Origin of the sequence: Halobacteriovorax sp. HFRX-2_2 (assembly GCF_043196705.1) — a bacterium.
GTDB lineage: Bacteria > Bdellovibrionota > Bacteriovoracia > Bacteriovoracales > Bacteriovoracaceae > Halobacteriovorax_A.
This window is the reverse complement of the sequence record NZ_JBEBMT010000001.1, coordinates 460,397-505,483: the sequence shown is the minus strand read 5'-3', so window position 1 is coordinate 505,483 and position 45,087 is coordinate 460,397. Positions and strand designations below refer to the sequence as shown.

Sequence of the window (45,087 nt, the reverse complement as noted above, 5' to 3'; positions counted from 1 at the left end):
GCATTGCTTAGAATCAGGTCACAGCTAAAATCATTCAATTTCATATTCTTGTATTCATCTGTAAGTTTTGTACAAAGGAATTTCTTCTCTTCTTCTGTTACAATTGTCTTAGGTGGCACTCCACCGAAGAAAGCCTTTGTGCCATTCTTCTTAGCTTCCGCTTCCATTTTTTCTTTTGTTTCTAAATTCTTCTTTTCTTGCGTCGCCCTCTTTTCAAGAATGCTCACAACTTTTGGGTCTTCTTTATACTTTTCTAAGATATTATTTAACATCGCTCTATTGTATGCACAGCTGACGTCATAAGCAGAACTTCCTTCTGAAACTAATTTCTCAAGATCAGCAATTGGCGTACTTAGTGATATCTTCTCTTCTAGTTCATAACATTGATTCTTCTCTGGTAGGATACTACTCTTACACTGCTCAAAGTTTCTATTGGACTTTATAAGCTTATGTTTTCGGCCTAAACAGTTATCGACGATTCTCGCATCACCATCTTCAATGGCCTGTGAAACTCTTTTAGCGACCTCATTATCATCAAAGGTACAATATAGCTCTTGTCCAAGCTCTCTTCCTAGCTCGTTATTATGCTCATCCATACTTGTATCTTGCTTAACATTGAAGTCCGCATATTTATTCGAATTTTTCATCTCAATCTGCATGAGATGTTCTTGTATATTGAAATCTGTCACCTTACTCGGAGACAGAGACTTATCGCCTTCAAAAACAATTTTTTGCTGACTAGGTTTAATCTTATGTTTCTCATCCTTTTCTTCGTGAGCATCGATAAACTTGGCTGCAATATCTTCAAAGCCAAATCTTGCACTTAGAGCATTCCATGCAATATGCCTAAAAGCATCGCCCTTACCTAAGTAACCAGCATTCTCGCGCTTTATCTCGCTACTATCTCTGATCAGTGATGCATTATAAAGCCCCTCTAGGTTTTGGGCCTTTTTCCCATTGAACATTACCCACAATGCACCTGCAGGATTTTCTTTTACGACTTCCTTTTCATAGTCATTAAGACTTGCTAGCGAGCCTATATTATTAACGAGATACATTTTCATCTGCTCATATTCACCAGGAGCATACTTCTTTATTTTCCTAATAGTCATTGCTTCCATATTCCATGAATCATCATTTTCAATCTCTAAGAAAGTCTTTCGAACTATTTCATGATAATCAGAGCGTAAGAAAATATCCGGCTCCATTAAATCAGCTAACGACAGTCTCCCATTCTCGCCACATCTCCCATCCCCAGAAGAGAATCGATAACCACTCGTCAGAATACTTGAAATTCCACTCAATAAGAATTTTGATACTTTCCCGCAGTCTGCATAAGTATTTAGAGAAAAAGAAAAAATAGACAATATTAAGAATATCTTCATATAAATTTTATCGACATTCTCGTAGCAAAACATGAGTACGTAATAGTGTCGATAAATGTTGAAAATACAGAAGATAACCGAGAATTCCTGTCAACTACAGGTGTTCTAATTGCCTTGTCTAAAGAAAAAGTTACATATTCTTAGAGAAGTTCCTTATATTAGCTTTTACAAGGCGCATATTTGCATGGATCTTATCATGTTTAATATCATCAAACTCCAATGCCTTTTTATAATTCTTCAAGGCCAATTTAGAGAGTTTAATGTCTTTTTCAATCCAAGACTTTTCATGATATGCGCTTCCTAGATAAAAATAAAATGTACTAGTATAGTCATTGTTTTCTTTCATTTTTTTTGAAGATTGAAGTAACCACTTAATAGCTACATCGTATTCCTTATTTTCGAGTCGCCACATACTTATCAGTGCAATTTGCACTCCGACATATGAGATAAATTTAGGAGATTGACTATTTATTCGATCAGGCGACAGAGCTTCTATAAAATACTCACGCGCTTTCTTGTAACTCTTGTTTTTAAAATAGTATTCAGCAATTAATGTTTTAACTCTTCCGCTATTTGCGTTAGATTGCTCAACCTCTATTAAGATATCGAGTATAAGCTTATTATTTCCGAGGTACTTTTCAATAACCTTTGTAACAAGTTCGACATTATAATCAGTATAGAAATTCATTTTTCTATACTTTAAAATAAACTCATGTGCCTTATCTTTCTTACCATCATCAAAAAGGTTTCTTGCTTTAACTATATACAAGAAAGCAAGCTGATCTTGAGCAATTCCATATTTACGAATAGAAATAGCCTTCTCATAAAGCTCTATAGCTTTATCGTAATTCTTTATATTTAAGTAAGCGAGACCAAGATTTCCAAAATCCCAGGCACTATTAGTATCTAATTTTATGATAAATTTTCTTATCTTAAGAACTTGTTGGAAGTTGTTCGGGTAGCTCAATGCTAATAAATGAAGACAATTTCGTTTTTGATACTTATTCATAGCGAATTTAGAGCACTGCTTATAAGTAATTTGAGTTTCCTTATAATTTTTCAAACCATTATTATAATCCATCGTAAGAAGAGCATCTTGATAGTGAAATTCTTGATTGTTTGAATCAATATTGAATCCTCGAAATTTTCGTAATGCTAACTCAGCACGTTTAAAGTCTTTTGCTTTTATGTATAAGTTAGTGAGATCGGCCCATCCTTTCCATCTAACTTTTTGTAATTCAATAGCCTGGCCCATTATTTGATAACTAGAAATTATATTTTCTCTCTTATATCCAACCCCTTCATTGATATAACCTTTTCTTAAGGTAACCCATGCCTTTACGACTAAAGCTTCATACACATACTCTTTTCGCTTTAATAAAATATTTGCAAATGTATTCGCATCATTGAGATCTGAATTATCACCGCTATATTCCTCTCTTAATTTTGATAGCTCATTTACAATTTCTTTGGAATCTAGATTTTCATTTATTGAACTCTGATTTGAGCTACAACTAATAAGTGAAGTAATTAGAAATAAGCATATAGTACACAGTCTTAACACTCGCATTCATTCTCCTAATAATATCTAAGTACTGGAAATATCGGAATTATCGAACAAGTTCTTGAAAACATTTTTTATGTACTGCTTACCTTAAGAATAAGTGGCTTAGTAATTGAAACTATAGAAGGATTAACTTCCCCCTTAACCGCGTAAAATTAACTCCAAGATAAAAAGTACCCAGCAATCATTAGAAGCCATCCAACGAAGTAAAAAATAGAGTTCTTTTGGTCCATAAGATCACAGCCAAATGAGATAAGCTTTTTGTGCTTTATTATTGAAAGTTTGGCCTTTAGAAAAAGTCCTAAGCCTATGAATGAAATTATGAGTCCCCAAAGATTAGGTTCTCTGTCTTTAATGTATTCTAGATAATATAAAACGATAAGCAGCGGAATTGTCGGAGCAACTAGAGCGGCATGTATTTTTCCAATAAAAGTTTGTGTATACTTATATTCCATAGACTCCTCTAGATGAGAAAGCGGATAAAGACAATAATTAGAACTATAACAAGTAGCCACAGCTCCCAAATATTGAAAATTAATTCAAACATATCTTTTTTAAATTCTTCTTTTGATTCTGGTCCGAATCTGAATTCACCGTCTTTCATAATGGTATTTTATCATAGATTCAAACAGTCTAAGTTTCTGAAATCAAAGCATAATCCAAATTCGATCCTAAGCACTCTTGCCCAATCTCTCATTGAGCACTAACATATTACCTAGGTGATTTTTCACGCCTCCCCCCTTCAAAGGGAAAGCACTAGAGTGCAGAATGAATCGATTTTCTACATCTAACCTTTAATAAGGCTAGGACATAAGAAGGGATTGTTTTTACGGCCAAGTTGGAGGTTTCAGATGAAATTATCATCACCTATTTTCGTTTTAAAAAGTCATGCCAAAAAGTTGAAGAAAGAGCAAGGCATTACCATGTCCGAAGCGCTAGACCAAATTGCACGCAAAGAAGGCTTCTCTTCTTGGTCACTACTGATGTCCAAGTCCCAAGAACTCTTGCCACAAAAGTATAGCGACGTCTTAGACTACTTAAACAATGGCGACCTTATTCTCATTGGAGCAAGACCGGGCATGGGAAAAACAAGTTTTGCCCTTGGCCTCTTCGTTCAGGCCATCAATGCCAATCACACTAAAAGCTTCTGCTTTACACTGGCCCACACTCACAAAGAATATGCTGCTCGTATTGGAACTTATGACCAAAGCATTGGCGAAAATAATGATCGCTTTGAACTCAACTACTCCGATGACATCAGCGCCGACTACATCATCAAAAAAACAAAAGAAAAGATCGCTCCTGGCTCACTTATCATAGTGGACTATCTACAACTCCTCGATGAAAAGCGAACCAATCCACCTCTACAAACTCAGGCCGAGAAACTTAAAACTTATACAAAAGAAACTGGTGCAATCATAATCTTCATATCGCAAATCGTTCGTGATGTTGAAAACCGAATCGACAAACGTCCAACAGTGGACGATATACGTCTTCCTAACCCACTCGATCTAAGCTTAATAAATAAGATTATTCTTCTTTATCGGCTCAAGCGTGATTCAAAAATTGTTGACGTAACTTTCTCTGGAAAGAAAGATCATAGTTTTCAAGTTGGATGGGATGGATCTGAAGTTCGTTTTTTTGATTTGTAGTTGAGAAGAAGCTGTGTGCTTTAAATTTGCGTTATGCAAAGATAAAGCACATGGAATATAATTACTGGAATTCACAAATATCATACTTGAGTTGTGTGCATGTCTTACCTCTTGCACGCCTAACCCTTTTAATCTTTGTTCTAATTAAGTCTTTATATATTTCGTTTGTCTCTTCTTTATACAAAATATTCAAATAATCTAGCATCGTCATTTTTCTGCCACGCGTGTCTTCAATGATCCAATTAACGTCATAACCTGCATCGAGTAGTGCTTTAATATCGTCATCATGTCCCTTATATAGAACAAAATAAATAAAGGACCTACCATAACAATTGATACTAGTTCCGTATTCACGAAGAAAATAGTAAGAGCTTTTACTTGGAATTTTATTTGAGTACTTCTTTATGAAACCTAAAGTTGTAGCACCACTATTCATATTCATAACAACTTCACATAAAACTTTAGTTTCATCATAGTCTAAAATAGACTCATTATTTGAACTTACATATTCAAAATCAGAGGCAATCACTCTCGTTGAGCAAAGCGTGAGTAGCGATACTAAAATAAAGAAGTAATTTTTCATAAGATACTCCCTATAGATAGTTTGTTTTTCAGTTCATAAATTCATTTTTCTAAATAAAAAGTATCATGATATTTAAATGCATATAGGACTAAGCTGAAAAACATGAACTATTTATCTGTAAAATATTTAGACAAAAGCTATTAATTTCAGACACTTAGATTTAACAAGTGGATTAAAAGTGTTATGCAAAGATAAAACACATGGAAGCTTATTTAAGGGAGCTCTTTATAGTGGCGTTGATCCAATCCAGATGCCTTGCAAGCGGAACGGCATAGAATGTCTTTAAAACATCATCACACTGAGGTGCGAGAACAAAGTATCCTCTTAGATTACGATAGTTTCTCTCAATGAAGTACTTTAAGTTTTCTGTTCCACCACTAACGAGAGCATGCAATTGATATTCGCCAGAAGCAGTAACTGAAAATATCGGAGCACCACTGTCCCCAGGACAAACCTTGTTATTCTCAGCTGGAAGATAAGAATTCGCCGGGCGATTTTTGAAATTCTTCTTTAATTTTACTTCAGACAAATACCATGGGGCCACGCCGCCTTGGCCATTTGAAAGTTGAGAAAGAAGCATCAAGGGTGCATTTGATTCATTCGAAATTAAAAATTTCTTATTCAGCTCTAAGGGAGCTTTTTTGAAATAATCAATAGATTCAGAAGGTACACGTTTTAAGAAAACAAGGGCAAGATCATATGTCTTCTTCGTTTTACTATTGTACTTTGGATGAATGACAATATTCTTAACTGGAATCCAGTCAGCAGATAGATTTCTCCCATCATAGAGCTTCATATGAAATAAGAATTCATTTGCTCCACCGACTACACAATGGGCCGCCGTAATTGCAACATCGTCTTCTAATAAAACGGCCTTACAGCCATTTACTGTACCAACTCGCATGAATTGATAATCATAAACCTCTTCTCCACCAAGAGAGGCATATGTGTTTAGGGATAAAAGAACTAGTCCTAACAATAGCTTTTTCATAATATTTTCCAATTATTTGCGATGAGATAGATTTAACACACTAATAATATTCACACGTCAAACAAATATAATCGTGAAAGATTTATATGTTACACGGCCCCTTGTTTCTCCTATGCCAAAGGAACCATTTTGGTGTATTAAATGAGCTATGAGTTTTACTGATCACCTGGTCCTCGCCCCCATTCGCGGCGTGACCAACTATGTTTATCGCAATGCCTTGGAGCAGACCTTTTCTGGCGCTGACAGTGCCATCGCTCCCTATATTGTGACGAAAGAATCAAACGAACTCAATCAACGTCAGCTTCATGATGTTCTGCCCGAAAAAAACCTTCTACCTACCACTGCTCAAATCCTCACAAAGGAAATTGATCAATTCCTCTATGTGGCCAATATCTATAAAGACTTTGGTGTTAAAAAAGTGAATTTAAATATGGGATGCCCTTACCCAATGGTGGCCAATAGAAAGAAAGGCTCAGGTCTACTCCTTCATCCAGACAAAGTAGAAAAGCTTTTAACGGGAATAAAAGAAAAATGTCCCATCGAATTTACGGTTAAGATTCGCCTTGGGCGTGAGGATGTCTCAGAAATTAAAGAGATCATTCCCATGATTAATAAATTAGAAATTAATGATTTCACAATCCATGCTCGCTACGGAAAACAAATTTATGTTGGCGGCGTAGATCTTGATGCCTTTGAAGAGTGTTTGCCTCTTTTAAATACACCTCCTTGTTATAACGGAGACATAAATACAGTCGAAGACTTCAAGGCCTATAAGGCAAGATTTCCACAAATTAATCGCTGGATGGTGGGACGCGCGGGACTTTCAAATCCAGCACTCATGGCCCAAATCAAAGGTTCTAAATTTAACGAACAAACCTATCTGGCAAAATTCATTGAAATGCATAAGCTAATGACTGAAGAATACCTTTCGATGGATAATGCTAAATCAGACTACCTACAAAAGATGCGTGGCCATTGGCTTTACTTCAAAGATATCTTTGAAAACGAGCACAAGGTTTACAAGAAAGTGAAGAAGGCTAAATCCATCGAGCACTACAATGATGTCGTTGAATGGATCTTTGAGCAGGATCTTAATTCTAATTTCATGGATTAATTTTTTTGTCATTACCTAAGTTACTGTAATCGTAAAAAAAGAATAGCGCGAACTAGGTTGAATAGAACCTCTCCAATCAATGATTTAAAACTAAAATTATCCTCTTACAGAGTATTATTTATTTTGTTTAACACACCAATTGAAAATATCGTTTGTCATTTTACTTAAAGGATTTCGATGATGGTCAACTTCATCTCTATAAGTATTAAAAATATACTTATATAATAGATCTTCAGTAATCACATGACCTTCATCATTCAACAAGTTTTTAGTATATGATAAATCAAAGAGTTTGTACTTATCAAAAACTTCAACAGCATAATCCGTAAATGGTTCATATCTCTCTTGAAGTTTTAAATCCTGGATTTGTTGATTAACTTTAATACAATCTAAACAATCCTCATGATTCTTAGAGCCGACCAATAACTTCTTTGGATAAAGAGGATCTTCCTTTGTAAAATAAAGTGAGAAGTTAAAGCATTTACTAATGTTATCTAAATGTGGATGTAGATGAGTATTGACAGAGAAAGCTGTGTTAGACTTACTCGAGGAATTACAATACTTACACGAGGGAACTAAATTATAGTAGCTTATCGCAAACATTGGAAAATCTGAAATAGGTAAAAAATGGTCCAACTCCGCTCGTTGAATTTTATTGTCACTTGAACCAACAACATAGATAAAATTAATATTACAATAAGGACAAACAAAAAGTCCCTTCTTTACCACTATTTCATACGCGTTCCAAGAGTATCCATTAGCTGTATAGCTCTGTTCGGTTAGATATTTATAAGGAAAAATCTTATTTATTATTTTTTTAAATCTATTGTCATTTTTTTTATATAAATCCTTAAATATATATTTAGGATTATTACCAAATTCATTATTCAAGTTTTCTAATTCTCTAGGCTTAGATACTAAAATATTTTCAAGCTGATTATCAATTTCCTTAAGAAGTGCTACATATTTTGATGCGTTTTTTCTATAATACTTATAATCAGGATAATCTCGTTTTTTTCCTCTTGTATAAAAGGTCATCATTTTGGAAGTATCTATTTTATTAAAGTTCGTACTTGTAAAATCTTTATAAATTGACTTCAGTACACCATGGTGAATTTCAAAATTTAAATCACGCTTTTGTGGAGATAATATTTGTTCAAATACATGTAGATATATTTGAATAAAATAACGACAACGCTTCTCAACGGCAAAGTAGTGATTATTAGCTGATAAGTCTCGATCTCTTATTTCAATCATTTTTTAAATCTTTAATCTCTTTCATAATTTTCATTAACTCTAATTCTTTTGAACGTATCAAACTCTGAACAGACAATTTGTTTTTAATTTTCCCCCAAAAATAATTACGTAAAATATTATCTGAAATTTTTGACACAAAAACTTCTAATTCATTAATATGTTTCTCTATACCTTCTTCAGACTCAACTAGCTTTAAATAGTGTTCAATTTTCAACTTAGCAAAGTCACCTACAAATCCATTTTTCAAGAAATATTCGTTTTTTAACAAATCGCCAATGTTTGCTGCAAAGCTATTTTTCAAACAAGGGCCACTACCGTTCCCAGGCTCAAAGCCGAGAATATTCACTGTGTCACCAAAAATATCACTTAGTACAAATGGGGAATGAGTTGCTAAAATTATTTGAATATTATCAATATTAGTTAAAAGCTTAGAAGTTTCTTTAAGAAAAGTAGTAATAAATGATTGCTGATAAAGAGGGTGATAAAAGGCTTCAATTTCATCTAAAAGTATTATTACATTTTTTTCATGCTCACTATCTTGCTCTATTAACGTATTTACATAATTAAGTCTGTAGAAGAGTTCGAACATCTTTTTCTCCCCAGTACTCATACCATCAACATAGAGACGAAGTGCATTTATTCCTCTAAACAGCTGTTTATATATTCTTAAAAACTCTACTTCATATTCGTCGAAATTCTCAAAGATTAATTTATCTTTATGAACATTCAAAGATTTAAAATCTTTACGAACAAATCGAAAATAATAATAGTCTTTAATCATTCTAGGGGCTCTGTATTCAGAGTTCTCAAATGCAGATAATAGCTCATCTAAATCATCTTCATATCTTGTTTTTCTATATTCTTTTGAAGTATAAAAACGAGATAGTAGTACATTTAGATAATCTACAAACAAATTAAATCTCTCTTCTTCAGTCGCACAGGACATCACATCCTCAAAAACTGCACACAGTATTACAATCTCATCTAAAATATCCCAAAAATCATAACTGCTAAAAACTTTAACATATAGATTATCAAAATAACTAAGTACTTCTTCAAAGTTTGATATAGTTGTTTTATCTTCGTAACCACTATCATCAGACAATATACGTTTCTCAAAACTACTTAAAAATTTAATTAAATTTCTAACTGTATCTGATGAAACCAGAAGGTTCATTCTTAATCTTTTTATATGTCCGGCATTTCCGTGCCAAATAACATACTGTAAAGCTAAATCTTCTTCAGCGTTAAAAAAACTTTCAACATCACCCTTTCGAGGATGAAGAAAAGATTCTGTAATTACAGCTCCTCCAGAACGAACGAGGAAATTAGTTGATATATTATAGTATGTATTTTTATATGTTGATCTTGTTTCTGCAAAGTAAGAGATGTGATCGGAAAAAGCAGGAGAATGATGTATAACTGAAAAGTTTAAATTTTGGAGATCTCCATTTTCCTTTGTAATCATTGTATCAAATGAAAATAAACTATCCAATTGACTATCAATACAATAAAGCCTTTTATCCTTTTCATAAACTACGACATACTTAGTATCCAACAAGGACTTTTTGTCATAGATAACTTTATATAAAAAATCTAATGCGGTTGTCTTCCCTGAAGCGTTGCCACCGACAATAGCAGAGACATCTTGAACAAAAGGTCTCGAATTATAGCGAGTATTATAAAACCCATTGATTGTATCATTTTTTTTGACAGAGAAAAACATCTTCTCTTTTTTCACTGTATAATTGCTTGAAAAATTGAATTCTTGATCTTTTAACACCTGATAAGAATTGATCCACATATATATTAACTTCAACTAAACTCCTCGTTTCATTACAAGTTAATTTGATTTAAAGCCTCTAGATCAAATCAGACTTGAGTAGTTTTATTAATGGATAGATATTATTAATATTATAGTATTTTAAGTTCTCAATCAAAAAAACACAAAGTTAATAGCTGACTTTTTACTAGTTATATAAAATCAGAAGGAAAGCCCCCGGAATCTCATCTAACTTGACTACAAACACGAATTAATAATATTTCACAGAAAGCTCTGACAAACGAAGGGGCTATATAATAGGATCTCTCCAATCAATAATTTCGAGACCTGAAGTATCGATCGAACCCTTAACAAAGACATGCGGTATCTTACCCCATGCAGGTGCACTTCTTTCGCCTCTGCTTTTCCAATCTTCATAGAAGCTCAAAGCTTCAGGAGGTACAATTTTAATTTCGTCATAAGTATCATGATTAATAATTTCAAAACATGAATCGGGGTCTGTCTCTAGTCCGAATTCATACTCAGGTCTATTCATATCAAAGATTACCAAGTCTAACTCTTTTAAGCTTGAAACTGGAATCTTAAAGAATTTTACCGACTTATTAATATCAGAAAATACTGACTTTAATGCTTGAAATACTAAAGAAGGGTGTATGGATGAACAATGCAGAACCTCTCCTCTGCGACAGTTCAACTTAGGAATATTCTTGAGGGGAAGCTTTTTACGTTTAGGATGATCATCATATTTTTTTATTTCCGATTCAAAAATATGTGGCATTTTCTCTTTTAAATCAAAGAGAGGGTGCAGCCACTGACCTTCAAAATCCACTGGTACCCCGTGATATATAAATGATGCCATATAACCCCTCTCTTCTAAATCAAACTCTTAACAAGTAGTAAACACGGATTATGCTCATCCCATAGAGTTGGAAAAACTTCGAGTTTCTTAAAGTCTAGGGCCTCATAGAAGAGCCTCGTCTTCTTATAGTACTCATCTTCACTTGAGCTATCGACAGTCTTCACTTGTAGAAACTCAAATTTCTTTTGTGCCATAACTTTTTCAGTTTCTGCGACAAGCATTTGTCCTATCCCCTTGCGATGATTGCTTGAAAGAATTCCCATGACATAAATTTCACAACTAAATTCACCATGCTCTTTGATACTTTAAAAGCCTATTGCCTCATCACTTTCGTAAGCGACAAGCATGGCCATTTCTTTAGACTTATTTACATAATCAACAATCGCCTCTTCAATTCCAAACCACTTTGGAAGTGAGCGCAGGATTGTGTTGCAGATGTCAGGGTTTCCACTTTCTAAGAATTTAATTTCCATAAATAGATTATAACTCAAATCCTATAATTGTCACAATTCAGTCTAGACCCTAGTTACTAGAAACCTGTTTTAAAGTTTATCAGCTATTAACTTAGCTGTTTCATTTAACTTGTCTCTTGATGACTCATCAGGATCAGTGCCTGAAAAGCCCATTCGATGACCGTCGCCTGTGTACCTTGGTGCGATGTGAAGATGAGAGTGTGGAACTTCTTGGCCGGCGATTTCTCCGTCAGAAAGAAAAAGGTTCGCTCCCTCGCAAGGTATGTCAGACTTCTCTATGGCCTTGAGTATATTTTGAGCTACTTTAAACATCTCAGCAACCATATCACTATTTACGTAAGAGAATCTCTCATGGTGCTCGTTAGGGATAACAAGTACATGCCCTTTATTAATCGGATTGAGGTCCATGAATGTCGTGACCTTGTCACTCTTGTAAACAAAGCTGGCATCAGCTTCACCTTTTAAGATTTTACAAAATATACAGTTATTCATTACAACTCCAAAAGATTAATTAACAGCAAATGCTTTTTTTATATATTCAGATAGAATCATTCTTTCCACCATCAAAACTAGCATCCAGACCGCAAGTATTAAGCCAATAACAAATGCTAAGCGACTACGTCTTCTAAAAAACCTCGAAATTAAATATGCTAATCTGAAAAACAAAAAGCCGAAAGAGAATGAATACTGATAGTGAAAACGTTGACTGAGAAGCTTTATTACACTTGCTGTTTCTTTATTATAATCCTTTTCATTCTCAGCTTTTAAGTATTCGATTATTGCATTTTTCTGCGTTTCAATTAAGTCCCCCGACATTTCACGATGCGCCTGACTTAGAAGATCAAAAGCTATCTTTTCCTCAGGTGTGAACTTCTTATCCATGTGTAGAAGTGATCGCGCTAACTCTAATGTAGCGCCTCGATGATAAAAATTATCAATTGTTTTAAATACAGAAAGATAGCTTCGCTTAGGATTTGTTATCTCACCTATTAATTCACGTGCTACTTCTTCACTAAAATGAGACTTGATAAACTTTGTTAGAAAGCGAATTTCGTACGGATGAATGTCGTCATCAACGCTTGCTAGACTCAAAAGGACTTTAATTTGTTTTGCTCTTTCTATCTCGTTCATAAGAGTATTATCATACAAATAAAAAACATTTCAACAATATTAAATGATGTTAAAATAAGTCATGAATCAAAAAATCGCCTTTCTTCTAATTCTATTCGCTTTAGGGTTATATAGTTTTTACTATTGCCCAAATGACCTAGAGATTGGCCATTACAATCGTAAATATAATGATGGCAAAAGAACTCTTAAGATAGCACACGTTTCAGACCTCCATACTAAGGGCCTAGGAACAATCGAAAAGAAAGTAATTTCAGCTCTACAAAAAGAAAAACCTGACATAATAGTTATCACAGGAGACTTAGCGACGCCTGATGGAACATATGAAGGTTACCTTGAAGTCCTAAGAAAAATGAAAGCCCCTCAAGGAGTCTATTTTGTCCAAGGCAATTGGGATATATGGGAAGAACTCCCAAACAAAGAAAAATTATTCCAAAAAGCAGGTATTATCGACCTCACGAATTCAATGAAACAAATAGACAAAGATTTAAACTTGATTGGATTTGATGACCTAATTGGAAAACCTGCAACTAAATTATTAAAGAGTGTAGATAGTTCTCTACTAAATATAGCTCTCTTTCATACTCCTGATTTCTTCGACACAATTCCCAACTCAATCCCCCTCTCTCTCGCAGGACATTCACATGGAGGACAAGTAAGAGCTCCATTCTACGGCCCTTTATGGACTCCATATGGAACAGATAACTACGTTTCGGGATGGTATAAAAAGGAAAACAAAGAACTCTTTGTCAGTCGGGGTATTGGCAATTCAATTTTACCGATAAGGTTTAATTGTCGTCCAGAGTTGGCGTTAATTGAGATTCATTATTGATTAAATTCAGAGACTCAACCGACAATTCATATGATTTCATTAATATTTTAAAAAAAGATTTGAATCCACTATTAATATGATTTTGAGAGAGTAAGCAAAACTGTTATAATTTACTTAATGTCCGGTCGTTTAATTTTGTAAACAGCTAGCCCCCCTCTGAATTAATAACTCATATAGAAAAAAGAAAAGACATGAATAAAATCATTTTAGACACTAATGTAATTATCAATCATCTTAATTCAATTATAAGTTTATCAAGTGACTACAAAGTATATATACCTGACTTTATTATTACTGAATTGAACTTCATATCTAGGCGTAAGAAAGAGTATAAAAGCATACTTGAACTTGTAGAGAAATTAATTGATGATGAAGTTTTTGTATTATTGAAAAACAAAGAAATAGACGATGAGCTTTTACTCGAACTTGATTTAATCGATAATAATAAAGTAAACACGATTTCTCACTTAGATAAAAAGTTACTATCCTTAGCCAAAAAAAAAGAGAACAAATCGAATAAGATGACTCTTGTTACTGACGATAAAATTCTATTAAACATATCTAAAGTACTAAATATTGATTCAATTAACTTCAATAAATTAAAAAAAGAAAACTCAGATTCAGATTCAGTTAAAAACCCTAGCGATGTCTCTAAAAATGCAGAACTATTGGAGCTTGCAGAAGTAGCAAATCGCGACGTTAATAAATCAATTGCAATAAAGATCATTCCTCTTATCTTGGGTTTGTTTGGTATAATTTTAACTTCATTACCATTTCTAAATGATTTTATCTTTCCTGTGTTAACAGAGATAATAAATCAATTGTCTACTATTTACTTAAAGTCATTAAAGATGGGAATTGTCGGTTGGCTATTAAACCTTATATTTGCATTACTATTCCCATTCTTTTTATTTTACGTTAGAAGTAAATACCGTTTATACTATGGTGTTTTTGAACTCCTATTAGGAATAATTATCACAACTGGTTTTTTACATCAAACTGACGGAAATCAAGCAAAGAACAATATCTTAATCTTGGTAAAAATTATTTCCGGTATCTATTTTGCGATCAGAGGCATGGATAATATAGACAAAGCCATCCTTGAGGAAAATGTGCCAAAGCTAACTACAGTCTGGAAAAATTTGTTCCATAGTTAACACAGGCAACAACATGATTTTTGGTTACTGTCTAGATTCAAGTTACTAGCGTAACTTTTTTATTATGATAAACCTCGAAGTAATGAATAAGATAGTAAATAGGCCCATCAATATCATTTCCAAACATGACGTAATCAGCATAGGTCCTTAAGCTAAAAAGCAAGGTTCCTAAAGGAAGAACGAATCTTAACAAAATATATTTTAAACGTGATACCTTCTCACTAGGAAATAAGAATCGTAAAGCTTTTCTAAAATTAAACATAATATCTCCTATTAGATATCTAAAGTTATCAACTCAGGCGCATTACCTTTACGCGTAGTCAACGATTAAGCACCTAGAATATTTTCTCAATCATTCACCTTGGAGACTTATAAGGAGTTATTTGTAAACTAATCTTACCCTCAAAATTTGGATTTTCTTTAAGAAATTCATCAAAAACAGCTTTATTAATCACCCATCTTTCAATTAATGGTTGTCTAAAATAAGGATCAAATACTTCTGACTTCAATGGACCATGGAAGCGCTCATATCTTACAATGCATTCTCCCCCCTCATCTATATACCTCAATGGGTCTTCATCACTTACCTTGAGCTCCAATGATTTTAAAAACCAACCACAAAGATCAACTCTTATCATGGAATACTCTGATAACCCCCCTCCTTTCCAAGCAACCCATTCTTCTGAAAAATCACCAAATGGTTGCTCTATTTCAAAATATCTAGAAAAAGATCGCCCATTGAATGAAGACGGCTGCCTCTTGGTCTGTGGATTTTCAATATCAAACTTCGTTCCCCATGAAAAATATAGCTCTATATCAAATTCCCTTGTATATGACGAAATAAAGCCAGCAACAATTATCTCATCGTCACTTACTCCGTTATTAAGTGCCTCTATTAATTCGTTCTTCAATGCTTGATTACATTCTGCCTTCCCCAAAAGATCCTTAACATCAGGACTTGGAGGATATTCAGCGGCATCACAGTCTATAATCTGCGGACTCTCAAGTATCAAAAATGGGTCATCTGACTTAAGTAACGCTAAGGATAAATATTCAGCCATAGTTTCATCAAGTGACATATCAACTAAATCATCCCCCAATGTTTCATATAAGGATATTAGATCTGATTCAGTAGAAACCTGCATTCCTCTATTATATGTCGATACTTTAAAGTTAAGTGGTATTTCATAATCTTTCTTCAAACTTCCCTTCAAAGACAAAGCACGAGATGCAAGTGCATCAACATTCACATTCGGAAACAGAAATTTAAGGTGAGTAAGTAAAAGCTCAACAGAAGAATATCCTGAAGCTAATGACCTCGATCCAAACTTCTCAGCTTTTGTAATAATAGCTTTATTAACATTTAGAGCTTCATGTTTTTTTGAACTTCTATTGTAGGTCCATTTAACTTTTTCACCACCTTCAACTCGTGACAATGAGTTTAGATTTATCCAAGCTTGCAAGCTTTCACATAAGAGATCTGATTGATGTGATTCTTCAAGAAACTTTAAGATAACACTTTTACTTCCTGCCAATTCAATGCAAAATCTTTCCAAGAGAGATAAAACTCTCATTCTCACATCAATACGAATCATCTCCCCCTTACTTTCAACATGCTTAAACATATCAGGCTTAACTTTTAACACGGCCCATAGGCCACGTAGGGATGAATAAACTTGTTCAGTAAACCTTGAGTGTAAGAGCAATATGAAATAATTAGTTGTGAAGTCAAACCAGCTATTTACTTCAAAACTCGTATCATTACTATAAGTTGGCACATCTAGGTCAAACGATTCATCTGGGTTTACCCAAGTAGTTAAAACCTCTACCCAATTCAACAAACCTTTTTTTATGTAGTCAGGCTCAATAGACAATGCCCTAAGCCTACAAACATCATCAATATTATTCGATACGGCTTCTATCCAAAGTGGAAGATTTCCTTTGCACTTAGTGTTAATCTTACTCATTGTTTGATCAAGTATTTTCTCAAAAACAACAGATGAATTGATGTGCCAAGAAATAGACTCAACTAAATAATCAAAGCCTTCAGAGTGCCAGCTGTATCCATATGAGTTTTCAAGACATTTTGTAAAAATCTCCAATACCAATTCATCATCAATTTTCCTGTCTTCTTTTTTCTCATCATCTAAAATCTTTCTTAAAGCTCTAAAATAATCAGACCTATTACTCTCATCTAAATCAGTAAGTAAATAATTAATTTTATCCTCAGCGACTCCCTCTAATTCACTTAATATTTCCTTTACCTCTTTTCTATCTTTTCTGCTAAACCATCTTGATTCCTTATGGTAAGAACAGCCTTCAATACTAAACTCGGCTTTACCAAGAGATTTCATCTCTTCAAGTAAATCACTATTTTCTGGTCCTAACTTAAATTTAATTCCATCTCTTAAATCAGCAATAGTGGCCTGATCATCATCACTTGAATATGAAAGAGCTCCTATTGTAAAACACCATAAAGCCTTCAAATCTTCATTCGTATAGCTACAGTCTTCTAAACCTTCAATAATTGATCTGAACAAAACAGCTGCGTCCAAGTTAAACCACTTATCTTCACTATCGCTTGACCTTAAGTTCAAGTAGCTCCAAAAATGATTTGGAGACTTTAAAAACTTCATTTTTAAAACTTCAGAGTCAACATAGGTGGACATTCTATTATCACCAAGTTCATTCGCCATTCGGTTAATAGCTAATACCTTAAGTAAGAAGTCATCCTCTAAGGCTATATCGCTTTGAGAAGCATCTTGTAACCATGACAATAGACTATCAAATACATAATCTTTATGTTCAGAGAACCCAATAGTTCTGCGAGACAAAAGTATGTCCGTTTCTTCAACGACAGGCCTTAACCCCAAGGCTAGGGCCAAAGGTTTAAACCTTTGAACTAAACCCACCCTTTCATTAATACTTGTTTTCCACGCCTCTCCTTTAGTTGAAAAATAGTAAAGATAATATTTTTCAAGGACACCTACTTCATTCTTGTCAGCCCAATATTCCCAAAGTGGCTCCAAAAATCCATTAACTGGCTTTTTTGCCGTAAGCTCTTTCATGATTTCAAAAACAAAGCCCTCTATTTCCACTCCAAAGTCTTTATAAAAATAACATAAACCTTTAAATACAAACCTCACCGACTCATTTAACCCATTTAGAAATACGGAAGATTGTATTTCATAGATACCTACGATGGCTTTAAAACTACTAAAGAAATCATTTTTGAAATGATTAAATACACCTGAGGACTTACGTTTTAAATAAAACAAACGACCTATAAGTACCGCAGCATAATTAAGTCTACAGAATGCATCAGCAGTACGATCATCACGATAGCCAGAAGAATAGATATTCTTTACCTGCTCCGAAATTCCTTCTACAGGCCTCGTGTGCTCAATGTATCCTTTTGAGAATGACATCCATAAGAAATAAACTGCATCATCTGTTCCTCCTTTGATGTCACTTAACATTTCTTCTGTTTTATCTTTAATAAAATCAAATATGCTTGAATCACATTCATTACCTGCAATAATAACAAATGACATAAGTTTAATTTGTGCACGAGTTCTTAAGTTCTCAAATGGAAAATGATTATAAAAAAGAAGTAAGTGAGACCACTTCTTTTCGCTAAAAAGATAGTCTATAGCTTCTTCTAAGTAGTCAGAAAACCATGATCGACTATTTAAAACTTGTCGTAGCCACTTCTTTGCTTCTAACCTAGATGCTCCTTTCAATAGTCCCGAATTAAAAGCTGCAACAACCCATGATTCTTCCTCTAACTTCTCTTCACTTTTTTCTGTAGTTATTACTTCAAGGTCTAGTAATGACGTATAATATCCCAAAGATGCAATAGCATCTTTAAATTCATTTTCTAACCTTCCTTGAAAATCATAAATATCATCTTTATCAAATACAGTAAGGAGATCAACAATGCTCAACTCTGAAAACCATCGTATAAATAGAGATCTAGCTCTATCTTTCTCCTCTAAACAAAAAAGCTCTTCTAAATCTGAAATAACTCGCTCTATCGTATCTAATGTCCACTGACTTTTTGAAAGGACATACTTCTCAGTAGACAGAACTTTCAAGCTAATGTCTGAGTCCCTAGTGTGTTCAAAACTGTAATCAGAATAATCAGTTCCATCTGTAACACGGAGAATCTGTTTAAAGGTATTCATGGCCAAAGTAATATCATGTATATCACTCCAGTCTTTCATTTTAACAGATGACTCAAGTGCCTGTTTTAAATAATTTGAGGTTTCTTCAGTTCTACGTTGTAAAGACCATGCCTCCAATACAAAATCGTTAGTTACAAACTCAACCACACGATTTTGCTCACCACTAGCAATTAACAGATTCGATAAGTCAGCATGCCTAGAGATTCCCATATCACTTTGCTTTTTTAGTAAATCTAGAAGTTTTGATGAAGCATCTTTAAATATCTGGGGTTTACTGCTCAATATAGAATTCAAAAAAATACGAACATCATTATGTAAAACATGATACCCATCTCTATCACTCACAACCAAGGGGTAAAGACTTAATAAATGTTCCTTCCAGAAAGCTTCTGGTATTTCCAAATTAGAGTAAGCTAACTCTAAATGCTTAGGTTGAATTCTTTGACTTAACAAGCAAAGGGAGCTTGCAATGTAGACCTGCTTAGAGTCTTTATTATCTCCTAATTCACTTACTAGCTTACTCCAAATATTATCATAATAAGCATTTAAATCACTTGAGAGGCTTAGTTGTTCTAGCCTTTCTTCGAATTCTACTAAAGAAGAAACCTTTGTTGCCTCCTGAGAGGCGAAAACTGTTGGAAGAGTATTCCCTTTTGTACGGTTTATAACGACTCTTGCCAAGGAACTGGTTTCAACTCCTTCGTAATTTACATTCAAAGAGTCTAACAGCAAAGTAACGTCTTCTAAGTCAAGAATAGGAACATTTAAAGTTTCGACTAAATCATGTGACCTTTTTAACCAAACAGGATAAACCTCATAGCTTTCAGGTGGTTGTCCTGCAATTAAAATATGTATACTTTCAGGTATATGCTCTGGTGGGATTAAGGATGAAAGAAACTTAGAACCTTCAATCCCTGCTCTTGCGGCGTGATCTATTCCGTCAATTGCTACAACAACTTTTGAACCAATTTCATTTGAATACAGTTCACAAAGTCGTAAGACATGACCTCTCATTTCATCAACAGTTAAAAAATCATTAACGACAGGAACATTGAATTTGGCCAAGCGACCTCTTAACTGTTCTCGCAATTGACTTAACAAATCACTCCAAAGAGACTCTGCAGTACACACAATCGAAGAGTCTGTTGAAATCATCGTAGAACTTGGGTCTATTGGCTTAAACGCATGAAATCTAAGATGCACAACAGGGTTAATATGATTTGCTAAAGAGCTAACAAGACTCGTCTTCCCTGAACCAGGGTCACCTGTAAGAAAAGTTACAGGTTTATCAGCTTTTGAAACAATTTTATAAAGATTATCTAAAAAAGACTTTCTGCTTTCAAAAAATGGTGCGGGGGGTGATATATTATGATCACCAATAGTCCTAGTCTCTCCAGCACACACTGCCTTGTATACGTCTTCCGATGTAATTTCTTCTTTTTCTCTATTACTCGTAGCCCATTTTCTTAAAGCATGATCTAACTTTGAAAATATTGAATAAACTCCCTCGCTTGGGACTCCAAAGACAACTTCTATTTTTCTAGAGATTTCTTGCTCTAATTCTACAAGATTAGGCATGTTGGTTTCTAAATGCAAGCCTCTAAGAAACTCAACTTTATCATCACCTTGTAACTCAGATAAACAAGCTATAAAAAGGTTTAAGGCATCTCTAAATTCATCATTCACTTCAAGGTCATCTATACTTGATATTGTATCGAGTTGTGATTTAATTAATTCCCAAAATTTATCTAGAGCAGGTATTTTTGTACTATCTCTTCTTTTACTAGTCCTTGTACCAATTCTCCTATTGGTATTTATTGTTACAGAAATTTTAGTATACGCTCTCTTCCCTTCTAACCATGCCTTTGCCATTTGCTCCAACAAAGATTCCTCTTCATCACTTGGCCTGATAACCAAATCACTAAATGTAATAGTGTCATCTGCCCGAGTGTTCTTAACTTGAATACATTCCAAAGAACCATCTGCCATAGACAAAACAACATCATCTATGCCGGTAAACCCGTGCTTCTGTAATGTAACTGATTCAATTCCATTATCAATATTAAGCATATCAAGAATTTTTCTTTGCCCTACAGTCCATTCGTAAAAATATGGATCACCTATGCCAGCAGATGCACTCATACATAACTCCAAAACAACAATTCAAACTTTGTCCCTGTCAGGATACTTCATTTTAATTTTTAACAGTTTGAGTTTTAGGTGCTTTTTCGTTGACCACACATAAAAAACACACCGACTTCACTACCCATCACAAGCACATCCCTTCGGCTGATAACATTGGTACGTTCTCGATATACAAGAGTTCCCACACGCTTTGCCTTTACGACATACTTTGCAACAAGCACTATTCACTTTATTAAAATTATAATTTTGATGAGACTTCTGATACTGAGTTGAACGTGACGCTCCAGAATTGTGACAATGGTAATCACCAGTCTTTCTATTATTGTGGCATCCTGAAGAATTTGTTCTTCCAGAATGGGCCAAAACATTTATTGAAAAAATAAGAATGATGAATACGATAAAACTTCGAAACAAATTTATCTCCAAATAAAATATAATGAACCCCATCGCCATTCCCCACCCAAAACTTAACCCACACCCACCACCAAAACCCCAACAATTCCAACCACATACACACCATCTCAAACCACCCCAATAACAAAATGAACACCTTACAATTCCAATCTAAACTGCACCTCAAGATTTTAAAGTCAAAAAAAGTTCAAATAAATTTTCGAAAATGTTAAGCTACTCCTCACACAAAAAAGGATTTTCAAAGTGCCAGAATTACCCGAAGTCGAAACCATCAAATCACAAATCTCACACGTTCTCCCAATGGAGATCGAAGACGTCGCATACTCGGACGTGAGTGATTCGATTGTCAAAGACCGCGACTTCAACCCGCAAGGCATGACTCTTGAGCGAGTGGAGCGCCAAGGAAAAGTTCTGCGCTTCTTCTTCACTGATCAAGACGGAAATGAATGGCGTGCAATTTCAGGTTTAGGAATGTCGGGATCGTGGCGAATTGCCACGCAGCCAATTACAGAAAAGCACACGCATATAAAACTCATTGGAACAAATGCCAAAGGCCCTCTGCACTTGGGCTACATCGACCCGAGACGCTTTGGAGTCTTTCACCTCTACTCTCCCCCAAATGAAGCGACTTGGCTTACGCGCTTAGGACCTGATGTTTCTAAAGCAGAGTTCACACTTGAGTATCTTTTGATGCTTAAAAAAGAAAGGCCTAATAAAGTTTTAAAACCGTTTCTTTTAGAGCAGAACTTTTTTTCAGGTGTTGGAAATTATATGGCCAGTGAAATATGCGCCCGTGCGGGAGTGCGCCCGACTCGTCGTATGAAGACACTTACAAAGCTTGAGCTTGAAAAAGTTTATCTGGCCGTAAAGATTGTTCTTGATGATTCCATTAGCACAGGTGGCACGACTTTTTCAGGGGGCTATCAAGATGCGTTTGGAGAAAAAGGTGAAGGCGTAAAAAACCTCGTTGTCTTCTATCAAAAGATTTGTGGGCTCTGCAAAGAAACAGAAGTTAAGAAGATCACACTTGCTCAGCGTGGGACTTACTACTGCCCTCACTGCCAGAAATAACTCCTCCTCTATTCAACCACAAGATAGTCTGCAATCTTATAGTGATTCAATTGATTCACAAGATAGAGTCTTCCCTTCTTTGTGATCACACGAAAGAAGTCATTTCCAATTTCAGGATCGCGAAGCTTTTTTCGAAGACGACTAAGGCTCACATCCATGGTGTTCTCACTCGTTGAACCAAAGAGAATGTCTGAAAGCTTTCCCTTTTCTCCATTACCCGCGCGATTAATGAGACGAAAGAGTTCCATATCTGTGCGGCTTACGACGTGAAAGAGTTTATAGATTTCCATTAAGTGAAAGCGGCCAAAGAGGGCCTCAATATATTCATCTTCTCCCATACTTTTTAGTACACAGAGATTGCCCCCCAATGGAAGGAAGCGGTTAAGATTGCGCTGAGTGAAGTCATCGACAACATAGACATACTTAAGAGTTGTGTATTTTATTTCTTCGATGAGTTCGTCTGGGATAGTATCGAGTTCAACAATAAGAAGTTCGCCTACTCCAGTTTGAGAAGGTATTTCATCGAGATACTCAATAGGAAGTCCGAATGCTTCTTCAATAGCATCTGCATAAAAGAGTTTTCTCTTATCTGTGGTGTAGGCCAAAATTTTCATTTCTACCTCCAAGTAATTTTACTTGAAAGCACTTCATTGAAATCTTAATTTTTTTCTAATAAATATTTTGGAATTTCGTAATTCGTTAAACGACTCACTATATAGAGCCTTCCACTCTTTGTGATAATGCGAAAGAAATCATCTCCGATTTCTGGATCACGTAACTTCTTTCTTAAGCGGCTTAAGTTAACATCCATTGTGCTCTCACTAGTCGAGCCAAAAATGAGTTCACTTAGTTTAGACTTCTGTCCATTGCCGGCCCTTAGAATAAAGCGAAATAATTCAGTGTCGGTATGACTAACAAGATGGAGCATCTTGAACATTTCCATTTGATGGATACGGCTTGTAAGAATTTCCATGAAATCTTCAAATGGTGTGCCCTTAACTGCAAAGAGGTGTCCACCAATTGGTAGCAGGCGATTAAGGTTATGTTGTTTAAGTGTATCAACTAGCGTGACAAATTTAACTCTCGTGTACTGTGCCTGCTCAATAAATTCATCTGTGATTTCATCTAAATCTAAAATGAGAATTTCACCTGGAGGAAGTTCAAATGGAAGCTCCTCTAAATACTCAAACTTGGCACCATAGAGGGCCTCTATTTCCGACTCCCTAAAGATTTTCTTATGATTAGACGTGTAAGCTTTTAATTTTATTGACATAGTAAACCTTACGTATTTGTAAGTAAATAATATTGCCTAAACATATTATCATCATGTTGTACCAATAACAATAGTTGGTAAATAATAAAACTGGAGGTTATGGATGAAAGAAAGAAGAGTGTTTGAGAACATCGCTGAATTAATTAGAGTCAAAAGACGTTCTTTATCACCTAAGGTGTCACAACAAGGATTGTCGTACCGCCTAGGTTATAAGAACGGACAATTTATAAGTAATATTGAACGCGGACTATGCTCTGTGCCACTACGTTCACTGAATACGGTTTGTAGTGTTTTAAAAGTATCGAAAGAAGAGCTTAAAGAAGTACTTCTAAAAGATTACGAGCAAACGATTGATAATTATTTCGCGGAAGCGGCCCAACAAGAACAGGCCAGCGCGAGTGTTGAAGCGAGGGACGCTTCAGCATCTAGTGACAAGGAACTGAAGGGAAATTTTGAATTTGCCAGCAGTTTAGTCATCTAATATAGGGTGACTCGATTACCCTCAGGTGTACTCAACAAGCACTTCGATTCAATATAATCTGAGTGCACCTGAGGAACTTTTTCAAATCAAGAAATTTAGGCCATAATGCTCTCACATAAAAGCACACGCATTCGAGGTCTAAATGGAAAGCCAATCCCCATTACAAAAACTAATTAATCATTTTAAAAATAAGCGCGGCCAAATCTATACGGCCTCATTTTTTTCAGTCTTAAATAAAGTATTCGACATTGCTCCTCCCCTATTAATCGGTCTTGCCGTTGATACCGTTGTTAAACAAGAAGACTCATTTCTTGCGGGCATGGGAGTCTCAGATAAAGTCCAGCAAATCTATATCCTAGGTTTTCTAACTTTTATTATTTGGGCCCTAGAGTCCCTCTTTGAATACCTACTTAAACTATGGTGGCGTGGACTGGCCCAAGAAGTTCAACACGATCTTCGCATGGAGGCCTATGACCATCTTCAAAACCTGCATATTTCTTTTTACCAAGATAATAACTCTGGGAACTTAGCGACCATTCTTAACGACGACATCAACCAGCTAGAGCGCTTCTTAGATGTTGGGGCCAATGATATTATCCAAACCCTGACGACAGTTGTTTCAATCGGTGGAATCTTCTTTTACCTTTCGCCGCAAATTGCCCTACTATCACTAACACCAGTGCCATTTATTCTTTGGGGAAGTTTCTACTTTCAAAAGAAGGTACAACCTCGTTATCAAAACGTAAGAAGTGAAGCAGGACTACTTGCAAGTATGCTTGTGAATAATATTGCAGGGATGATGACGATTAAGTCATACGTTGCTCAAAAGTTTGAGTACGATCGCCTAGAGAAGCAATCAAACCAATATGCTAAGGCCAATAAAGATGCCATTCGCGTCTCTTCTTCTTTTAGCCCAATCATTAGAATGGCCGTTCTGTGTGGATTCCTTTTTACACTCATCATCGGTGGTATCGACGTTCTTGATGGAAAGCTAGAAGTTGGTTCATACTCTGTTCTAATCTTCTTAGTACAAAGACTACTTTGGCCACTAACAAGACTTGGTGAAACTTTTGATCTCTACCAAAGATCGATGGCCTCAACGAGCCGAGTGATGGAGTTAATTGAAACAGAAGTAAAAGTAACTGATGGCGGAAAAGAACTTGAAGAGTTTAAAGGCGCTGTCGAATTTAGTGGCATCAATTTTAAGTACGATGAAGAAGACAATACAGGCCTTAAAGATATCAATTTAAAAATTGAAGAAGGACAAACCATTGCCCTTGTAGGCCCTACAGGTTCTGGAAAGTCCACAATGCTAAAACTTCTTCAGCGCTTCTATGATCCACAAATCGGGAGCGTTAACTTTGATGGCCACAATATTAGAGATCTAAAACAGAACTCACTTCGCTCACATATTGGATTTGTCTCTCAAGAGACTTACCTCTTTCATGGGACGGTCTTAGAAAATATCATTTATGGCTCGCAAGGTGCATCTGAAGTTGATGCCATGAGAGCGGCCAAGCTTGCGGAGGCACATGACTTTATCGAGCTTCTGCCTAATGGTTATCAGACTATTGTTGGTGAGCGAGGACAAAAACTATCAGGTGGTCAAAGGCAACGTATTGCCATTGCTCGTGCCATCTTAAAAGACCCGAAGCTTTTCATTTTTGATGAGGCCACAAGTGCCATCGATAATGAAACAGAAGCGGCCATTCAGCGCTCTCTTAAGACAATCACGAAAGGGCGAACAACAGTCATGGTTGCCCACAGGCTTTCAACGATTATTCATGCCGATCAAATCTGTGTTTTAAATGATGGAAAGATTGAGCAACGTGGAACGCACGAGGAACTAATCGCTCAAGAAGGCTTATATAAAGCCCTTTGGAGTGTTCAGACAGGAACGGCCTAGAAAGCAAACTTTAATGAAGAATAAATGGTGTCGTTAGCTCGATAAGCTGACCAATAAGAATTCTTATTTGGCGATTTAATCAGCTCGGCACCTAAATTTAAACTAGCAGCACCACGCCAGAAAGCATAAGTCGCTTCGGCCTTTAAGATAATATCATCGCGATCAAAGTCATACTTTAAATCCCCCATCACATTGATGAAGTCATTAAAATAGTAACGCCCACGCATACCAAGAGCATTACTCCACTTGGCCGTATCAGAGAAGAAATCATCTGATCCACGCTCATTATTAGTAAGAAGGTTGATATAGTTTAAAGAAAACATATAGTAACCTTGATTGACGTTAAATGAGAGTGAAGCGTAACTTTCTCTTTCGTAGTTAGGTTCGATATTAAAATACTCTGATTCGAATTTCTTATTTTCTTCACGGCTAAAGTCAACAACCTTAAAGTCATTTCCAAAAGTCGCTGTTGGATCACTCATATCAACACCGGCAACCATTTGTACGTCACCTAACTGCTGCTTATATTGAATCCCATAATAAAGATGGTGGTTAACCACTGGAGAAGCATCAACTGCAATAACGTCGCGATCTTGGTCAAAGCGAGCATCAGCATTCATCTGCAGACTATTTTGTGGCTTATAGATAAAGAAGGCCGAAAGCTCAGAGCTCTTCTCTTCATTCGTTCCTGAAAGTCTAAATCCAAGAGACTTATTCTTTACAACATCATTATAGATATTAGGCATATCAATTGTGTAATAAAGAGGAAGAACATTTCCTTCAAGTACCGTGTACTTTGGAGGAAGCCTTACCCACTCACTCTTACTCGAAACACTTCCATTTTCAATCTCTAGCCCTGGGTTCATCCCTGGAACAAAGAAGTATGAGAAGAATACCGAGAAGTTGAGATTCTTATTAAATTTGTGATCGTATTGGATACCGACTAGACCTTCCTTCTTTTCAGAAAGTAGATAGAAGCCTTGATTAGGATTAAGCGTACTAAGAAGCCAGTAGTCCTCGTTCTCATTCCACCTAAGAAGTTGGCGTCCAACAGAGATGCGATTATCTTCATCTTTGAACTCGATATAAGCTTCTGGCATTGAGAAGTTAAAGGCCGGCTCTTTTGTTACATAGGCCCTAGCAGCGAATTCACCGTAAACCTTACCATTCCACGCTCTCGTTTCGTAATTCCCTTCAATTTGGGCCCAGTCGTCATACTCTGACTTCTTAGCTGGGTCATTTAATCGTTGGAATTTTTCGTAAGATACACTTCCGTCAAGCTGTGCGTAGACAGCAAGGCCAGATAGCGACACGCATAATAATGTAATTTTCTTGATGAATTTATTCATTAAAGTTAATTAAATCAGAAAAGATTCGTAAATAGAAGCTTTTAACTCGGATTTGGTAGCTATTACCGTGGGTGTTAACACTTTTGACAGTATACCGTTAGGAATTGTGCATACTTTTAACGCAACTCGTAAAAACATTTCAAAATATTCGGTTATTCCTTTTCATTTAACTAGAAATTTTCTAGAATTTGGGTGAGGGAATTATGATTAAACACACTAAGTTATTGAAATTACGAGATTTCATTGCCTACCTCCTGGTAGCACTACTAGTTTCGTCTTGTGGTTTCGTCAATGATGACCCTGTCGAAGGTGCAGACATCGCTGAGTACGACGGAATTTCAGCTAGTTGCAAAATTGACACGGATCGTATCAAAAAATTATTTGAAGTTAATATCGAAAAGGACCTTAATTGCGTCCAAGATACTCTGAATAAATTCAAATATGTTGAGTCCAGAGATAATCGTTTCTTCTTCCGTGAAGATATCGTGAAATTTGCTCGCAAGTATATGGATAGCCCAGCTGGTTCGGCCGACGATATTATTGAAGGCCTTGATCTTCTTTTCAAGCTGAACACTCTCCTTCAAAGAGATATCCCAGGACAGATGTCTCGTACAAAGATTGATTCTTTCTTTCAAATCCTAAAAGAATTTAACCGCTCAGCTGTTAAGATGGTAGCGACTGTAAAAGAGCTACAGGATGTAAAATCAAAAGAAGATTACTATAAGACCTCTGCTATTTTAAGAGCACAGGCCGATGCCTTTTCTTCAAACCTTAATGAAATCCTTCAACAAATTCCAGGCCCAGCACAGGCCATCGATATTCAAAGTCTAATCCTCGACATTACAAGAGACCTTAAAGACTTCAAACTTGGTAAGGAACTTCTAAACTCACTACTATTTGCTAAGAAGCTATTTCTTGGTGGTTCACGTATCTACGTTGACTCTGATGAGTTTGCCCAACTTTTTACTTTCTTCCCAGTTTTCCTACAAAACACAATTGATATCTTCTTCCTTAAAAAGGAATACTTTGAAGATGGTTCTGAATACTTCAATAAGCTTGCAAATAACCTAGAAGAGCTAAAGCTCTTTGTTTACGAGCACCAGAAAGAAGAAAATATCATTACGATTGCCGATATCAACAATATCATCGATGAATTCTTTAACGAAGATGATGACTTTATCTCAACAATTCTTGGAACAAATAAAGATACTAACGTTAAGCTTAAGTCACTTATTCGTTATGCAAAGAGAGACCTGATTCGTGGAAATCCAGAAGTCTTCTCTTATGCAGATGTTGAGCTTTCACTTGGTGTTGTTAACGTTGCTTTAAGATCTTTTGAGTCAGTAAATATCCTAAATGATCTTGTTAAAGAGATCGAAGATAAGGACTTTAATAGAAAGGTCGAAATCAAGAAGCAATTCCGTGCAGAAGTTGGACGCCTAAGTGAGAATGCGAAGAAGCTTTTAGACGAAGATATCTCAATTCCTCGTAACCACGAGATGAATGTTCTGAAATTCGCTAATGACACAATCAAGCTTTACGACATTGATCTTATCGAAGACGTTGTTAAGTCTTTTATGGCCCTAAAAGTTGTAACGACTGGTGGTAGCCGTGAAACACTTCTTTTCCCAGAGCTAATGACACTTCTATCGAAGACAGATCCTCTTGCGGCCCTATTCTTTGACCTGAAGTACCTTGCTAAGGAATACCTAGAAAAGACTCCACTAGAGAAGAATAATTTCTTCCTAGCTCAAGTTAGATCTGTTCAAGACCTTATTCTAAGTGAGCTTGAAAATGACCAAGTTATTACTGTTACAGATATTAATAAGCTGATTGAACAATTCTTTAATAAGCCAGAAGACCTTGATAAAGGGATTGCTATTAAGAATCTTGTTCTTAACTATAAAGATAATATTCTACGACTTCCGCCAGAAGTTGATTATCTTTCATTTAAGCAATTTAAGTCGACTGTAAATGTTGTTGCCATCGTTTATCGCTACCTAGCATTCCTTGATATGCATATTGAGAATGTGAAGCTTTTTAAAGATGACGGCTCAAAGACAGCGAGAAAAGTTATCTCAAAAAAGGAATATGTTAACCAATTCCTATCGATTAAGACTGAACTAGCAAATTACCTTATTGATAAGGACTTCGTTAACCAAGATGGACTTATTAAATCACTTATCGCTCGTCTAAAAGAGTCAGGCGGTATGTTTAAGGAACCATTTAATTGGAAGCTTTACTCAGAGGCCATGGCCCTTAAGGGACTTGTTCTTGGTGGAAATAACCTTATTCTTAATCGTGATGATCTTTACTACTTAACTGAAAAGTCACAAACGCTTGCAGAAGTTCTCTACGATGCATTCTTCACAGACTTCTCAGATGAGACTCAGTCAGTACAGAATACGGCGAAGGTTCTTGAGCTTTTACGTAAGACTCGCTCAATCTTCCACCCTATTACAGAAAAGAAGAATTACTTTACAGCAAAAGAGATTCTTTCATTTGGTGATGAACTAATTAAAGAGCTTAATCGCAGGTCAGATAATCCTAAGGATGAGAGTGAACTACTTAAGCTTTCAAACTTTAAGCGTACATTAATAGACTTCACTCAGCGTATTTTTGATCCAATTCCACGCTCGGAGCTAATGTATCCAATTCCATGTAAACCAAACCCAGCTTACGATGCTGATAAGCAAGGTAGTTCTAAGTGGATTTGTTCAGAGCTAGATCCTCCGGGAAGTGAAAACTTTGATCTTATGATTACAAGTGATGCAGTTAATCGCATCCTTGATATTGCAGATAGTGCATTTGAGACTCTTCTCTTCTCAGACTCGACTTTCCAATTCTTCAACGAGAGAATGAATACGCCTAAGCCGCTATATATTGATCGTCGTGAGTACCCAACGGAAAGAGAAGTTCCTGAGTACAAACTAATCACGAAGAAATCATATGTGGTTCTTATTGAAGAGTTTACGAAAGTTGCACGCGACTACCGTTACTTTAGAAATAAAGACGGTTTCCCAACTTACCAAGCGGATATCGTAAGAAATAAGACTGGTTTTAACTCAATCATGCTCTTTAGAAATGTGCTTCCACATATGCTTGAGGGTTATAAGACTGAAGGCGATACAACTCCTCCAAGACAATCGAAAGGTTTATCAGATAACCAACTTAATAATGCTCTAGTTGGACTGAAGGCCGCTCTTGAAGAGATGGGACTGTGGACAGAGGACTTTAAGACTTTTGGTGAAAATATTCTTCTTCTATCAGATCTTTTCCAAGCGACTTCTGGTGGAGACCTTTTCATCAACCTAGATGAAGTGAGTGAGTTCATTGAACTAATCTTTACTGCTGCAAAGATTACAACTCTGATCGAAGAGAACCTCTATGAGAAAAAAGAGTGCGATACTAGAATTGATGAAGCAGGCTTCTCAGTTATGGACTCAAAGTGTATTCGTACAAAATTCTTTGATAAGTTATTTGGCGAGGAAGAGCTAAATCTTTCTAAGTACTTCCCTCGTCTAAAAGAATACGTAAATAATAACAGCAGAGGTCACGTTGTTGAATTCATCAAAGGTGTCGAGATCTTCTCAAGAAGTGTTGAAGATGTTGATAAGATTTGGTGGAGAAAGAAAGACTTCACACTTGTTATTGGAGCAATGTTAAATATCGAATCGACTTATATTCGTTTTGATAGAAACGCAGATAATAAATTGGACCGTGGTGAATTAGATCGCGGTTACAAGGATGCATATAAGAACGCAATCATTAGTATTGCTAAACTAAAAGGTAAATTAAAGACCTTTGGACGTACAGCATTTTTCTACCTATTAAAGTACCACAAAGACCCAGGTGTGGTTAATATCGCTTGGACTCACGTGTGGTTTAAGAAATACTTCAATGATTTTGAGGCCAAGCGTCTTGATATCAGTGAGCTACTAAGATTCTTAGTAGACAAGCGTAAGCCAGAGGATCCTTCAATTATGTTTAAGGAAGAATTGGCAGCTTGTGCTCTAGGTAGATCTGATGTTGATGAAGATGAGCTAAACGAGATTTTCAAGGGAATGAGCATTGAAATGATCGAAGCACAAATCAAGCAATGTCACGCTGACTACGTTCAATCAAACGGAAGTGAAGCATTTTATGGAAATTTTCATTAATCAAACTGTTGCCATCCTAATCGATGGCAACAATATCGAAAGAAGTATTCACAGCGTAACAAATAACTCAAATACGATGGTTAATTTTGATACGCTCATCCCAAAACTCCTAGATAATCGAGGGCTAAACCGCCTGATCTATTTTAGAGAGGGAAAGAATATCTCTTCTAAACTTACTGAGCGATTACACAATCACTACTACGGTTCGGTTATCCCGTGCCACAAGAGTGCCGATATCCCTCTGACAATTAAGGCGACACAACTTGCCTCGAAGGTTGATACAATTATCATCCTTTCTGGGGACTCTGATTATATCGAGCTTGTTCGCCACTTAAGAGCAGAAGGTGTTCGTGTTGAAATCGCCTCGATCCCAGAAACGACTTCTAGCCTACTTGTGGAAGAAGCGGATTACTATCATGAAATTGATGAAAGTGATTGGTTTGAACTACAAGGTCAATCGAGACAGACTAGGCCTAAGAGGTATAGTAAGAACAAGCGCAACTAATTTAAGACTGTAGAAGGTATCGACTTAAACAAAGCTCAGATAAAGAGTGATCGATTTCCTTTAGCTTCTCTTTGAGATCAGCGACAGGAACAAGTTCTAATTCGATATCTTCGTCTTCATCAAAGTTCTGCTTTCCCTCTGGACGACAATTCTTAGCAAGGTAGAAGTGAGCAGTGTTGCTCATAAAAGCTGGATTTACACTTACTGGACTTAGGCTCTCCCACTCATCGCTGATATAGCCAGTCTCTTCTTCTAGCTCTCTCTTCGCCGCAGCAAGTGGATCTTCCCCGCGCTCAACTGCGCCGGCCGGAGTTTCAATTGTGATGACATCTTTACCAAAGCGGTACTGCTTAACAAGGACGACCTTATTATCTTCGGTAATGGCAACGATATTCACCCAGTCAGCAAGACGGATAATATCATAAGGGCCTGCGCCAATTGGTTTCGTTGGATGAGTTGCAACAATGGTTTCATATAAAAAGATATTGCCGCGGTAAACGTTCTTTCTCTCTTTAATAATCCACTTTTCCATCTTGCCTCCTAGAATTCCATCAGCATGGCGGCATCATTTGGTTTTGTTGCCTCTAGAATCTTCTCATTTGTGCGATCTCTTAATTCAAGATACTTGATAAAAGCATCCTTTCCGATCTTTTCTAAAAGAAGATCATCATATTTCTTTTGAATTTCGCGATCAAATGCCATCTCTTCTTCAGTTGGATTATAAGTATAGTTTTCACCGTACTTCTCTTCTAACTGCTCATGCATTTCTTCAAAGGCCGAGACCTTATCATTAAAGAGACCTTCTCTCATATTCAAATAGTCTTTGTATTCTTTCTCAGTAAGCCCTAGTTCAGAAATGAAGAGCTCTTTTACATTTGTCAGCCACTCCTCTTCAAGACGATCAAATTCTTCTTCTTTAGCCTCTAGTCTTCTTTCAAGATCCTCATCGTCCACGACGTCGAGTTCTAATTTAGTCCCATCACCACTTGCTTCAACGGCCTCAGCACTATCATCATTTCCAGCGGCAATCTTCTTCGCTGGCGTATCCTCAAATTCCACGACTTGAACTTGTGAAGTCATAACATCCTTGGCCTCATTGCCATTAGCTGTTTTTGATTGTTGAGATGTAAAAAAGTAGAAACCACCGGCAGCGATGGCAAGTATGATTATAGCAATTACGATTTTTTTCATAAATTAACTCAAGGTTTAATATTTTCAAATATAATATTAGCACCTAAACGCTTAGCTGTCCTCATTTGTTCTTTAGTTCTTACTGTCCAAAAGACAATATTATTAAAAGTAAAATGCTTGATGATACTAAGCTGTACCTTTGAGTATGTGTCGATATCTAGGCCAATATAGTCTGGCCTGATCACAGGAATGAAAGTCATATTCTCTAAGAGCTTTTGCTTGAGAGGATTAAGAGTCGTGTCACTAAAATCTCTTGTCACAAGAAGGCCAAGAATCACGGCCGGGTAGTGCTTGCGAAACCACTTAAGGGTAAATGGATTAAAGGATTGAATTGTATAATCCCCTTCATAGCCTTGAAGGATCTTCATCACTTCAGACTCAAGCTCACCAGTGTGCTCATAAACCTTAAGTTCGATAATGAGTGGAACTTGTCCGTCTACCAACTCCAGAACTTCCTTAAGGGTTGGAATCTTCTCTTTTGTTTCTTTGATATAGAGTTGTTTTAGGCTATCAAGAGTGTATTGGGAAACCTTTCCGTTGCTGCCAGTAAGACGCTCAAGAGTCTCATCGTGAAAGACTACCACATGGCCATCACTTGATAAGTGTACATCTAATTCAATAGCGTAATTATGTTTAATGGCCGCCTTGAAAGCGGCCATTGTATTTTCAGGTTTTTTGTCGTCGTGTAAACCACGATGAGCAATATAAGTATCGAGATAGAATGCCATTATAATGTTCTTAAGAACATACGAAGATCTGATTTGTCCTCTTCACTAAGTAGTTCGTTCCCCTCTTTATCCGTAAAGATTCGATTATAGTGACCTGCATTTGAAAGTCCAGGTAACTTTGTATTGTAATATGCTTCTCTAATTCGTCTCTCCTCAGGAGTATCCATTCCCACAGGAAAACCATTACAATCAAAATCAAAGTCTAGCATCGGATCAACTGCCGGGATCTGATAGAATTCCTTCACTCGTTTTGATGGTGGAGTCATAAGCTCACAAAGGTTTGGAATTGAGTTATTATGCATATATGGCCAACGGGCCCAGATTCCATTAAGTGGAGGTGGAACATACCCTTTTTGTGGCTCAACTACTGTCTTCATCCACTTAGAGATCGCAAGTTCATTTAAAGCATCAGCAAAGTAGGCCGTCCCTTGATAGCGAAGTGGGTCAGTTCCAACATCCTTAACAGGAGTCTTCTCGTGATAGATAAGCTTTCTTGTTTTAATCTGCTCACTCTTAGACATCAGCCCAGAAAATGGAAGGTCCCAATTCTTTTGATACTCTCCGTGACATTTTTGACAACGGTTTTCAAAATGCTTCTGTCCTCTTTTTGCAGCATCAATATCAATTCGTGAAACATCAAAGAAGTCATCAATGCGAGGCGCTTTTGTCGAGAAGGCCGCAGCAGTAAGTTCCTTAATAATTTCAGGATTATCTTGTAGCCATTTTTCTAGCTCATATAAATCAGTTCCACGCCCAAGCTCATTCCATAAGAAATTTGTAAAGATTGGGTTTCCTGCAACGATTGAACCATCTGATAGCCAACGAGTTTTATACTTAAGTGTCCACCAAGGCATTGGCTTTGAATCAGCAACAGTTGACTTTAGTGGGTTAAATCTTGGAAAGACTTCGTTTAGTCTCGACTTCGATGCATACGCATCTTGCTTTCTGTGAGCAAGCGAGAGTGCAACCTGTGGAAGAGATGTATCAAGTCCTAAAACCATTGGTGAACTAGCACCAACAGAATGAATATTCTTCTTTGTTCTCTTAAGCATTGCTACTTCATCATCTGTAGCATTCGTAACTTTTTGGAAAGTCTTAGTTGGAATAAATGGAAGTAGCTTCTTCGCTTTTACAAAAAGCTCATTGGCCTTAACTGTTTTATTTGTAAGCCCCATTACTGATGTGCCAAAGAGACTTGCAGAGTGGCAAGTGGCACAACTAAAAGTCAGCCCTTTCCCCCACTTCGTATCAACAATACTGGCACCCATATAGTAATCTGGTTTATAACCATCAGGGTAAGGAATACGATAGATCCCGGCCGCATCTTCGTCGTTATACGGGTTAAGGCCAAGCCACTGATAGAAAGACTCAACACTATTAACACCAAATTTCTTTTCACCAAGAGTTGTTAAAACAAAGTTAACAAATTTTTCATCACGAAGTTCAAAGAAATTATTAAAAGCTTCATATGGAATAAGAAGTCCTGTGACACTTACTGGCCAGACCAGTGCATGCTTAAGTCCATCTTGCGTGACTTGCTCATACTCTTCTTGAGAAAGTTGGTAGAGGTTTTCTCGATTCTCACCCTTTTCGATTTTAGCATCACGTCCCCAATTAGGTGCGTATGAAAAGGCCTGTAAACTAATTAACAGTAAAAGTAGTGATCTCATCCTCTCTCCCTCTAAAATTTAAAATAAGATTAGCTTCTTGCGAGTATAATCTTCCATCGCATACGCGATCCCCTCACGGCCAAGTCCAGAATCTTTAATCCCTCCATAAGGCATGGCATCCATGCGAAATCCTGGGACGTTATTGAAGATAATTCCTCCAACATCAATTCGTTGACTTGCTTCCTTCATATTTACTAAGCTGTTCGTAAAAACACCAGCTTGGAGTCCATATTTTGAATCATTTACAAGCTCAATGGCCTCTGAAAATGAGTCATAAGGCTCTAGAATCACGACAGGACCAAAGATCTCCTCTGAAACCACCTTCATATCCAAGTCAGTATTCGTTAGAACCGTTGGTGCATAGATATGATGGTCCTCATCGATAATATGGCCACCACATAGAAGTTCGGCCCCATTTGAGATGGCCTCTTGCACCCACTGATGAATTCTCTCAAGTGCCCCCTCATTAATCACAGGGCCATTAATGACACTCTCATCTTTTGGGTCACCTGAACTAATGGTTTCAACTTGCTCAAGAAATTGCTCCACGAATTCATCAAAGATCTCACTGGCAATGAAAACTCTTTGAGTCGAGATACAAATTTGTCCCGAGTATAGAAATGAGCCCGTAGCAATTTGAGATGTCACGGCCTCCATGTCTTCAACGTCATTAACAATAACTGCTGCATTTCCACCAAGCTCTAGAAGACACTTCTTCTTTCCACTTAAGGCCTTAAGGGCCCAACCAACTTTTGCACTTCCCGTAAATGAGAAGACATTGATTCTCTCATCTTCTAAGAATCTTTGTGCTAGCTCGTCTTCACAGATCACAATATTCACAACACCTTTTGGAAAGCCAACTCGTGAAAGTAGTTTTGCAAAGGCCAGTAAAGTTATTGGCGTTTGTGGTGAAGGCTTAACGATAATGCTACAGCCGACTGCCAGAGCTGGTGCAATTTTATGAAGAGCGAGATTTAGAGGAAAGTTAAATGGTGAGATACCAAAAATGATTCCCTCTGGTTCGTGTCGAACCATGGCCATCTTATCTGCTCCCGCTCCGTAAGAAAGATCAGGAGTTTCACTACTGTGGTGACGTGCCTTCTCTGCTGCAAGTCTAATAGTTTCCACACAACGAGCAATCTCGCCCTTCGCATAGCTAATTGGCTTTCCGGCCTCCAGACAAATTAGATGAGAAAAGAAAGAAGCCTCTTCTTCTAAGAAGTCAGCAAGCTTAAAAAGTAATTTACTTCTTTGTGCGCTATCGAAATTTTGAAACTCCTCAAATGCATTAAGTGAAGACTGAATAACTTTTTCATATTGATAAGAAGCTAAGAGATCCACTTCATTTAAAATACTTTGATCGTATTTATTTAAGACTTCTATTGAGTTCTCACCATAAAGAAATTCATCGTCCACAAATGAGGAACGAAATTGCGAAAAATTTTGCATAAAAAAACCACCTTGCTTAAGGTGGTATTGTATCTATTGTGAAAATAATGGGTCAATTAATATTGCTTAAAAATCGAATTCACTACCTGCATGCTGGGTGGTCAATTCATAATTTAAGGATGGATTATCTTTTAAGAAGAGCTCTTCGCCTCCCATAAATAATTTAATAGAACATAAGTAACAAAGTTTAATTTTAACTTCTCTACCATTGAAGCTTGAGTACAATCTTGCTTTAATCATCTTGCTTCTGCGAGGTCCGTTGGCCAATGACCAGTTACGCCCTGCAGCTGAACACGCATCACACATCGCTACCACCCCTTGTCATTTCAAATAGATAAATTGTGTTTAACAACAGTTTCTATAGATTTTATCGTCATTCTAAAATAAAACTTAATAAATTTATAGTTACTGTATTTTCAGATATTTACGTTTTACGGATTCGGCCCAAAGTGCCAAACTATTTGGTCAGCAAATATTCTCTGGCCAGAAAAAATTCCCTCGTGATACCTTTTATAAGTTATTGAAAATCAACGAATTCGGAGAAGTTAATGACTGCAACTATCAGCCCATTAAAAGTAAAAAATCATCTTGCATCGGCACCGACGACGGCCCCAATTTATGCAACTAAAATTCATAACTTAGCGGGAGAAGAAATCACTCTTGCTGACCCAAAAGCGACAAGAGCTCTTGTTGCCCTAATGAATCAACACGCAGTTATTGGTGGAGCAGCTTGCCACTGGGGAGGCCCTGCGGCTTTCGCTGAGATGATGAGTGCCCTACACTCAATTATGTTCTCACAAGGACCAAATTGGTTTGAGAAATTTAACTTTGTAAACGATGCTGGTCACGCAGAAAACGGAATCTATGCTCTTCGTGCAAATCTAGGCTTTGATGGCCTAACATTCGAAAGCCTAAGAGGTTTCCGTTCAATAACTTCTAAACTGACAGGTCACGGTGAAGCTCACTTAAACCCAGAAGGTGTTTTCATTTCTAACGGTCCTCTAGGTTCAGGACTTCCTCAAGCTCAAGGTCTTGCTCTTGCAGATAGAGCAATTGGAAACGATCGTGTAACTGTTTGTACAATCTCAGATGGTGGTTGTATGGAAGGTGAAGCACGTGAGGCCATGGCAGCGATTCCAGGACTTGCACAGAAAGGAAAGATGAATCCATTTGTTATGATCATCAGTGATAATAATACAAAACTTGGTGGACGTATTACTGAAGATAGCTTTGACATGAAAGGAAGCTTTCTAGCTCTAAGAGAAATGGGTTGGGATGTTGTTAGAGTTGAAGAAGGACACGACCTAGAAAGAGTTTATCAAGCAATTGAAGAAAATATTGCAAAAGCAAAATCAAATGAGCTTAAGCCAGTTGCTCTTGTTATCAAGACAATCAAAGGTTACGGCGTGAAGGCAACTGAAGAAGCGAAGTCTGGTGGACACGGTTACCCACTTGGAGCTTACGACGAAAAACTTATTTCTTTCCTTGAAGAAATTTATAGCGGTGAAACTTGTCCAGAAGAATTCAAAAATTGGGCAAATGAGATCCTTGCTTCAAAGCCAGCTCCTAAAGAAGGAGCAAAGAGTTCAGCACCTTCTGACAAAGTTCAGCCAGGTCTTGCCAACGCAATGATTAAAGCAACAAAAGAAGGACTTCCAGTATTTTCTGTAACGTCTGACCTTGCAGGTTCAACTGGTGTAGCAGGATTCCACAAAGAGTTCCCAGGCCACTACGTTGATATCGGAATTGCAGAATCGAATATGGTTTCAACTGCAGTAGGAATGGCAAAACAAGGATTCATTCCTGTTGTTGATACATTTGCACAATTTGGTGTCACAAAAGGAAATCTTCCTTTAATTATGTCTCAACTTTCACAAGGTGCTGTGATTTGTTTATTCTCACACACAGGCTTCCAAGATGCTGCTGACGGTGCTTCTCACCAAGCAACAACTTACTTCTCTGCTGTTGCTGGTATTCCAAATACAACAGTAATTGCTCTTTCAACTAAAGAAGAAGCTGAAAGCCTAATGTATCAAGCGATTAAGAGATACGAAGAAGCAGTTAACAAAGGTGAAACACCTGAAACAACAGTATTCTTCTTTGGCCGTGAAAAGCACCCAGTATCATATACTGAAGGTGGAAGCTACGGTTGGGCAAAAGCTCAAGTTCTAAGACAAGGAACAGATGGAATCATCGTAACTCACGGTCCACTTGTTCAACAGGCCCTTAAAGCTGCAACTGAACTTGAAGCAAAAGGAAAGAATATTACTGTTATCAATAACCCATTCATTAACAAGATTGATGTTGAAACATTTAAAGATCAACTAGCAAAGAATGGAAATAAAATTGTCACTGTTGAAGATCACCAACTAACAGCTGGTGCTGGTGCGATGTTATGTCACGCACTTAAACAAGAAGGACTTGAGTTTAATATGAAGTCCCTTGGAAATGATGGCCACTTCGGTCAGTCTTCATACACTGCACTTGAGCTTTATAAGAAATTTGGCTTTGATGCAGATGCAATGATCAATCAATTCTAATAAAATAAAGGGCCTCAGTAATGAGGCCTTTTTTTATTACCTTTCTTAGGCCCATAATAACCGACCTAAAGCCGATATCCCCTTTAAGAAATTTTAATAAATAATAAGGAGGAATCGTGTTTCATTCCAAGAAAGTATTCTATCTCATTGTCCCCATTCTAATTCTAAGTTCTCTATTAAGCTGTACCCGTGGCTCAAGGTACACATTTTCAAATGATTCTAAACCGGCTTCTAGATATACTCTTGATGCTCACAAGGCAGTTACACAAGAATTAAACTTTGATGATGATCGTGACTTTAAAGACTCTCAAAAAGGCTTTATTGCCAAACTTGAAGGGCCAATTAAATCGAAAGATGGAATGAAAGAAATTTTTGATCCGGCCAAATTCCCTTCACTAACTCAAGGGAAACCACCTGAAACAGTCAATCCGAGCCTCTGGCGTCAATCACAATTAACATCAATTAATGGGCTCTTTCGCGTCTCAGATCATATCTACCAAGTAAGAGGAATTGACCTTGCTAATGTTTCCTTTATTCGAGGAAAGAAAGGTTGGATTATTATTGATCCCCTCATGACAACAGAGACGGCCAAAACAGCTTTAGATCTTGTGAGAAAGAATGTTGAAAATCTTCCTGTCACTGCAATTATTTTCACCCACTCTCATATCGATCACTTTGGTGGCGTCTATGGAATGGCCAGTAAGCGAGAGTTAGAAAGTGGAAAGATTCAAGTGATTGCACCAAAAGATTTTGTGTATGAATCAGTAAGTGAAAATGTCATTGCAGGTACGGCCATGAGTCGCCGTGCTGAGTATATGTATGCACGAACTTTAGATTTTGGGCCACAAGGCTCAGTTGGAACAGGGCTTGGAAGCTACACTCCTAGCGGCGAGTATGCTATTGCAAGGCCTACAACAACTATTGATAAAGACAGAAGCTTGCTAGTGGACGGTGTAACCATCGACTTTATGTTCACTCCAGGTGCCGAGGCCCCGACAGAGATGATGGCCTACTTCCCAAGAGACAATGCCCTTTGCGGTGCAGAGATCCTAAGCCATACAATGCATAATGTTCAAACATTAAGAGGTGCTCAAGTTAGAGATAGCCTCATGTGGTCTAAGCATATCCAAAGAGCACTTGAAAAATATAGCAAGGCCGACATTCTCTTTGGCTCACACCATTGGCCAACTTTTGGAAATGATCGAGTCGTCTCTCACATGGCCTCGCAAAGAGACTTGTATAAGTTCATTCACGACCAGTCTGTAAATCGTCTAAACAAAGGGCTCTCAGGCACTGAGCTAGCAGATAGTATTGAGCTCAATAAGAACCTTGCAAGAAATTTTGCTAATCGTGGCTACTACGGAAGTCTTAGTCATAACACACGAGCGGTCTATGATAAGTATCTAGGCTTCTTTGATGGGAACCCGGCACACCTAAATCCTCTCCCTGATGTTGAGTCAGCAAAGAAGACCATTGCCTATATGGGCGGAGCTGGAGATGTTCTGGAGATGGCCATTAAGGATTATAAGGCCGGAGAATATCGCTTTGTTGCTGAAGTTTTAAATAAGCTCGTCTTCGCTCAACCAAAGAATGTAAAGGCCAAACAACTACTTGCTGACGCTTATGAGCAACTGGCCTATCAATCTGAAAATGCCACTTGGAGAAACTTCTACGTGCAAGGGGCCCAAGAGCTACGCTATGGAGTTGGGATGCCAGCACCACCAACAGCATCCCCTGCAATTCTCTCTCAAATGGATTCTGAATTATTACTCGATTATCTATCTGTAAGAGTTAACTCTGAAAAGGCCAACGGTGCAGACTTAACACTTGAATTAAATATTACAGACAGAAATGAAAAGTATTACTTAACTTTGAGAAATAGTGTTCTTAATTATTCGATGAAAAAACCGCAAGAACAAAATCGTCAACTGGCCTCTGATGACAATGCATCCATCTCATTAAAGCATGGCCAATTTGTTAAGCTTGCTATGGGAGCAGTTTCTTTTGCAGAACTTGATGAAAAAAATATTAACTATAGTGGAGACAAGAAAGTATTTGATGATCTCAATGAAACTCTTGATACCTTCCCTAATACCTTTAATATTGTGACACCTTAAAAAAAAAGCCTCTGTACTACAGAGGCTTTTTATATTCAACGACCATTTTTTCTTCTAGATCTTTATAACAGAAATTTTCCGGTGGAATCGAAGGAAGAATAACAACTCTAATCTTTCTACGTTTTAGAAAATTCCAGCGAATACCTTTAAAGACACCTTTTCCAGAAAACGAATAGAAACTTCCCCAAAGGCCTTTAATAACAATCGGAACAACTTGCGCGTTAGTTTGCTCAACGACTTTTTTAATTCCCGGCTGATATCTTCTTGGCTCACCATCACGAGTGATCCATCCCTCTGGAAAGAAGCCCACACAACGCTCTTCATTTAGTGTCATATTCAATTTTGAATATGCTTCATCAAGTACTCTAGGGTCTTCTTTTCTCGTTGCAATTGGAATTAAGTGTCCTTGCATAAAGAATTGTTTAAGCCCTGGAATATTATAATAGCGATGATCAATTACCCATCGAATAGGTCTTGGAGAAAGGCTCATCACCACACCCCAGTCAACAAAAGAAGTATGATTGGCAGCGATCACAAGTCTTCCCTCTTTAGGAATATTATCTTCACCTTCAATCTGAATATCGTAAAGAAAAGTTGTTAAAAGCTGTACAAGAAAACGCCACATTTCTTCATGGAAGAAGTAGTAGCTAATCCCTGCATAGATTAGATTTAGCCCACCAAGAATAAGTAGATTATCAAGAGCAGTTGAGCCCATCTTATTTAGGATAATAATTGATACGGCCGCAACAACCATAAAAATAGCATTCCAAATATTATTGGCCGCAATGGTTCTTGCTAGCTTTTCAAGTGGAGCACTATGCTGCATGAAAGTTAATTGTGAAATATAGAAGTTCCCACCAAAGATTGTAATAAGAAGGAGATCAACAATAGCTCTTAGAGCAAGTGGTTGTGCAAAGAACTCGGCAGGAGGCATCAGTGCTCCTGTTACAGACATTGGCCACTGAGTTGAGATATAGTAAAGATCGAAGACAGCAAGAGACATCCCCACTGCAGCAACAGGAACCATTCCCACTTCAATTCTCTTCCCCGATAGCTTCGAACAGATCCAAGACCCAAGTCCCATCCCTACCGTGAATGTTGCCATAAAAATATTCGTTACCATCTCACTACCGTAGAAAACATTTTTAATAATGGCAGGCATAACTGAAAGAACAAATGATCCTAGGAACCAAAACCAAGAAACTCCCATCATGGCACGAAACGAATTCTTCTCTTTCATCGAGTCTCTAAGAAGTTTAAAAGTTGGCTTTACAAAAGTGTAATCGATTTTAACGTCTTCATTGATATCATTAATCTTATTTTGAAAACGCGCTGAAATGATTCCCAAGACAGCAAAGGCCAAGATAGCAAATGCCGCCGTACTAGTTGCATCAGGAGCAGCAGCTGCAAGTCCACCAATAATTGTCCCAATAAGAATCGCAACGAAAGTTCCCCCACCAATTAGTGCTGTTCCCGTCGTTAGCTCATCATCTTTTAAAATTGTTCGAAGCGATGAGAATTTTACTGGAGAAAAGAATGAGGACTGGCCACCCATAAGAAATAGTGTCAGCATCAAGACGCCGTAACTTTCTAATAAGAGTCCAATTGCACCAATGATCATGAATGCAAGTTCTGTATATTTTGTAACTTTAATTACCTGCGCTTTGTCATAGTGGTCAGATATTTGACCAGATGTTGCAGAGAATAAAACATATGGAAGAATGAACGCTCCACCAGCAAAGGCAACTAATGATTCTGCACCTAGTCCAAATAATGAGACATTCTTATATGTAATTAAGATAATTAAAGCATTTTTAAATACGTTATCGTTTGCGGCACCTAGGAACATCGTCCAAAATAGAGGCCAAAATTTTCTTTCTTTATAGAGCATTGCTAATGACATTGTTTTTCCTTAAATAATTCTTAACAATATTGTACTATTATTTACTGATACGTAATGACGCATAAACCCGAAAGGAATCTATATGAAACTTTATCACTATATCCACTGTCCATTCTGTGTAAGAGTTCGCATGGCACTTGGTTTTTTTGAAATCGAATATGAATCAGTTGTTCTAGATTACAACGATGAGAAGACACCTGTCGAGCTTACTGGAACAAAGATGTTACCAATAATGGAAATTGACGGTGAGATCATGAACGAGTCTCTTGATATCATCAAGGCGCTTGCAAATCACAGCGACAAAGACCTGAATCTTTCAAAGCTTGATAGCGAGAGCTATAAATTCCTTAATGACTATCTTGATCAACTTGGAAAAGACGTTCATAACTTATGTATGCCTTATTGGGCGTGGTCAAAAGAATTCACTCCTGAAGCGAGAGAATACTTTATTAATAAGAAGTCGGCCAAGCGTGGGCCATTTCACTTACTTGCACAAAATAAGGCAGAGTACTTACACGGCCTTGACCAAACGCTTTCTCAGCTTCCAGCAAAGCTATTACCATTTTATGAAAGTGATAAGTTTACGATCTTAGATATTCTATTAGCTTCTCATATATGGGGAATGTATATCTTTCCAGAGTATCAATTCCCACCACAAATTCACATCTACCTTCAGAAAGTGAAAGAGCTAACAAGTTTTAATTATCACGAAGATTTCTGGCGCAACTAGCGCTAGGACTTCTTGCCAAGAAAAACCCAAATCGGTCCAATAAGAAGGAATTGAAGATCTTCAAAGAATGAAGGCTTCTTTCCTTCAATCTTATGTCCTATAAACTGCCCTATCCAGGCGACAACAAAGATAACAATCCAAGTAATAAGAAAGTACTCTGCGAGAAGTTGCACGAAGAAGAATTGAGTTAAGAGCATGAAGGGAATAACCAGCCCTAGAGCAATGCTGATGGCCTTTAAATTTTTTAGTGAAAGATAAAAGATACTTGCAACAATAACAAAGGCCCAGGCCCAATTAAAATAACCAAAGAAAGCAGGCCTTGGAATACACCAAAGCATTCCTAAGAGAGACCAAGTGATGAGAGGAACACATACTTCATGAATACGTTGATTGGTTTTATTCTGGTGAGATTCACCATACATCTCAAGCCATGTGTCTAATGATTTCATTTGATCGCTCCAAAATAACAAAGGGAGACCATATGGCCTCC

Annotated in this window: 37 protein-coding genes; 12 read left to right on the top strand and 25 right to left on the bottom strand. The window is 36.9% G+C overall.

Translation table 11 applies throughout. The features are described from left to right. The 4 genes from ABMA79_RS02395 to ABMA79_RS02380 all read right to left on the bottom strand — a co-directional run. A partial coding sequence (locus ABMA79_RS02395) for a hypothetical protein (RefSeq protein WP_393089963.1) occupies positions 1–1,385 on the bottom strand: 1,385 nt, incomplete at its 3' end. 130 nt (positions 1,386–1,515) lie between these two features. Continuing rightward, positions 1,516–2,955: a tetratricopeptide repeat protein gene (locus ABMA79_RS02390; RefSeq protein ID WP_393089960.1), complete on the bottom strand. Its 1,440-nt coding sequence runs from the start codon at positions 2,953–2,955 to the stop codon at positions 1,516–1,518. Positions 2,956–3,104: 149 nt separating this feature from the next. Next, complete coding sequence (locus tag ABMA79_RS02385) at positions 3,105–3,404, bottom strand: hypothetical protein (protein ID WP_393089957.1); 300 nt, start codon at positions 3,402–3,404, stop codon at positions 3,105–3,107. Between the two features lie 8 nt (positions 3,405–3,412). After that, positions 3,413–3,553, bottom strand: coding sequence for a hypothetical protein (locus ABMA79_RS02380; protein ID WP_393056331.1), 141 nt, complete (start codon positions 3,551–3,553; stop codon positions 3,413–3,415). 247 nt (positions 3,554–3,800) lie between these two features. On the opposite strand from ABMA79_RS02380, the gene ABMA79_RS02375 reads away from it, so the two are divergent. Further along, on the top strand, positions 3,801–4,601 hold the full coding sequence (locus ABMA79_RS02375) for a DNA helicase (protein WP_393089954.1): 801 nt from the start codon (positions 3,801–3,803) through the stop codon (positions 4,599–4,601). A 61-nt stretch (positions 4,602–4,662) separates the two neighbouring features. Here ABMA79_RS02375 and ABMA79_RS02370 read toward each other — a convergent pair whose 3' ends face one another. Continuing rightward, complete coding sequence (locus ABMA79_RS02370) at positions 4,663–5,184, bottom strand: hypothetical protein (RefSeq protein ID WP_393089951.1); 522 nt, start codon at positions 5,182–5,184, stop codon at positions 4,663–4,665. Positions 5,185–5,392: 208 nt separating this feature from the next. Beyond that, complete coding sequence (locus ABMA79_RS02365; RefSeq protein ID WP_393089948.1) at positions 5,393–6,175, bottom strand: trypsin-like serine protease; 783 nt, start codon at positions 6,173–6,175, stop codon at positions 5,393–5,395. A gap of 148 nt (positions 6,176–6,323) precedes the next feature. Between ABMA79_RS02365 and ABMA79_RS02360 the strand changes: the two genes are divergently transcribed. Beyond that, positions 6,324–7,289, top strand: coding sequence for a tRNA-dihydrouridine synthase family protein (locus tag ABMA79_RS02360; protein WP_393089945.1), 966 nt, complete (start codon positions 6,324–6,326; stop codon positions 7,287–7,289). 114 nt (positions 7,290–7,403) lie between these two features. On the opposite strand, the gene ABMA79_RS02355 is transcribed toward ABMA79_RS02360, so the two are convergent. The 7 genes from ABMA79_RS02355 to ABMA79_RS02325 form a co-directional block, all read right to left on the bottom strand. After that, positions 7,404–8,546 (bottom strand): hypothetical protein, encoded by a 1,143-nt coding sequence (locus tag ABMA79_RS02355; RefSeq protein WP_393089942.1) that lies wholly within the window; start codon positions 8,544–8,546, stop codon positions 7,404–7,406. Further along, the gene (locus ABMA79_RS02350) at positions 8,539–10,365 is read right to left on the bottom strand and encodes an AAA family ATPase (RefSeq protein ID WP_393089939.1); all 1,827 of its coding nucleotides are present in this window, start codon (positions 10,363–10,365) and stop codon (positions 8,539–8,541) included. The genes ABMA79_RS02355 and ABMA79_RS02350 overlap by 8 nt, the downstream gene beginning before the upstream one ends. Before the next feature lie 253 nt (positions 10,366–10,618). Beyond that, complete coding sequence (locus tag ABMA79_RS02345; RefSeq protein WP_393089936.1) at positions 10,619–11,188, bottom strand: hypothetical protein; 570 nt, start codon at positions 11,186–11,188, stop codon at positions 10,619–10,621. A gap of 14 nt (positions 11,189–11,202) precedes the next feature. Further along, positions 11,203–11,451, bottom strand: coding sequence for a hypothetical protein (locus tag ABMA79_RS02340; protein WP_393089933.1), 249 nt, complete (start codon positions 11,449–11,451; stop codon positions 11,203–11,205). A 42-nt stretch (positions 11,452–11,493) separates the two neighbouring features. Beyond that, positions 11,494–11,661: a hypothetical protein gene (locus tag ABMA79_RS02335; RefSeq protein ID WP_393089930.1), complete on the bottom strand. Its 168-nt coding sequence runs from the start codon at positions 11,659–11,661 to the stop codon at positions 11,494–11,496. Between the two features lie 69 nt (positions 11,662–11,730). Then, complete coding sequence (locus tag ABMA79_RS02330; protein WP_393089928.1) at positions 11,731–12,153, bottom strand: HIT family protein; 423 nt, start codon at positions 12,151–12,153, stop codon at positions 11,731–11,733. A 15-nt stretch (positions 12,154–12,168) separates the two neighbouring features. After that, positions 12,169–12,792 (bottom strand): hypothetical protein, encoded by a 624-nt coding sequence (locus tag ABMA79_RS02325; protein ID WP_393089925.1) that lies wholly within the window; start codon positions 12,790–12,792, stop codon positions 12,169–12,171. A gap of 61 nt (positions 12,793–12,853) precedes the next feature. Between ABMA79_RS02325 and ABMA79_RS02320 the strand changes: the two genes are divergently transcribed. Continuing rightward, complete coding sequence (locus tag ABMA79_RS02320; RefSeq protein WP_393089923.1) at positions 12,854–13,621, top strand: metallophosphoesterase; 768 nt, start codon at positions 12,854–12,856, stop codon at positions 13,619–13,621. A 191-nt stretch (positions 13,622–13,812) separates the two neighbouring features. After that, entirely contained in the window at positions 13,813–14,778 is a 966-nt protein-coding gene (locus tag ABMA79_RS02315; RefSeq protein WP_393089921.1) for a PIN domain-containing protein, read from the top strand. 356 nt (positions 14,779–15,134) lie between these two features. On the opposite strand, the gene ABMA79_RS02310 is transcribed toward ABMA79_RS02315, so the two are convergent. Both ABMA79_RS02310 and ABMA79_RS02305 read right to left on the bottom strand, forming a co-directional pair. Next, positions 15,135–21,107, bottom strand: coding sequence for an ATP-binding protein (locus tag ABMA79_RS02310; RefSeq protein ID WP_393089918.1), 5,973 nt, complete (start codon positions 21,105–21,107; stop codon positions 15,135–15,137). Positions 21,108–21,227: 120 nt separating this feature from the next. Then, positions 21,228–21,557, bottom strand: a complete 330-nt coding sequence (locus ABMA79_RS02305) for a YHYH domain-containing protein (RefSeq protein ID WP_393090824.1) — start codon at positions 21,555–21,557, stop codon at positions 21,228–21,230. 210 nt (positions 21,558–21,767) lie between these two features. Between ABMA79_RS02305 and ABMA79_RS02300 the strand changes: the two genes are divergently transcribed. Continuing rightward, a complete protein-coding gene (locus tag ABMA79_RS02300; RefSeq protein WP_393089915.1) occupies positions 21,768–22,595 on the top strand; it encodes an Fpg/Nei family DNA glycosylase in 828 nt (275 codons plus the stop codon). 8 nt (positions 22,596–22,603) lie between these two features. On the opposite strand, the gene ABMA79_RS02295 is transcribed toward ABMA79_RS02300, so the two are convergent. Both ABMA79_RS02295 and ABMA79_RS02290 read right to left on the bottom strand, forming a co-directional pair. After that, on the bottom strand, positions 22,604–23,209 hold the full coding sequence (locus ABMA79_RS02295) for a hypothetical protein (RefSeq protein WP_392856728.1): 606 nt from the start codon (positions 23,207–23,209) through the stop codon (positions 22,604–22,606). A 44-nt stretch (positions 23,210–23,253) separates the two neighbouring features. Further along, complete coding sequence (locus ABMA79_RS02290; protein WP_393089912.1) at positions 23,254–23,868, bottom strand: hypothetical protein; 615 nt, start codon at positions 23,866–23,868, stop codon at positions 23,254–23,256. A gap of 118 nt (positions 23,869–23,986) precedes the next feature. Between ABMA79_RS02290 and ABMA79_RS02285 the strand changes: the two genes are divergently transcribed. Both ABMA79_RS02285 and ABMA79_RS02280 read left to right on the top strand, forming a co-directional pair. Then, positions 23,987–24,349, top strand: coding sequence for a hypothetical protein (locus tag ABMA79_RS02285; RefSeq protein WP_393089910.1), 363 nt, complete (start codon positions 23,987–23,989; stop codon positions 24,347–24,349). A 142-nt stretch (positions 24,350–24,491) separates the two neighbouring features. Further along, positions 24,492–26,255, top strand: a complete 1,764-nt coding sequence (locus tag ABMA79_RS02280) for an ABC transporter ATP-binding protein (protein ID WP_392856734.1) — start codon at positions 24,492–24,494, stop codon at positions 26,253–26,255. On the opposite strand, the gene ABMA79_RS02275 is transcribed toward ABMA79_RS02280, so the two are convergent. After that, the gene (locus ABMA79_RS02275; RefSeq protein ID WP_393089907.1) at positions 26,252–27,604 is read right to left on the bottom strand and encodes a hypothetical protein; all 1,353 of its coding nucleotides are present in this window, start codon (positions 27,602–27,604) and stop codon (positions 26,252–26,254) included. The genes ABMA79_RS02280 and ABMA79_RS02275 overlap by 4 nt on opposite strands. A gap of 203 nt (positions 27,605–27,807) precedes the next feature. Here ABMA79_RS02275 and ABMA79_RS02270 point away from each other — a divergent pair, with 203 nt between their 5' ends. Together ABMA79_RS02270 and ABMA79_RS02265 are read left to right on the top strand one after the other, a co-directional pair. After that, complete coding sequence (locus tag ABMA79_RS02270; protein ID WP_393089904.1) at positions 27,808–31,764, top strand: hypothetical protein; 3,957 nt, start codon at positions 27,808–27,810, stop codon at positions 31,762–31,764. Then, positions 31,748–32,269 carry an NYN domain-containing protein gene (locus tag ABMA79_RS02265; protein WP_392856741.1) on the top strand — a complete coding sequence of 174 codons (522 nt, stop codon included), beginning with the start codon at positions 31,748–31,750 and terminating at the stop codon, positions 32,267–32,269. Before ABMA79_RS02270 ends, ABMA79_RS02265 begins: the two co-directional genes overlap by 17 nt. A gap of 1 nt (position 32,270) precedes the next feature. Here the strand turns inward: ABMA79_RS02265 and ABMA79_RS02260 are convergent, their stop codons facing one another. Genes ABMA79_RS02260 through ABMA79_RS02240 form a run of 5 tightly spaced genes read right to left on the bottom strand, consistent with a single transcriptional unit; the run spans position 32,271 to position 37,307 of the window. After that, complete coding sequence (locus tag ABMA79_RS02260; protein ID WP_393089901.1) at positions 32,271–32,801, bottom strand: NUDIX hydrolase; 531 nt, start codon at positions 32,799–32,801, stop codon at positions 32,271–32,273. An 8-nt stretch (positions 32,802–32,809) separates the two neighbouring features. Then, positions 32,810–33,460, bottom strand: coding sequence for a hypothetical protein (locus tag ABMA79_RS02255; RefSeq protein ID WP_393089899.1), 651 nt, complete (start codon positions 33,458–33,460; stop codon positions 32,810–32,812). Positions 33,461–33,468: 8 nt separating this feature from the next. Next, positions 33,469–34,188 carry a glycerophosphodiester phosphodiesterase family protein gene (locus tag ABMA79_RS02250; RefSeq protein ID WP_392856747.1) on the bottom strand — a complete coding sequence of 240 codons (720 nt, stop codon included), beginning with the start codon at positions 34,186–34,188 and terminating at the stop codon, positions 33,469–33,471. Beyond that, on the bottom strand, positions 34,188–35,858 hold the full coding sequence (locus ABMA79_RS02245) for a hypothetical protein (RefSeq protein ID WP_393089896.1): 1,671 nt from the start codon (positions 35,856–35,858) through the stop codon (positions 34,188–34,190). The genes ABMA79_RS02250 and ABMA79_RS02245 overlap by 1 nt, the downstream gene beginning before the upstream one ends. An 18-nt stretch (positions 35,859–35,876) precedes the next feature. Further along, positions 35,877–37,307, bottom strand: coding sequence for an aldehyde dehydrogenase family protein (locus ABMA79_RS02240; protein ID WP_393089893.1), 1,431 nt, complete (start codon positions 37,305–37,307; stop codon positions 35,877–35,879). Between the two features lie 548 nt (positions 37,308–37,855). Here ABMA79_RS02240 and ABMA79_RS02235 point away from each other — a divergent pair. Both ABMA79_RS02235 and ABMA79_RS02230 read left to right on the top strand, forming a co-directional pair. Beyond that, the gene (locus ABMA79_RS02235; RefSeq protein ID WP_393056373.1) at positions 37,856–39,847 is read left to right on the top strand and encodes a transketolase C-terminal domain-containing protein; all 1,992 of its coding nucleotides are present in this window, start codon (positions 37,856–37,858) and stop codon (positions 39,845–39,847) included. A gap of 116 nt (positions 39,848–39,963) precedes the next feature. Then, the gene (locus ABMA79_RS02230; protein WP_393089890.1) at positions 39,964–41,964 is read left to right on the top strand and encodes an alkyl/aryl-sulfatase; all 2,001 of its coding nucleotides are present in this window, start codon (positions 39,964–39,966) and stop codon (positions 41,962–41,964) included. 16 nt (positions 41,965–41,980) lie between these two features. Here the strand turns inward: ABMA79_RS02230 and ABMA79_RS02225 are convergent, their stop codons facing one another. Next, positions 41,981–43,867 carry an MFS transporter gene (locus tag ABMA79_RS02225; protein WP_393089887.1) on the bottom strand — a complete coding sequence of 629 codons (1,887 nt, stop codon included), beginning with the start codon at positions 43,865–43,867 and terminating at the stop codon, positions 41,981–41,983. A gap of 82 nt (positions 43,868–43,949) precedes the next feature. On the opposite strand from ABMA79_RS02225, the gene grxB reads away from it, so the two are divergent. Further along, entirely contained in the window at positions 43,950–44,597 is a 648-nt protein-coding gene (gene grxB, locus ABMA79_RS02220; protein WP_393089885.1) for a glutaredoxin 2, read from the top strand. A 2-nt stretch (positions 44,598–44,599) separates the two neighbouring features. Here the strand turns inward: grxB and ABMA79_RS02215 are convergent, their stop codons facing one another. After that, the gene (locus ABMA79_RS02215; protein ID WP_392856763.1) at positions 44,600–45,046 is read right to left on the bottom strand and encodes a DUF962 domain-containing protein; all 447 of its coding nucleotides are present in this window, start codon (positions 45,044–45,046) and stop codon (positions 44,600–44,602) included. Positions 45,047–45,087 lie beyond the last annotated feature (41 nt).

What these genes read in the sequence shown, in the direction of transcription:
- ABMA79_RS02390 (WP_393089960.1), bottom strand. Translation starts at nt 2,955, where the DNA reads ATGCGAGTGTTAAGACTGTGTACTATATGCTTATTTCTAATTACTTCA.
- ABMA79_RS02385 (WP_393089957.1), bottom strand. Translation starts at nt 3,404, where the DNA reads ATGGAATATAAGTATACACAAACTTTTATTGGAAAAATACATGCCGCT.
- ABMA79_RS02380 (WP_393056331.1), bottom strand. Translation starts at nt 3,553, where the DNA reads ATGAAAGACGGTGAATTCAGATTCGGACCAGAATCAAAAGAAGAATTT.
- ABMA79_RS02375 (WP_393089954.1), top strand. Translation starts at nt 3,801, where the DNA reads ATGAAATTATCATCACCTATTTTCGTTTTAAAAAGTCATGCCAAAAAG.
- ABMA79_RS02370 (WP_393089951.1), bottom strand. Translation starts at nt 5,184, where the DNA reads ATGAAAAATTACTTCTTTATTTTAGTATCGCTACTCACGCTTTGCTCA.
- ABMA79_RS02365 (WP_393089948.1), bottom strand. Translation starts at nt 6,175, where the DNA reads ATGAAAAAGCTATTGTTAGGACTAGTTCTTTTATCCCTAAACACATAT.
- ABMA79_RS02360 (WP_393089945.1), top strand. Translation starts at nt 6,324, where the DNA reads ATGAGTTTTACTGATCACCTGGTCCTCGCCCCCATTCGCGGCGTGACC.
- ABMA79_RS02355 (WP_393089942.1), bottom strand. Translation starts at nt 8,546, where the DNA reads ATGATTGAAATAAGAGATCGAGACTTATCAGCTAATAATCACTACTTT.
- ABMA79_RS02345 (WP_393089936.1), bottom strand. Translation starts at nt 11,188, where the DNA reads ATGGCATCATTTATATATCACGGGGTACCAGTGGATTTTGAAGGTCAG.
- ABMA79_RS02340 (WP_393089933.1), bottom strand. Translation starts at nt 11,451, where the DNA reads ATGGGAATTCTTTCAAGCAATCATCGCAAGGGGATAGGACAAATGCTT.
- ABMA79_RS02335 (WP_393089930.1), bottom strand. Translation starts at nt 11,661, where the DNA reads ATGGAAATTAAATTCTTAGAAAGTGGAAACCCTGACATCTGCAACACA.
- ABMA79_RS02330 (WP_393089928.1), bottom strand. Translation starts at nt 12,153, where the DNA reads ATGAATAACTGTATATTTTGTAAAATCTTAAAAGGTGAAGCTGATGCC.
- ABMA79_RS02325 (WP_393089925.1), bottom strand. Translation starts at nt 12,792, where the DNA reads ATGAACGAGATAGAAAGAGCAAAACAAATTAAAGTCCTTTTGAGTCTA.
- ABMA79_RS02320 (WP_393089923.1), top strand. Translation starts at nt 12,854, where the DNA reads ATGAATCAAAAAATCGCCTTTCTTCTAATTCTATTCGCTTTAGGGTTA.
- ABMA79_RS02315 (WP_393089921.1), top strand. Translation starts at nt 13,813, where the DNA reads ATGAATAAAATCATTTTAGACACTAATGTAATTATCAATCATCTTAAT.
- ABMA79_RS02310 (WP_393089918.1), bottom strand. Translation starts at nt 21,107, where the DNA reads ATGAGTGCATCTGCTGGCATAGGTGATCCATATTTTTACGAATGGACT.
- ABMA79_RS02305 (WP_393090824.1), bottom strand. Translation starts at nt 21,557, where the DNA reads ATGGGGTTCATTATATTTTATTTGGAGATAAATTTGTTTCGAAGTTTT.
- ABMA79_RS02295 (WP_392856728.1), bottom strand. Translation starts at nt 23,209, where the DNA reads ATGAAAATTTTGGCCTACACCACAGATAAGAGAAAACTCTTTTATGCA.
- ABMA79_RS02290 (WP_393089912.1), bottom strand. Translation starts at nt 23,868, where the DNA reads ATGTCAATAAAATTAAAAGCTTACACGTCTAATCATAAGAAAATCTTT.
- ABMA79_RS02280 (WP_392856734.1), top strand. Translation starts at nt 24,492, where the DNA reads ATGGAAAGCCAATCCCCATTACAAAAACTAATTAATCATTTTAAAAAT.
- ABMA79_RS02275 (WP_393089907.1), bottom strand. Translation starts at nt 27,604, where the DNA reads ATGAATAAATTCATCAAGAAAATTACATTATTATGCGTGTCGCTATCT.
- ABMA79_RS02270 (WP_393089904.1), top strand. Translation starts at nt 27,808, where the DNA reads ATGATTAAACACACTAAGTTATTGAAATTACGAGATTTCATTGCCTAC.
- ABMA79_RS02265 (WP_392856741.1), top strand. Translation starts at nt 31,748, where the DNA reads ATGGAAATTTTCATTAATCAAACTGTTGCCATCCTAATCGATGGCAAC.
- ABMA79_RS02260 (WP_393089901.1), bottom strand. Translation starts at nt 32,801, where the DNA reads ATGGAAAAGTGGATTATTAAAGAGAGAAAGAACGTTTACCGCGGCAAT.
- ABMA79_RS02255 (WP_393089899.1), bottom strand. Translation starts at nt 33,460, where the DNA reads ATGAAAAAAATCGTAATTGCTATAATCATACTTGCCATCGCTGCCGGT.
- ABMA79_RS02250 (WP_392856747.1), bottom strand. Translation starts at nt 34,188, where the DNA reads ATGGCATTCTATCTCGATACTTATATTGCTCATCGTGGTTTACACGAC.
- ABMA79_RS02245 (WP_393089896.1), bottom strand. Translation starts at nt 35,858, where the DNA reads ATGAGATCACTACTTTTACTGTTAATTAGTTTACAGGCCTTTTCATAC.
- ABMA79_RS02240 (WP_393089893.1), bottom strand. Translation starts at nt 37,307, where the DNA reads ATGCAAAATTTTTCGCAATTTCGTTCCTCATTTGTGGACGATGAATTT.
- ABMA79_RS02235 (WP_393056373.1), top strand. Translation starts at nt 37,856, where the DNA reads ATGACTGCAACTATCAGCCCATTAAAAGTAAAAAATCATCTTGCATCG.
- ABMA79_RS02225 (WP_393089887.1), bottom strand. Translation starts at nt 43,867, where the DNA reads ATGTCATTAGCAATGCTCTATAAAGAAAGAAAATTTTGGCCTCTATTT.
- grxB (WP_393089885.1), top strand. Translation starts at nt 43,950, where the DNA reads ATGAAACTTTATCACTATATCCACTGTCCATTCTGTGTAAGAGTTCGC.
- ABMA79_RS02215 (WP_392856763.1), bottom strand. Translation starts at nt 45,046, where the DNA reads ATGAAATCATTAGACACATGGCTTGAGATGTATGGTGAATCTCACCAG.